At 33.4% G+C, this 56,784-nt stretch carries 72 protein-coding genes and 1 pseudogene (1 of these 73 only partly in view); 4 read left to right on the top strand and 69 right to left on the bottom strand.

The window, feature by feature from the left end:
* Positions 1-851, top strand: a pseudogene (locus GQ45_RS18085) (IS21 family transposase); the annotation flags it as partial.
* Positions 852-867: 16 nt separating this feature from the next.
* The gene (istB, locus tag GQ45_RS00010) at positions 868-1,599 is read left to right on the top strand and encodes an IS21-like element helper ATPase IstB (protein WP_047414086.1); all 732 of its coding nucleotides are present in this window, start codon (positions 868-870) and stop codon (positions 1,597-1,599) included.
* A gap of 83 nt (positions 1,600-1,682) precedes the next feature.
* Here the strand turns inward: istB (GQ45_RS00010) and GQ45_RS00015 are convergent, their stop codons facing one another.
* The 56 genes from GQ45_RS00015 to GQ45_RS00295 form a co-directional block, all read right to left on the bottom strand.
* The gene (locus tag GQ45_RS00015; RefSeq protein ID WP_047414089.1) at positions 1,683-1,907 is read right to left on the bottom strand and encodes a hypothetical protein; all 225 of its coding nucleotides are present in this window, start codon (positions 1,905-1,907) and stop codon (positions 1,683-1,685) included.
* Between the two features lie 226 nt (positions 1,908-2,133).
* Positions 2,134-2,622 (bottom strand): hypothetical protein, encoded by a 489-nt coding sequence (locus GQ45_RS00020; RefSeq protein ID WP_047414091.1) that lies wholly within the window; start codon positions 2,620-2,622, stop codon positions 2,134-2,136.
* 222 nt (positions 2,623-2,844) lie between these two features.
* On the bottom strand, positions 2,845-3,396 hold the full coding sequence (locus GQ45_RS00025; RefSeq protein WP_047414092.1) for a hypothetical protein: 552 nt from the start codon (positions 3,394-3,396) through the stop codon (positions 2,845-2,847).
* Positions 3,397-3,611: 215 nt separating this feature from the next.
* Complete coding sequence (locus GQ45_RS00030) at positions 3,612-4,235, bottom strand: hypothetical protein (RefSeq protein WP_156125294.1); 624 nt, start codon at positions 4,233-4,235, stop codon at positions 3,612-3,614.
* 697 nt (positions 4,236-4,932) lie between these two features.
* A complete protein-coding gene (locus tag GQ45_RS00035; protein WP_047414096.1) occupies positions 4,933-5,577 on the bottom strand; it encodes a hypothetical protein in 645 nt (214 codons plus the stop codon).
* 215 nt (positions 5,578-5,792) lie between these two features.
* Positions 5,793-6,392, bottom strand: a complete 600-nt coding sequence (locus tag GQ45_RS18090; protein ID WP_197056885.1) for a hypothetical protein — start codon at positions 6,390-6,392, stop codon at positions 5,793-5,795.
* A 233-nt stretch (positions 6,393-6,625) separates the two neighbouring features.
* Positions 6,626-7,162 carry a hypothetical protein gene (locus GQ45_RS00045; RefSeq protein WP_047414098.1) on the bottom strand — a complete coding sequence of 179 codons (537 nt, stop codon included), beginning with the start codon at positions 7,160-7,162 and terminating at the stop codon, positions 6,626-6,628.
* Between the two features lie 151 nt (positions 7,163-7,313).
* Positions 7,314-7,883 carry a hypothetical protein gene (locus GQ45_RS00050; RefSeq protein ID WP_047414101.1) on the bottom strand — a complete coding sequence of 190 codons (570 nt, stop codon included), beginning with the start codon at positions 7,881-7,883 and terminating at the stop codon, positions 7,314-7,316.
* Positions 7,884-8,109: 226 nt separating this feature from the next.
* Entirely contained in the window at positions 8,110-8,481 is a 372-nt protein-coding gene (locus tag GQ45_RS00055; RefSeq protein ID WP_047414104.1) for a hypothetical protein, read from the bottom strand.
* 210 nt (positions 8,482-8,691) lie between these two features.
* Positions 8,692-9,255, bottom strand: coding sequence for a GNAT family N-acetyltransferase (locus GQ45_RS00060; RefSeq protein WP_047414106.1), 564 nt, complete (start codon positions 9,253-9,255; stop codon positions 8,692-8,694).
* 621 nt (positions 9,256-9,876) lie between these two features.
* Positions 9,877-10,257, bottom strand: coding sequence for a hypothetical protein (locus GQ45_RS00070; RefSeq protein WP_047414111.1), 381 nt, complete (start codon positions 10,255-10,257; stop codon positions 9,877-9,879).
* 235 nt (positions 10,258-10,492) lie between these two features.
* Positions 10,493-11,053 (bottom strand): hypothetical protein, encoded by a 561-nt coding sequence (locus GQ45_RS00075; protein WP_156125296.1) that lies wholly within the window; start codon positions 11,051-11,053, stop codon positions 10,493-10,495.
* A 263-nt stretch (positions 11,054-11,316) separates the two neighbouring features.
* On the bottom strand, positions 11,317-12,234 hold the full coding sequence (locus GQ45_RS00080; RefSeq protein WP_047414115.1) for a DUF6624 domain-containing protein: 918 nt from the start codon (positions 12,232-12,234) through the stop codon (positions 11,317-11,319).
* Positions 12,235-12,288: 54 nt separating this feature from the next.
* Entirely contained in the window at positions 12,289-13,140 is an 852-nt protein-coding gene (locus GQ45_RS00085) for an IS3 family transposase (RefSeq protein ID WP_052188076.1), read from the bottom strand.
* The gene (locus GQ45_RS00090; protein WP_047414120.1) at positions 13,140-13,511 is read right to left on the bottom strand and encodes a transposase; all 372 of its coding nucleotides are present in this window, start codon (positions 13,509-13,511) and stop codon (positions 13,140-13,142) included. Before GQ45_RS00090 ends, GQ45_RS00085 begins: the two co-directional genes overlap by 1 nt.
* Positions 13,512-13,756: 245 nt before the next feature.
* Positions 13,757-14,359, bottom strand: coding sequence for a hypothetical protein (locus tag GQ45_RS00095; protein WP_156125298.1), 603 nt, complete (start codon positions 14,357-14,359; stop codon positions 13,757-13,759).
* A 218-nt stretch (positions 14,360-14,577) separates the two neighbouring features.
* Positions 14,578-15,063 carry a hypothetical protein gene (locus tag GQ45_RS00100; protein WP_047414125.1) on the bottom strand — a complete coding sequence of 162 codons (486 nt, stop codon included), beginning with the start codon at positions 15,061-15,063 and terminating at the stop codon, positions 14,578-14,580.
* 153 nt (positions 15,064-15,216) lie between these two features.
* Positions 15,217-15,606 (bottom strand): hypothetical protein, encoded by a 390-nt coding sequence (locus GQ45_RS00105; protein WP_047414127.1) that lies wholly within the window; start codon positions 15,604-15,606, stop codon positions 15,217-15,219.
* Positions 15,607-15,823: 217 nt separating this feature from the next.
* Positions 15,824-16,453, bottom strand: coding sequence for a hypothetical protein (locus GQ45_RS00110; protein ID WP_047414129.1), 630 nt, complete (start codon positions 16,451-16,453; stop codon positions 15,824-15,826).
* 905 nt (positions 16,454-17,358) lie between these two features.
* Positions 17,359-17,613 (bottom strand): hypothetical protein, encoded by a 255-nt coding sequence (locus GQ45_RS00115; RefSeq protein WP_047414131.1) that lies wholly within the window; start codon positions 17,611-17,613, stop codon positions 17,359-17,361.
* A 236-nt stretch (positions 17,614-17,849) separates the two neighbouring features.
* Entirely contained in the window at positions 17,850-18,458 is a 609-nt protein-coding gene (locus GQ45_RS00120; RefSeq protein WP_047414132.1) for a hypothetical protein, read from the bottom strand.
* Positions 18,459-18,839: 381 nt separating this feature from the next.
* Positions 18,840-19,664: a 4,5-DOPA dioxygenase extradiol gene (ygiD, locus tag GQ45_RS00125; protein ID WP_047419866.1), complete on the bottom strand. Its 825-nt coding sequence runs from the start codon at positions 19,662-19,664 to the stop codon at positions 18,840-18,842.
* A 69-nt stretch (positions 19,665-19,733) separates the two neighbouring features.
* On the bottom strand, positions 19,734-20,651 hold the full coding sequence (locus GQ45_RS00130; RefSeq protein WP_047419867.1) for a ClpXP adapter SpxH family protein: 918 nt from the start codon (positions 20,649-20,651) through the stop codon (positions 19,734-19,736).
* A gap of 145 nt (positions 20,652-20,796) precedes the next feature.
* Positions 20,797-21,579, bottom strand: a complete 783-nt coding sequence (locus tag GQ45_RS00135) for a glucose 1-dehydrogenase (protein ID WP_047414134.1) — start codon at positions 21,577-21,579, stop codon at positions 20,797-20,799.
* Between the two features lie 11 nt (positions 21,580-21,590).
* Positions 21,591-22,133 (bottom strand): YceI family protein, encoded by a 543-nt coding sequence (locus tag GQ45_RS00140; RefSeq protein ID WP_047414135.1) that lies wholly within the window; start codon positions 22,131-22,133, stop codon positions 21,591-21,593.
* Positions 22,134-22,231: 98 nt separating this feature from the next.
* Complete coding sequence (locus GQ45_RS00145) at positions 22,232-23,035, bottom strand: AraC family transcriptional regulator (RefSeq protein ID WP_231555128.1); 804 nt, start codon at positions 23,033-23,035, stop codon at positions 22,232-22,234.
* A 45-nt stretch (positions 23,036-23,080) separates the two neighbouring features.
* The gene (locus tag GQ45_RS00150; RefSeq protein ID WP_197056886.1) at positions 23,081-23,260 is read right to left on the bottom strand and encodes a hypothetical protein; all 180 of its coding nucleotides are present in this window, start codon (positions 23,258-23,260) and stop codon (positions 23,081-23,083) included.
* Between the two features lie 212 nt (positions 23,261-23,472).
* Positions 23,473-23,802 (bottom strand): hypothetical protein, encoded by a 330-nt coding sequence (locus GQ45_RS00155; RefSeq protein ID WP_047414140.1) that lies wholly within the window; start codon positions 23,800-23,802, stop codon positions 23,473-23,475.
* A gap of 200 nt (positions 23,803-24,002) precedes the next feature.
* Positions 24,003-24,524 carry a DUF4265 domain-containing protein gene (locus GQ45_RS00160; protein WP_231555129.1) on the bottom strand — a complete coding sequence of 174 codons (522 nt, stop codon included), beginning with the start codon at positions 24,522-24,524 and terminating at the stop codon, positions 24,003-24,005.
* Between the two features lie 211 nt (positions 24,525-24,735).
* Positions 24,736-25,092: a type II toxin-antitoxin system HigA family antitoxin gene (locus GQ45_RS00165; protein ID WP_047414143.1), complete on the bottom strand. Its 357-nt coding sequence runs from the start codon at positions 25,090-25,092 to the stop codon at positions 24,736-24,738.
* A gap of 1 nt (position 25,093) precedes the next feature.
* Positions 25,094-25,387, bottom strand: coding sequence for a type II toxin-antitoxin system HigB family toxin (locus tag GQ45_RS00170; RefSeq protein ID WP_047414146.1), 294 nt, complete (start codon positions 25,385-25,387; stop codon positions 25,094-25,096).
* A gap of 280 nt (positions 25,388-25,667) precedes the next feature.
* Positions 25,668-26,192 (bottom strand): hypothetical protein, encoded by a 525-nt coding sequence (locus GQ45_RS00175; protein ID WP_047414148.1) that lies wholly within the window; start codon positions 26,190-26,192, stop codon positions 25,668-25,670.
* A 211-nt stretch (positions 26,193-26,403) separates the two neighbouring features.
* Positions 26,404-27,183 carry a tetratricopeptide repeat protein gene (locus GQ45_RS17710; protein ID WP_081980836.1) on the bottom strand — a complete coding sequence of 260 codons (780 nt, stop codon included), beginning with the start codon at positions 27,181-27,183 and terminating at the stop codon, positions 26,404-26,406.
* A 164-nt stretch (positions 27,184-27,347) separates the two neighbouring features.
* Positions 27,348-28,013 (bottom strand): hypothetical protein, encoded by a 666-nt coding sequence (locus tag GQ45_RS17450; protein ID WP_052188077.1) that lies wholly within the window; start codon positions 28,011-28,013, stop codon positions 27,348-27,350.
* Between the two features lies 1 nt (position 28,014).
* Positions 28,015-28,527, bottom strand: coding sequence for an RNA polymerase sigma factor (locus tag GQ45_RS00190; RefSeq protein WP_231555130.1), 513 nt, complete (start codon positions 28,525-28,527; stop codon positions 28,015-28,017).
* Positions 28,511-28,702, bottom strand: a complete 192-nt coding sequence (locus GQ45_RS00195) for a hypothetical protein (RefSeq protein ID WP_047414153.1) — start codon at positions 28,700-28,702, stop codon at positions 28,511-28,513. The genes GQ45_RS00190 and GQ45_RS00195 overlap by 17 nt, the downstream gene beginning before the upstream one ends.
* A 384-nt stretch (positions 28,703-29,086) precedes the next feature.
* Positions 29,087-29,548: an RDD family protein gene (locus GQ45_RS00200; protein ID WP_047414155.1), complete on the bottom strand. Its 462-nt coding sequence runs from the start codon at positions 29,546-29,548 to the stop codon at positions 29,087-29,089.
* Positions 29,549-29,721: 173 nt separating this feature from the next.
* Positions 29,722-30,225 (bottom strand): hypothetical protein, encoded by a 504-nt coding sequence (locus GQ45_RS00205; protein ID WP_047414156.1) that lies wholly within the window; start codon positions 30,223-30,225, stop codon positions 29,722-29,724.
* A 226-nt stretch (positions 30,226-30,451) separates the two neighbouring features.
* The gene (locus GQ45_RS00210) at positions 30,452-31,288 is read right to left on the bottom strand and encodes a DUF4886 domain-containing protein (RefSeq protein ID WP_047414157.1); all 837 of its coding nucleotides are present in this window, start codon (positions 31,286-31,288) and stop codon (positions 30,452-30,454) included.
* 701 nt (positions 31,289-31,989) lie between these two features.
* Positions 31,990-32,574, bottom strand: a complete 585-nt coding sequence (locus GQ45_RS00215; protein ID WP_156125300.1) for a hypothetical protein — start codon at positions 32,572-32,574, stop codon at positions 31,990-31,992.
* 210 nt (positions 32,575-32,784) lie between these two features.
* Positions 32,785-33,153 carry a hypothetical protein gene (locus tag GQ45_RS00220; protein ID WP_047414159.1) on the bottom strand — a complete coding sequence of 123 codons (369 nt, stop codon included), beginning with the start codon at positions 33,151-33,153 and terminating at the stop codon, positions 32,785-32,787.
* A gap of 238 nt (positions 33,154-33,391) precedes the next feature.
* Positions 33,392-33,703 carry a hypothetical protein gene (locus GQ45_RS00225; RefSeq protein WP_156125302.1) on the bottom strand — a complete coding sequence of 104 codons (312 nt, stop codon included), beginning with the start codon at positions 33,701-33,703 and terminating at the stop codon, positions 33,392-33,394.
* Between the two features lie 275 nt (positions 33,704-33,978).
* A complete protein-coding gene (locus tag GQ45_RS00230) occupies positions 33,979-34,488 on the bottom strand; it encodes a hypothetical protein (RefSeq protein WP_047414163.1) in 510 nt (169 codons plus the stop codon).
* 236 nt (positions 34,489-34,724) lie between these two features.
* Positions 34,725-35,201 carry a cupin domain-containing protein gene (locus GQ45_RS00235; protein WP_047419871.1) on the bottom strand — a complete coding sequence of 159 codons (477 nt, stop codon included), beginning with the start codon at positions 35,199-35,201 and terminating at the stop codon, positions 34,725-34,727.
* Between the two features lie 261 nt (positions 35,202-35,462).
* Positions 35,463-36,023 (bottom strand): hypothetical protein, encoded by a 561-nt coding sequence (locus GQ45_RS00240; protein ID WP_156125304.1) that lies wholly within the window; start codon positions 36,021-36,023, stop codon positions 35,463-35,465.
* A 262-nt stretch (positions 36,024-36,285) separates the two neighbouring features.
* Positions 36,286-36,744, bottom strand: a complete 459-nt coding sequence (locus GQ45_RS00245) for a hypothetical protein (RefSeq protein ID WP_047414164.1) — start codon at positions 36,742-36,744, stop codon at positions 36,286-36,288.
* Between the two features lie 238 nt (positions 36,745-36,982).
* Positions 36,983-37,459 carry a cupin domain-containing protein gene (locus tag GQ45_RS00250; RefSeq protein ID WP_047419871.1) on the bottom strand — a complete coding sequence of 159 codons (477 nt, stop codon included), beginning with the start codon at positions 37,457-37,459 and terminating at the stop codon, positions 36,983-36,985.
* 190 nt (positions 37,460-37,649) lie between these two features.
* Entirely contained in the window at positions 37,650-38,177 is a 528-nt protein-coding gene (locus GQ45_RS00255) for a hypothetical protein (protein ID WP_052188079.1), read from the bottom strand.
* A 203-nt stretch (positions 38,178-38,380) separates the two neighbouring features.
* Positions 38,381-38,728, bottom strand: a complete 348-nt coding sequence (locus GQ45_RS00260; protein WP_156125308.1) for a hypothetical protein — start codon at positions 38,726-38,728, stop codon at positions 38,381-38,383.
* Positions 38,729-39,086: 358 nt separating this feature from the next.
* Entirely contained in the window at positions 39,087-40,082 is a 996-nt protein-coding gene (locus GQ45_RS00265; RefSeq protein WP_047414168.1) for a helix-turn-helix domain-containing protein, read from the bottom strand.
* A gap of 327 nt (positions 40,083-40,409) precedes the next feature.
* Entirely contained in the window at positions 40,410-40,754 is a 345-nt protein-coding gene (locus GQ45_RS00270) for a hypothetical protein (RefSeq protein ID WP_047414170.1), read from the bottom strand.
* 162 nt (positions 40,755-40,916) lie between these two features.
* A complete protein-coding gene (locus tag GQ45_RS00275) occupies positions 40,917-41,324 on the bottom strand; it encodes a hypothetical protein (protein WP_047414171.1) in 408 nt (135 codons plus the stop codon).
* Between the two features lie 329 nt (positions 41,325-41,653).
* Positions 41,654-42,118: a hypothetical protein gene (locus GQ45_RS00280; RefSeq protein WP_047414174.1), complete on the bottom strand. Its 465-nt coding sequence runs from the start codon at positions 42,116-42,118 to the stop codon at positions 41,654-41,656.
* Between the two features lie 247 nt (positions 42,119-42,365).
* Positions 42,366-42,701 carry a hypothetical protein gene (locus GQ45_RS00285; RefSeq protein WP_047414176.1) on the bottom strand — a complete coding sequence of 112 codons (336 nt, stop codon included), beginning with the start codon at positions 42,699-42,701 and terminating at the stop codon, positions 42,366-42,368.
* A 162-nt stretch (positions 42,702-42,863) separates the two neighbouring features.
* The gene (locus GQ45_RS00290) at positions 42,864-43,160 is read right to left on the bottom strand and encodes a CPCC family cysteine-rich protein (RefSeq protein ID WP_047414177.1); all 297 of its coding nucleotides are present in this window, start codon (positions 43,158-43,160) and stop codon (positions 42,864-42,866) included.
* 21 nt (positions 43,161-43,181) lie between these two features.
* The gene (locus GQ45_RS00295) at positions 43,182-43,565 is read right to left on the bottom strand and encodes a hypothetical protein (RefSeq protein WP_047414179.1); all 384 of its coding nucleotides are present in this window, start codon (positions 43,563-43,565) and stop codon (positions 43,182-43,184) included.
* Positions 43,566-43,796: 231 nt separating this feature from the next.
* Between GQ45_RS00295 and istA the strand changes: the two genes are divergently transcribed.
* Positions 43,797-45,341, top strand: coding sequence for an IS21 family transposase (gene istA, locus GQ45_RS00300; RefSeq protein ID WP_047414181.1), 1,545 nt, complete (start codon positions 43,797-43,799; stop codon positions 45,339-45,341).
* Between the two features lie 16 nt (positions 45,342-45,357).
* Positions 45,358-46,089, top strand: coding sequence for an IS21-like element helper ATPase IstB (gene istB, locus GQ45_RS00305; protein WP_047414086.1), 732 nt, complete (start codon positions 45,358-45,360; stop codon positions 46,087-46,089).
* Between the two features lie 583 nt (positions 46,090-46,672).
* Here istB (GQ45_RS00305) and GQ45_RS00315 read toward each other — a convergent pair.
* The 13 genes from GQ45_RS00315 to GQ45_RS00375 form a co-directional block, all read right to left on the bottom strand.
* The gene (locus tag GQ45_RS00315) at positions 46,673-47,317 is read right to left on the bottom strand and encodes a hypothetical protein (RefSeq protein ID WP_047414184.1); all 645 of its coding nucleotides are present in this window, start codon (positions 47,315-47,317) and stop codon (positions 46,673-46,675) included.
* A gap of 223 nt (positions 47,318-47,540) precedes the next feature.
* Complete coding sequence (locus GQ45_RS00320) at positions 47,541-48,092, bottom strand: hypothetical protein (RefSeq protein ID WP_047414186.1); 552 nt, start codon at positions 48,090-48,092, stop codon at positions 47,541-47,543.
* Between the two features lie 209 nt (positions 48,093-48,301).
* Positions 48,302-48,982, bottom strand: coding sequence for a hypothetical protein (locus GQ45_RS00325; protein WP_047414187.1), 681 nt, complete (start codon positions 48,980-48,982; stop codon positions 48,302-48,304).
* A 209-nt stretch (positions 48,983-49,191) separates the two neighbouring features.
* Complete coding sequence (locus GQ45_RS00330; protein ID WP_047414164.1) at positions 49,192-49,650, bottom strand: hypothetical protein; 459 nt, start codon at positions 49,648-49,650, stop codon at positions 49,192-49,194.
* Positions 49,651-49,703: 53 nt separating this feature from the next.
* Positions 49,704-50,885, bottom strand: a complete 1,182-nt coding sequence (locus GQ45_RS00335) for an integrase core domain-containing protein (RefSeq protein WP_047414190.1) — start codon at positions 50,883-50,885, stop codon at positions 49,704-49,706.
* Positions 50,886-51,183: 298 nt separating this feature from the next.
* Positions 51,184-51,486, bottom strand: coding sequence for a type II toxin-antitoxin system RelE/ParE family toxin (locus tag GQ45_RS00340; RefSeq protein ID WP_047414191.1), 303 nt, complete (start codon positions 51,484-51,486; stop codon positions 51,184-51,186).
* Positions 51,483-51,725 carry a type II toxin-antitoxin system ParD family antitoxin gene (locus tag GQ45_RS00345; RefSeq protein ID WP_047414192.1) on the bottom strand — a complete coding sequence of 81 codons (243 nt, stop codon included), beginning with the start codon at positions 51,723-51,725 and terminating at the stop codon, positions 51,483-51,485. The genes GQ45_RS00340 and GQ45_RS00345 overlap by 4 nt, the downstream gene beginning before the upstream one ends.
* Positions 51,726-51,982: 257 nt before the next feature.
* Complete coding sequence (locus GQ45_RS00350) at positions 51,983-52,591, bottom strand: hypothetical protein (RefSeq protein ID WP_047414132.1); 609 nt, start codon at positions 52,589-52,591, stop codon at positions 51,983-51,985.
* Between the two features lie 382 nt (positions 52,592-52,973).
* The gene (locus GQ45_RS00355; protein WP_197056888.1) at positions 52,974-53,402 is read right to left on the bottom strand and encodes a hypothetical protein; all 429 of its coding nucleotides are present in this window, start codon (positions 53,400-53,402) and stop codon (positions 52,974-52,976) included.
* A 1,431-nt stretch (positions 53,403-54,833) separates the two neighbouring features.
* A complete protein-coding gene (locus tag GQ45_RS00360) occupies positions 54,834-55,136 on the bottom strand; it encodes a hypothetical protein (protein WP_047414194.1) in 303 nt (100 codons plus the stop codon).
* 23 nt (positions 55,137-55,159) lie between these two features.
* The gene (locus GQ45_RS00365; protein WP_047414196.1) at positions 55,160-55,534 is read right to left on the bottom strand and encodes a hypothetical protein; all 375 of its coding nucleotides are present in this window, start codon (positions 55,532-55,534) and stop codon (positions 55,160-55,162) included.
* Between the two features lie 173 nt (positions 55,535-55,707).
* Positions 55,708-56,130, bottom strand: coding sequence for a PH domain-containing protein (locus GQ45_RS00370; RefSeq protein ID WP_047414198.1), 423 nt, complete (start codon positions 56,128-56,130; stop codon positions 55,708-55,710).
* 202 nt (positions 56,131-56,332) lie between these two features.
* Positions 56,333-56,784: the 3' portion of a hypothetical protein gene (locus GQ45_RS00375; protein ID WP_047414200.1), read on the bottom strand. It continues 73 nt past the right edge of the window; only the last 452 of its 525 coding nucleotides appear in the window; the start codon falls outside the window, past its right edge; it ends in the stop codon at positions 56,333-56,335.

A 56,784-nucleotide genomic window follows, 5' to 3' on the forward strand; every position in this document is an offset into this window, starting at 1 on the left:
CTTTTATAGATTTTGCTGAGCATTATGAAACGGCAGTACTTCCAACTAGAGCCTACAGACCTAGAGATAAAGCCATCGTCGAAAATGCTGTACGTATCATATATACACGTGTCTTTGCGCCATTGCGTAACCAAACGATCCATACTAAAGCTGCACTGAATAAGGCTATATTAGAACTTCTTAAAACCCATAACAGCACCTCTTTTAGGGGGCGTGAATATTCTCGCTATTCGTTATTTGAAGAGATTGAAAAGCATCAGCTCAGACCATTGCCAGCAAAACGCTATGAGATTAAACGCTACGCTAATGCAACGGTTCATAAAAACAGCCATATTTATTTTAGTAAGGACAAACACTATTATAGTCTGCCCTATCAGCATATAGGCAAGCGTATCAAAATGGTTTACTCAGATAGCGCAGTAGAGATTTACTACCAGCAGGAACTGCTTACGGTACATCCAAGAAACAAGCAAAAATATGGGTATAGCACGATAAAGGAACACATGCCTTCCCATCACCGCTTTATCAGCGAGTGGAGCAGTGAAAAATTCATTACCTGGGCAGAGCAAGTTGGTAATAATTGTAAGGTGTTAATCATTAACATATTAGAAAAGAAACAACACCCTGAGCAATCCTACAAATCGTGTTTAGGCATATTGCACCTTACTAAAAAGGTAGGCAATACACGGCTAGATAATGCCTGTAAGCGAGCATTAGACTATGGAGCGCATAACTACAATATTGTAGAGCGTATCCTTAAAAACGGCTGGGACACTTTAGATGAAGATATCGAAGATCAACCAGATATCCCAAACCATAGCAATATTAGAGGGAGCCATTATTACAAATAAATTTAAACCAAAAACAATGAATAAACAGACATTAGAACACATGAAACAACTAAGGCTATACGGCATGTACAGAGCCTTTGACAGCAGTTTATCACCACAAAGTATAAACTACACAAATGATGAACTCATCGCATATCTGCTCCAAAGCGAATGGGATGACCGCCAAAACAGAAAGATAGAACGGTTAACAAAAGCGGCACGTTTTAGATATAGTGCTGTTATGGAAGCTATCGATTTTGATGCTTCAAGACAGCTAGATAAAAATCAAATACAACGCTTTGCTAGCTGTGAGTTTATAAAGCAAAAACAGAATATCCTTATCACAGGAAGTACAGGTGCTGGAAAAAGCTATATAGCATCAGCTATTGGTCATCAGGCGTGTTCATTGGGATATAAAGTCATGTATTATAACACGAATAAACTTTTTACCATGCTTAAAACATCAAAAGCAGATGGCTCTTATTTAAAACAAATCAATAAACTAGAAAAACAAGACCTACTGATTATAGATGACTTTGGACTCAAAGCTTTAGATGCTATAAATAGGCACTCTTTTATGGAAATTATTGAAGATAGACACGGAGAACACAGTATTATTATAGCTTCACAATTACCAGTAGAAGCATGGCATGAAATTATAGGAGAACAAACCATCGCAGATGCCATTTTAGACCGCCTTGTACATAATGCACACAGAATACATATTAAAGGAGAATCGATGCGTAAAAAAATGAAAAATAAAGACTAAATTTAACCACAAATGAATCGATTTTGAGCACTTACTTTGCTATGCTCACTTTCATCCGCCGCAAGTGGTTCAATTTGACCGCCCTATCCAATTACTTCAAGAACAGCTCCGTTTAGTCCGATTTTCAGTCCGTTATCTAGGTTTTCGGTCAGCTTTATTTTCTTGTAAAGTATTTTTTTTTCAATTTTTTTTAATTCCGCTTTTTGTTTATCCTTAATTCCGAACAATTTTTCCTTTATCCAATCGTATAAAGCCCGAATTGCAACATAAATTCCGCCAATTATCCATTCAAAAATTAGTTCTCCCATTTATAGAATTCGCTTTTTCTCACATTACACACAACGGTTCGGCTATGGCAAGTAGGGCAGTAAGGAAACCTTTTCGTTTCCGTCTGCGCTCGTAGCCAAAGCTTTTTGTTTTGTTTTTATCTTTTTCATTTTAAAAGCCAAATCCAAAAGATTTGGCAGTCATTGCAAACAAGCCTAAGCCAATAAATTTAGCGCTTTTTGCCCTATTTGCTATAGGCATTGTTACCTACAGTTTTTTATGCGTCATCTTATCGGTCAGTATTAATTTTTCCACCGTTTTAATCAGTGATGATATTTTAAATCGCGCGATTAATTCGATTATTAGTGAGTAAATCAGTCCGAAAGTCGGCATAATTAAAAACTCGACTTTGCTAAATCCGTTCATAGCTAATTGATATACAGCAATTGTTAAAGTCAGTCCGACAAAAAATATTCCAAACCAAAATTGCATCTTATAAGTAATTCCGTTAATCCTTTTTAGAGTTAGTTTGCTTTCGGTTCCATTTTCATTTGTATTTACCGCATTTGCAATAAGTTTCACTAACGGCCCTAAATTTGGAGTAAAAGCAAAAAATGATAAATTTCCATAGATTTCTATTCCTCCGTCCTCAGAAAATCCTCCTGCAATATTGTTCCGTCCTATTTCTGAATTAATTATTTCAATAATGCTGTTAGCCGAATTGTTAAGGTTATATACTTTTGTTTGGTCGTTCACAGTGTTATTTGAAATTGTAGGTAACGGTTTGTATATGAAACGTAGCGTGCAAAAAGACACAGAAGTTTCGGATTATACACAAGCCAGATTTTTAAATTTTCTTTTTATCTTAATTTCTCAAAAAGCCAAATTTAAAAATTTGGCGATCTTCGAAAATACACAAAAACCTCTCGGAAAGCCTATAATAGCTATGTTTTATATACGTTGTTGTAAACAGTTTTTTTATATTTCTTCATCATATCCGAACCAATGGTTAAAACATTTAACTTTTTCAGATTCTATTTCAATGAATTTGTTTTTCGTTAAATCTATTTTCCACACTTTTAAGATATGGTTTTTGTCAAAATATTCTTTGTCTTGATTTTTTGCTATTCCGAATATGAATTTTTCGTTAGATTTGTCGGCCATCTTACAATCAGTCGGTTCAGAGAACAGTTTTGATTTGTCTGCAATCAATTGAACTTCGTCTAATATTTTAAAATTCACTTTCGAAGGATTATCTCTAATAATCTGTTCCAAAACCAGTACTTGTATGCTATCTTTCTGGAGGTATGAAAGTGCTTTGTCAGTACCGTCCAAAACCATTCCAACAATTTCAGTAAATCCTTTGTATTTATCCAACTCCGTTATTTTTCGATAAACAGTTTGGTCTTCATTTTCTATTAATAGAATTTCACTTTTTTTGTTAGTTTCAGAAACGGGTTGTTTCTTACTCTCTTTACAACTTAAAGTCAGAATAATTATTGAAATTGCTATTAAGTTTCTCGTTTTCATAAATTGTTTACAACGTTTAGGCTATGGCAAGTAGGGCAGGAAAGGAAACTTTTCGTTTCCGCCTGGGCTCTTAGCCAAAGCTTTTTGTTTTGTTTTTATCTTTTTCATTTTAAAAGCCAAATCCAAATGATTTGGCGGACTTAGTAAAATAGCCCAAGTCATTAAATATAGCACTTTATGCCCTATTTGCTATAGGCATTGTTAGCACAAGTTTTTTATTCTTCCCACATTTTTATTTCATATATTTTTTCATGAAACCCATATAGCAATATTGTATCGTTGTAGATTTTCTTAATTACTTTGGGAGCTGCAAACTCTTGAAAAATTATATCAAATCCATTGTGATTTATTCTTTTATAATATTCATGACTCTCTTCAAAAGGTTGAGAGTCAAATGAAATTTTTCCATTAAGATAACTAACATTGGAAAAATGATGTCCATCTAGGTCTACTTCGAATTTCTTTCCGCTAATAATGATTTTATCGGTTTCTGTTTTTTTCAACGAATCGTTAAGTTTCTTAAAAGTGTATGATGTTGTCTCGTCTACAATCATTAAACTATCAGCGCTAATTAATCCAATTGACAGATTAATACTATCATTAAGTATTAATTGATTTTTTTTCAGTTCAAATAACCCGCTGGATTTTTCGTAAAAAGCTGGTCCACTAAAAGATTCTGATTCGAAATGTCCATTTTTGAAGGTAAACACTTCGTTAAAAATTGCAACCTTACTTTGTGAGTCCGTATAACACAAAACCCATGTCCCGTCAATTTTTGAATTTGAGCAGGCCAAAAATACAAGGCTGAAAATTGATATGATTAAAATTCTTTTTTTCAAAATTTGTGCTAACGTTTGGGCTATGATTAGTGCGGTGCAGAAATCCGACGGATTTCCAACCAAGCACTAAGCAAAAGCAGTTTTTTTTGTTTTAAATTTTTTATCTCAAAGCAAAATCAAACTGATTTTGCGGACTTTATAAATATACACAAAGCACAGAATTAAACACCAAGGCCCGCATTAATTATAGCCGTTGTTAGCAAAAGTATATTTTTTCTGCGTTCAGATTCACTGCTCAGTTTTTCCGTTCAGTTTTTCAATTCCGACTGCGTAAAGTTTGCGTTTTGCTTTTCAATTCCAATTACACAAAGTTTGTAAATTCTGTCTGCGTAATCTTTGCGCTTTGCTTTTCAATTCCAACTACACAAAGTTTGTAAATTCTGTCTGCGTAATCTTTTCGTTTTGCTTTTTTAATTCCGTCTTTTTTCTCCTTAAAAGACTCCGTTTAGCCAGCTCGATTTAAGTTCAGTTTTTGCTGTCTTTGGATATTTTTGCTAACGTTTCAGCTATGAGTAGTGCGGAGGCAAGGAAACCTTTTTGTTTCCGTCTGCGCACGTAGCAAAAGCTTTTTGTTTTGATTTATTTTTTTTCGCCAGAGCAAAATCCAAAAGATTTTGCGGACATAGTAAATATACGCTTACTTTAAATTAAATACCAAAACCCCGCATTACTTATAGGTATTGTTAGGCACAGTCTTTTATTTTTTTCGGTTTAGTTTTCTTAAATCCTTTTTCTCTAATCTGGCGGCTTTTCTGTCTCTTTTGAGCATGTCATTTTGAGTCAGATAATGAATTGCAATCATTATTTGAATGTTTCTATTCTCTAAATTCCAATTTGATGGTGCTTTTTGGATATTTGAGGCGAGAAATATTCCGTCATCGAAAGCGCCGATATTTTGCAATTTCTCGGCATAGTATTCTAAATATTTGTTTGATTTGCCCAATTCTTTTGCAAAATCAATAAACAATTTGTTTTGACTAAAGCAAATGCTTTGATATTCATATTTAGGATCAACTTCCCTCCAAGTTTTACATATTGCCCATATTTTATTAAATGTAGAATCAGATATTTTAGAATATAATTTTTTCTGATTTCGGTAATTAATTTTTTGTCTTACGTAATTATTTTCTAAGTCAACCAATTCAGGTAGAGATTTTGTAATGCACTCCACAAATTTCCCCCTGTCTTTAGTCCCACAAATTTGTTCTTGAAAAAAATCCGTAATTAGATTCAAGTCCTTAATCTCGGTTTTTGAGAAATAGTTTTTCAAATCAAGTTCTGTTTTCTGACCTAAACAAGTTCCAAATACGAAAAGTAAAATATAGAGCAATTTGAATTTCATTTGTTTAGATTGTGCCTAACGTTCAGTATAAGAAACGTAGGGCAGGTGATAAGCGATACGTTTCGGTTTGGTACTAAGCCAAATATAATATTTTGCTTTTATCTTTTTTGTTGAAAATGCCAAATTTTATATTTGGCGGCTTTATAAATAAGCACAGACCTTACGGGAAGCCAAAACCGCCCTATGTTTTTTATACATTGTTGTAGTGCGTTTTTTCATTTTTCAGATAACAGTTTTACAATATTCTGGCGATATTCCTCATCTTTTTCATTCAATTCGACAGTTCCGTTTTTTAAGTCAGGATTTATATAGAATTCAGCGTATAGATTTTGCTCATTGTTGTCGTCAAAAAACAGCTTAAATTTAAATCGACCATTTTCTAAAGTTGCGTTTTCTCGGTTTAAAGGAAATATTGTGAAAGTCAGTTTTTCAGTCGAGAATTTTGTTTGTTTAGGTTGTCCATAAAGTTTAGAAATTACACCTATTAACTTATCGCTATCAGTTCCGATTGATTGTATTTCAATTCCGTTTTCTACAAATCTTGTATTGTCAAGCTCATTATTCACGATTCCGGCTTGAATTCCGTCCGCAATATTGATTTTTAGTCCAACAATCTGATTTTCATATTTTGCTTTACACGTCAAACTCCAAAATCCATTGTCTATTTTTTCCTTTTTAGTGATTGTGAAAATTAAATCTTGCCAACCTTCTTCAGCGTCTTGATTTGAAGTCAGTTCAATTAGATTTTTGTTTTGACTAAATCCGAAAACGCTACTTAAAATTCCCATTATTAATATCAGTTTCTTGATTTTCATTAGGTTGCTCTCAAATGCACTACAACGTTCAAGCTATGAGTAGTGCGGACACAGAAATCCGACGGATTTCCAGCTACGCACGTAGCAAAAGCTGTTTGTTATGTTTTTTATTTTTAGTTCACAAAGCAAAATCAAACTGATTTTGCGGACACTTTAAATATTCACAGAACTTTGGATTTAACACCAAACTCCGCATTACTTATAGGTATTGTTGTGCGTAGGCTTTTTTTATTTTACTTCTTCACGAATAATATTGTTTTCCTGTTTTTCCAATCACTTTGGTCCATTTGATATTCAAACGACAATTTAGAATTTTCTCCGCTTCCAGAAGGATTCACCCATTGCAATAGGGCACCTTCTTTATCGTAAAATTCGAACATTCCATCAATTCCGCCCGTTTTCCAAGTTCCATTTTTCTTAAGTCCAATCCCTGCAATAACGTCAAATTCATATGTACCATTCGAGATCAAAATCAATTCGACTTCATTTGAGTTAATTCCATTTTCATTTAATAATTCCATGGCCTGTTTATTCGGTGCGTAAGTTCCTGAAAAATCTTCCATTTCACTTTTGTTAAATGACGGAACTGCAATGAAATACCAAAAAGCTATTAGTCCAAAACATAGTACAGGTATTATTCCAATTCCAATAGCAATTTTTATTTGCTTCTCAGATTTTTTAATTATTCCAACTATTACACTAATCACAGAAATAGTCAAAAATAATCCACCGACAAAAATTAAAAACATAAATAATAAACTTTCCAGCATATTTTTTTTAGCTTACGCACAACGGTCTCGGCTATGAGTAGTTGCGTGGGTTAGCACTTAACTTAGCAAGTACACACCAAACTGAAAATCCGCGAGGATTTTCAGAAGTAGGCGAGAACAAGCAATTACTTATAGCCATTGTTGTAACACGTTATTTTTTATTATTCAGTGGAAATGTAATTCCGACCGCAAATGCTCCAGCATACTGTTCGACAGATGGTTGAAAATAATAAGCAAATCCTAAATCAACATTATTATTTTTTCCCAATTCAAGTCCAAATGAAAATGGAATATGGTAAATGATTCCGCTTTTGTCTATGTTATCAAATGCCGTAAATGTTTCAAATTTCCCAATTGAAGTTCCAATCCCAATTTCTACATAAGGTGCTACCCAAGGAATTGGTGCTCTAACTCTTGCTTTTCCTCCAAGTAAAAAGGCTTTTGATTCAGCTTTTTCATCAGTTGGATTACCATTTAGGTCTTCTCCATTTGAACTTGTCAAGATAAAACCTGCATATGGTCTAAATTCAATCCAAGACTTTACTTTAAGCACTAATTCTCCTTGTGCAAAAAACCCATCATCTACAACTTCATCGACACTGTTATTTGGTGCGCTCAATCCATATCCGATTTGGGCATTTATTGATTTTTCTTTAATGAATTGCGCTTCAACTAAATTCGAAGTCAGAGCGATTATTAATAATATCAGAGTTTTTTTCATAATGTGTTACAACGTCAAAGCTATGAGTAGTGCGGAGGCAAGGAAACCTTTTCGTTTCCGTCTGCGTACTTAGCAAAAGCTTTATGTTTTGTTTTAATTTTTTTTCGTCAAAGCAAAATCCTAAAGATTTTGCGGACACTTTAAATATACACTTAGTTTTGAATAAACACCAAACTCCGCATTACTTATAGGTATTGTTGTGTACAGTGTTTTTTATTTAATTCACTCACTCCAAATTTTTCCATCCACTTATTCCATTCTTTTTTAGTAATAATAATAAGTATATAATTACAAAACCAAAAAATCCTAATGCTGCAATTAAAATTCCATAACCGTTTACTAAATTGAAAATTAGTATCGACAAACTTGTAATTAAGAGTCCATAGAACGCCCATTTTTTCCAATTCAAAATCATTATTGTAAACGTAATATCAGATAACCCAATAAGTAAAAGAAAAATATTGTCAAAATCAGGTCCAGAAAATACAGATTGGAAATCATCCTTTAATAAATAAATTCCAATACCCAAAGTCAGATATAGATATATTGTTAAAACGATATTCCTCTTTTGGAAGTTTTTTTGATTTATTAATATCATAAATTAATGTAAATTTTAAGCGATTCTTGGGACATTGTACACAACGCTTCAGCTATGAGTAGTGCGGAGGCAAGGAAACCTTTTTTTCTGTCTTCGCACGTAGCAAAAGCTTTTTGTTTTGATTTATATTTTTTCGCCAGAGCAAAATCCAAAAGATTTTGCGGACATAGTAAATATACGCTTACTTTAAATTAAACACCAAACTCCGCATTACTTATAGGTATTGTTGTACACAGGTTTTATTTTATTCCATTCGTATTCATAAATACGAAAGATGTTTACTTTGTTATTTCTATAATCCGTCACTTTACTAACATGCATTCCGTTTTTTAAAGCAACACTTTCCGATGGCTTATTGGTCAAACTAATTATAGAAATTAAAGAATCCGAAAATTTATTTTCAAAAGCGAAGTCCCTGCATTTTTTCGCCGACTCTGTGGCATAACCTTTATTCCAAAATTTTGGTAAAAGTGAATATCCAATTTCTAGTTCAATTTTACCGTCTACGTTTTGAACCAAAAGCCCACAATGACCAATTAATTTTCCTGTTTCTTTTTCAATTAGTGTATTCATTCCTCCCAAGTCATTTTGATAGCGATGAAATTGTTTTTCATACCAATTTTCACACTCAATTTCCGGACTTTCTAATTCAGAAATCCAGTATTGAGAAGTTATTGGGTTTTTATGAAATTCAAACCAATCATTAAAATCAGATTTTTCAATTTTTCTGAATATTATTCGTTCAGTTTCTTGGTTTTCAAGTAGGTATTTCATTCGGTTCTCAACTTGTGTACAACGGTTTAGCTAAGCGTAGTGCGGAGGTAAGGAAACTTTTCATTTCCGTCTTAGCACGAAGCTAAAGCTTATTGTTTTGATTTATTTTTTCTATTCTAAAGCTAAATCCATAAGATTTAGCGACTTTATAAATATACGCAGACCTTTCGTTTAAGCCCTAAAGTCCGCATTACGTTTAGGTTTTGTTGTACACCGTTTTTATTCCGTTAATCCATTCGCAGAACTTTTAAAAATCCAAACACCTAGAACAATTGTCAAGGAATAAATTAACACCCATATAGTTTGTTCCGACCACCTTATTATAAATCCCTTATCTACTATAAAGAATGTAATCCAAACCGATAAAAAGGAATAAAAGGATAAAATTGTTTTCTCTTTCAAGTCCGAAACTTTGTTATTCAAACGTCGTTTAATTAATCCGAAAATTACCATCGCTGGTATCGACGAAATCAAACCTACTAATATCATTACAAATAATATTTCGTAAGAATTTAATATACTATTGAAACTGGAATCACTAATAATGGCACCTAAAATTAATGCTAATAAAAGCGGCGAAATTATTACAGTAAACAGCCAAACTTTTATAGTATATACCATCTATTTTCTATTGTCAATTTGTTGGATATACTCCTTATGATTTTTAAATCCGTTTTTTTCAAGATTTTCCAAGTCAATCATTTCGTCAAGTCCAGAATCATAAATCTGCCAATTGTGCTTTTTAGCCAACTCAATTAATTCATAAAGTCCGTTTTCTCCGCACAATGAGAGCATAAAGTTGCTCGAATACTCGTCCTCGGCAAAAAAGTCAATAGTGAAATCAGTTCCGATTATTTCTCTGTGGTTATCATCTTTTTTTATTTGGTCAAATGAGTTTTCCAAAATCCCGCTAAAGTCGGTTGGTTCGAGTAGGTTTTCGTCCAATTCTGCAACTGATTCTAATTTCTGTTTTGAATTAAAAAGTACAATGTCCCAACTCATATTTGCTAATTTCTCAAATGGTGTACAACGTTTGGGCTATGATTAGTGCGGGGCAGAAATCCGACGGATTTCCAACTAAGCACTAAGCAAAAGCAGTTTTTTTTGTTTTAATTTTTAGCTTTCAAAGCAAAATCAAACTGATTTTGCGCACTTTATAAATATACTCAAAGCACTGAACTAAACACCAAAGCCCGCATTAATTATAGCCGTTGTTGGGCACAGGTTTTTTATTTGTTTAGTGCAAATTCAATTGATTGTTCGCAGAGCGCTTAAATAGCATGCTCGATAAATAAAACAGAAAAGCAAAAAATCCGCTTAATAAAAAAACTCCAGGCACACTTGGTGACCATGAAATTTCTGATGGTGGCCAAATAATTATTGCTATCATTGGTACCATCATTTGAACAACAGATGCAACTAATAAAGTTTTTGACATTCCTTTGGCCTTAAATCGAGAAATCAGAGCACCTACCAGACCTACCAAAAAAACTGCACCAAACAAAAGATTGGCATCTTGGTTTTCACTGCCTATAATTCCCACAGCACCGTTCACCCAGAATAGCAAAAAGGCACCCAAAAGTCCTATTACAAAAGCCATTTTATAGGTGGTTTTTTTTGATTTTATCGAGACAATTTCATAGGCGATTCCTATTCCGATCAATACAATTCCCATTATTAAGAAATCGGTCAAGTCCCAGTTTATTTCATCAGTAAATCTCATTGCAATAAACGGAATTAGTAAAGTGCAAATCACAAAGACAATCCAACCAATAAGTCTTTTAGTATTTAAAATCATATTCTAATTTAATGATTTTAACTCATTTTTCATAAACTTTCCATTTTCAGTTTACTTGTGCCCAACGTTTTAGCTATGAACAGTACGGGAGCAAACTAGCGTTTGCTTTCCGCCATGCACATAGCGAAATATTTGTGTTTTGTTTTTTCTTTTCCTGTCCAAAGCAAAATCTCAAAGATTTTGCGGTCTTCATAAAAATACGCAAACCTATCGATTAAGCCCTAAGCCCGTATTGTTTATAGGTTTTGTTGTACCACGTTTTTTTAAAATAAGTCAGGGTAACGTACTTTTAAAATACTGTCTTTTTTTTCTTTCAGTTCCAATGGAGGTAATCCAATCGAAATTCGGTTGCTATCCACCTTTTTAAGGTCATCTATCATACGGGCATATCCACCTCCTTGTGCATGATACGTTCCATAAATTTGAGGCTCGTCATTATACAAATAATATTGGTCAATTATAGTACCTAATGTATTTGGCGAACAACTTCCGCTTTTGATAAATTCAGTTAGTTTTGGGACGAAGTATTTCATTCTGATGGAGTCAGGTGTATGTAATAACATCGTCGAAATATGCACAGATGTTTGGTCTATAGAATAACTTCCGATTACCGTTTCGTTTGGATATCCAAATTCATTGAATATCTCTATAATTCTATTGGTATTATAAGCATCAATTTTTTCTTGTTTCTTTATGTTTTTTTGAAAGTTACCATTTCGATATTTTTGGTCTTCGATTTTCATTTGCTTAATTTCTTCTCGAAGATCTAAATTTATTTTCGACAAAGCCACATTTCGTAAGTAATCATATTCAGAAATCAATTTTTTTCCTTCTTCAGATGCGAATATTTTATCAAAATTTTCATTCTGCTGAAGCCATTTTATTTCATAACCTCGTTCGATTTGTTTTTTGATAAATTCAATTGCTAATACACTCTTTCCTAAAATCGCACAAGTCTCTGCAAAATTTGCGAGTTCATTATACCCTTCTGTGTTTATCGGTTCACAAGAATTAAAAGCTTCTTGATACATTTCAAATGCTTTCTTGTAATTTTCAGTTTCAAATGCGATATCTGCTTGATAAAGATTCTGATAGTAGTTTGTAATGTAATCACATTCAGTTTTTGATTCTTTTTTGCAAGAAACGAGTGTAATAAATAGAATGATTATAAAATATTTCATTAGTTTTTTCTCAAATGTCTTGTCCTGAAATATGGCTACAGGTTAAAATTGATTTTACGCTGTTTTTAAATATACCATATTTGGTGTTTTATAGTCTAAAGATAAATGTAATCTAATTTCATTGTATAAATTAATAGCATTTTTTGTTGCTCTTTTGGCGTGAGCCACGTCTGTAAAGGTTTGGTCTAGATAAAATTCATCTTTTAAGATTCCATTTACACGTTCTGCCATTGCATTTTCATAGCAATGGTTTTGTTCTGTCATACTGATTTGTATTTTGTTTCTTTTGAGTATTTGTGTGTATACATTACTGCAATACTGTATGCCTCTGTCTGAATGATGAGTAAGATCTTTAATACTCTTAGCTTGATAAATAGCCTTATGAAGCGCCCTGACACATCCATTGAGCTCTAGACTATCACTAAGGTCATATCCAACTATTTTACGAGAGTACATGTCTGTAATAAGAGCTAGATAACAAAAGCCTTTTATAGTTCTGATATAGGTAATGTCGGATACCCAAACTTGATTAGATCTAGTAACTTCAACATCTTTTATAATGTTGTTATACTTATAAAAGCGATGGTATGAGTTAGTGGTTCTGCTACTGTATTTCTTTCTAAGTGTTAGCATTTGATGTTTTCTAAGGACATTAAACAGTGTATCTCTGCCGACTTTAAGATTGGCTATAGTAAACTCGTCATCTAAGGATTTAACAAGTTTACGCACGCCTTCTCTAGGAAGGGATCTGCGTCTTTTGTGTACTATTTCAATAATCTGTTGTTCTAGTTTTAAACGTTTGTCAGCTCTATCTTTATACTTATAATAGGCATTACGCTTTAGACCAAAACAATGGGTTATAGCAGCTAAAGAAGCAAATCCCTTAGATTTTCTTTTGGCTTTAATTAAGGCTTTATACTTAGCTTTTTTTTTAGTTCAGCCACAGATTTATAGCCTAGATCTTCAGCAGCTACTTCTAGGTATGAATCTAATACCAAGGCATCCAGATCCTTTTTTAAGAGTAACTTTTTAAGCTGTTCTATCTCTTTTTGCAGTTCTTTAACTCGAGTTATCTCGTCTTTTGTTTCCACTTTTACTCTGGTGTTCATTAGGTCTTTACGGTTATACTTTCTAATCCATTCATTGATGGTGGTAGGCGCAATACCATAGAGTTTACCTAATTGGTTTTTGTTTAGTTTCCCGGTTGTAATTTCGTCTAAAATTTTCAGTTTAAAAGGTTCTGAATACCGTCTGATTACTTTGTCATTTTTGTACATAATGTTTAAAATTATGTAGCCTTTATTCAGGACGGGTCAAAATGTGGTACAACGTTTGGGCTATGATTAGTGCGGTGCAGAAATCCGACGGATTTCCAACTACGCACTAAGCAAAAGCAGTTTGTTATGTTTTATTTTTTTATCTCAAAGCAAAATCAAACTGATTTTGCGGTCTTTATAAATATACACAAACCACTGAATTAAAAACCAAAGTCCGCATTAATTATAGCCGTTGTTGTGTGTAGTTATTTATTAAACCCAACAGGACCTTTACCTTTTCCATTATTTATTAATTCTTTTTTTAAATTTTCGAATTCATCGGTCGTAATGATTTCTCTGTCTTTTAACCATGATAAATTCATTAATTGAGGTTCATATGGCATGTCAAAATCAAGAGTTCCATATTTTGATTTAAGGTATTTACTTATTCTACTTGTTAACTCACTTAAAAACTCATCAAACTGTTTTTGATTTGGTTTGGCTTTTAAAATTTCAATATACCCATTGTTCAGAGTCGGAATTAATACCAAGTTTTTGGATTTCACATAGGTAATCATTGCACTAAACAACGTAACCATAAAAAGGAAAAGTCCAACACCAAACCATCCATCTCCCTTATAGTTCTCTGGATTAAATAGATTTATGATGAAAAATCCGCCAAAAATTAGCGTGATAATCAACATTATATTATCAGTCTTTTTTTGAAAAATAAGCTTATTGGTGTCGATTTCTTCATAAGGAATATTCAATTCTTCTGAGCTGGTTAAGTCAGATGATTTAATATTTAAATCTTTTTTATTCATTGTAAACTCTCTACGCAGGAAGAGTTTTCTTTGTAATAGAGTCATATTCTTTTTTAATTACACACAACGTTTAGTATATGGCAAGTAGGGCAGTAGAAAGCGATAAACTTTCAATTTTGCAATGAGCCAAAACGTTGTGTTTTGTTTTTAAAGTATTCATTCTTAAATGCCAAATTAACGATTTGGCGGTGTTGGTAAATACCACTGAACTTTCTTAAACCACCGAACGCCCTATTTGCTATATACAGTGTTAGCAACTGGTTTTATTTAAATTCGAGCAACATAGTTTGGTTTCCAATAAAGGCAATCATATTATCTGCGTATTTATAAGTTCCTTTATTGTGGACAGTCCCTCCATTATAATCATACTCGTTAAAGGATATGTAATTTATTGATAAATCCAACTTATTTATAGAAAAACCAAACCCTTCATTCGTCAATATAGCGAAGGGTATTTCATTATCTTCTATACCAGGTATCTTGAAATCCTTTATTTGATTGTATGTACTTATTATTGATTCAAAGTCAAGAAAATGATAATTGAAATCAGATTTTCCGTTATGTAATTTCCCGAACAGTCCTTCTTTAGAATCTTTTTTTTGTCCATTATTGGCTTTGAGTAAACACTTTAAATCATTAGGAATAAAATTCCATTCCTCTTTTTCTTGAATAGCATCTAAAATACCATCATTTAACAGTCCATTACTGGATCGGCTAAATTCAATCCATATTTCAGATAATTTTTCCATTTTATTTTACTTGTTGCTAACGGTTCGTATAACCGCAGTTACGGGTTAAATTAGCGATTATTTTCGGTTTGGCACAGACGTTAGCAATTCCGAGTGGATTCGGACGTAGTCGAATCCGCCGTAATTGCGGTTATACATTGTTGTAGCACGTTTTTATATTTCATCAAGTAATTCCGATTCAATTTTTGGATTGTTCTTTACAAAACTTTTCAATTCAGAAATAGATTTTCCTGCGATAGTGTCACAATCCGTATTTTCAATTCGCTTCAACATTGTAATTGTCATATGGGATGGTTTGTCGATCAAGGAGGCATACAGTTTCTGTTCGTATTCCAGTGTTTCAAGTCCGTGCAATATTGTCCAAAAAACTCCAGCGCCATCATCAGTCGGATTTTTTTCAAAGACTCCGAAAAGAGCATCAATTCCGATTTCTGGCTTTCCGCTTTCCCACAATTCAGTCACTAATTCTTCTAATAGTAACCAATTTCCGTCATCACTTTTATATGATTCTATATCCGATATTATTTCTTTTACTTGACGCATTTCTCAAATGTGCTACAACGCTTCAGCTATGAGTAGTGCGGAGGCAAGGAAACCTTTTTTTTGCGTCTGCGCACGTAGCCAAAGCATTTTGTTTGCGTTTTATTTTTTATGTTTTAAATGCCAAATCAAACTGATTTGGCGACCTCTTAAATATACACAAACCATTGAATTAATCACCAAACTCCGCATTACTTATAGCTATTGTTGTAAAACGTTTTTATTTTATTCCGAATGGTTTAGCTTTTAATTCCGTTAACCATTCCGTTCCATATTTCTTATTTAAATAATCGAAAATCATTTGATTGTTTTCTGTTACTTTTTTAAATGATAAAGGGTCAATCACGCAATTCTCTTTTATAAGTCCAATTCCATATTTTTCCTTAAATGCCAAATATCCTTCTGGAATTGAACCGTCGATGCCATGTATTATAAAATTTAGTGTTCCGTCCGAAATCCGTATTTTTATTTGTTCTTCGGTCAAATTTGTGTCCAAATTCATAGGGAAAGAGTAAATTCCACTACTATAACTTAATTCAGTTTTTTCCATTAGCCGAATAGTAATTGTATTTTTTCTATTACTTATACGTGAAGGATAGAAAGTGTAAGCAGTAAAGTCATCTGAAACGAAGCTGAATAGATATTTACCTTTTTCCGGTAAAGTGATTTTAAAACTCTCAGCGTTATTGACTTCGATTTTGTGATTTGAATTAATGATTGTAAATTCTCCTGAAGTAAATTCCTTATTCGTTAAGTTCTCAAAAGTTACTTCGGCTATTATTTCTATTTCGGTTGCTTTCGAAATAGTACAAATCAAAGCTAAAATCAGAGTTATAAATATTTTTTTCATAGTTATTAATTTAAATCAAATATTAAATTACTATTTCTATAAAACAATTCATAATTAGTGAATAACCTTTTTCGTTTAGTAAAACTGCTTTTTGATTGAGCTAAATGTTTTACAACGTTTGGGCTATGATTAGTGCGGTGCAGAAATCCGACGGATTTGCAACCAAGCACTAAGCAAAAGCAGTTTTTTTTGTTTTAAATTTTTTATCCCAAAGCAAAATCAAACTGATTTTGCGGACTTTATAAATATACACAAAGCACTGAATTAAACACCAAGGCCCGCATTAATTATAGCCGTTGTTAGCAAAAGTATATTTTTTCTGCGTTCAGATTCCCTGCTCAGTTTTTCCGTTCAGTTTTTCAATTCCGACTGCGTAAAGTTTGCGTTTTGATTTTCAATTTTAATTACACCAAGTGTGTAAATTCTGTCTGCGTAATCTTTGCGTTTTGCTTTTTTAATTCCGTCTTTTTTCTCCTTAAAAAAAACTCCGTTTAGCCAGCTCGATTTAAGTTCAGTTTTTACTGTCTTCGGATATTTTTGCTAACGTTCAAGCTATGAGTAGTGCGGAGGCAAGGAAACCTTTTTGTTTCCGTGTACGCACGTAGCAAAAGCTTTTTGTTTTGTTTTAAATTTTTTTCGTCAGAGCAAAATCCTAAAGATTTTGCGGACACTTTAAATATACACTTAGTTTGGAATAAACACCAAACTCCGCATTACTTATAGCTATTGTTGGCATTTCGTTTTTTTTATTCAGTCTTATTCCGCTTTTAGATTTTCCTGCGCTTGAGTGAATTCCGTCAGCGTTTTATTCTATAATATTTTTAAATTCCGTTTGAGTAAGTAAATCAGTAACTTATTTAAGTTTAGAAGCAGTTCCGTTTCCGTTATGCTTCTAAAATTCTGACTTATTTTTTATTTCTTTCTTCAGGTTTTCTTGTCATCACAAAATATAAAACATACAACCAGCTAAAAATTCCGTGTAAAAATGCTAATAAAACAGATTTGTTCCTTTCCCAGGAAACAACAACGGCTAAAACAGTTCCTAATCCAATTCCACTGCTTATTGCCGTATTTCTTATTCCGTTGTTTCCAGAGTCTTGGCTAAAACATTCTAAAGAGAAAATTAGTAAAAAAAATAATGTCAGTTTTAGTTTATTCATATTTTAATATTTTAAGGGCATTTCGCAAATGAATGCCAACGCTTCAGCTATGAGTAGTGCGGAGTAAAGGAAACCTTTTTGTTTCCGTCTACGCACGTAGCAAAAGCTTTTTGTTTTGATTTATATTTTTTCTCCAGAGCAAAATCGAAAAGATTTTGCGGACATAGTAAATATACGCTTACTTTAAATTAAACACCAAACTCCGCATTACTTATAGGTTTTGTTGTGGCGCGTTTTTATTCCATCCGCAAAGTGTCGAACCCCATTGGCGTAGGGGGATGATACGGAACTTGCTCCCAAAACGCAAGATTTAAAACAACATCAGTTTTTAGAGAATCATATTTTATTGCCAATGTATTTATGAAACTTTCAATTCCAACCGTTTTTTCGTCACGCATAGATTCAATAATCACGAAATAGTTATCTGGTTTGTCGGTTGAATTGGATGAATGATAATATGAGAATTCCGAGTGTAACATCATGGATAACGAGTCCAAATTAATTTCAGGTAAGCTTTGTTCATGATAGACTTTACCTCTGTTAAAAGTTACATAATGTTTTCCTGCGGGGTCAAATATGAACGGTTCGCAGTCTTGAGTGGGATAAATATTCCGAACAATATTTTTAGATTCTATTACAATCCTAGGAATACTGTCATTACAAGACACTTCGATAATTCGGTCAATGAATTCACCATATGTTTTAAATCCGTCAAGTCGTAGCGAAACTTTTAAACTGTCATTTTCTTTTTTGCCATAACCATATTCTTTTAATTCCCTTTTTTGATTTACACATGCCGAAGTCATTAATATTAGAATCAAAATTTTGGTAATGTTCAATTTCATTTGGGAGGTTCTGTTAAATGCGCCACAACGGTTAGTATATGAAAAGTAGGCGATTTTGAAACACCCAATTTTCAGCTAAGCACAAAGTTTTAAACGTGCTATAACCCTTCAATTTACTGCTGTCCCGCCTATTTTTTATATACATTGTTACCTGCTGGCTCCTTCTTTCGTGTCACTGTATGTCTTGTCTTTATTGAGATTAATTGTCATTGTCTAATGTGTTTGTCGGGCTGTGTGTCGGTGTGGTTTTATTTTTTTGAAGCGTTGGTAAATTTATAAAAAACAATTTTTGTCTGCATTGGCAAAGCAAGCTCTTTTGCATTTTTTGGTCTGTGTATTGGCTTGTGCGAATTGCAAATGTGCTTGCTTTTAGAGTTGGATTTAGCCTATTTTAACAGATGTCATAGTTAATGAACCTGCCACTGCTTTGTCGTTAAACAAACTCACGTCATCTTTATCGTCTTTTAATGCTAACGAATAAAGCAAAGGCAAATAGTGTTCAGGTGTAGGGATGGCTAAGTCAAACGCCTTTCCTTGCGAACGGAAATTGATAAGCTGCTTATGGTCGCCACTTAAAATAAATTTTTTCATTTTCTCATTTGCTTCAATTGCCCAATCATATCCAAAGGTTTCGTTCAATCGTTTCCACTCAACCATTCCGAGATTATGAACCATATTCCCACTACCTATAATCAGCACGCCTTTTTCACGAAGCGATTTAATTTGCTGCGCCAATTCGTAATGATATTGAGGTGATTGGCTGTAATCAATACTCATTTGAATAACAGGAATGTCTGCATTCGGATACAAATGTTTTATCACACTCCACGCACCGTGGTCGAGACCCCACTTATCATCTAATACTATTTCTGTTTTTGTGATGAGTGTTTTGGTTTCTTTTGCCAAGTCGGGACTTCCCGGTGCAGGATATTGTACAGCAAATAATTCTTTCGGAAAGCCGCCAAAATCGTGAATAGTAGGTGGATTTTGCATTGCCGTAACAAAAGTTCCTTTGGTTTCCCAATGAGCCGACACACACAAAATCGCATTGGGCTTTGGGATTCCTTTGGCGATATTTCTAAAGCCCGTTACAAATTCATTTTCTTCTATGGCATTCATCGGACTGCCGTGCCCCAAAAACAAAACAGGCATTTTAGCCGTTTTGCTCATTGGTTCTGTTAACTTATTTAATACGTCTAATTTCATAGCTGCTGCTGTTAATGGCAATACTGCCAGTGATTTTAAAAATGTTTTTCTGTCCATCATAAACAACATTTACTTTAGTTTCCATATAGAACCGTTCTTAGTCGTGAGTTTTTTCAATTTTCCTTTTGCATCTAATTCATCCAAAAATTGCTCGCTTCCCTTTCTTGGTGTTCCTGACAATTCAGCGAATTCTTTTGCAGTAAGTGAAGAATATTTGGCAAATAAGGTTTCCCAGGTTTTACTGTATTCTGCTTTTGAAGACGATGGGGCTAATTTCAATATGGCCATTTCATAAAACGCATACGGTTTTGTTCCGTAAACAAACTCCTTATTGCCTGTTTCATCCACAAAAAACATAGTAGGAAAGCCCCTTACGCCAAGTTCTTTTCCCAATTTTAAATCTTCTTGAAATAATTCTTTTGCTCTGCCTTCGTTATCGGTTTTAAATTGTGCAACATCCAGGCCTACACTTTTAGCTGCTGTTTCCAAGTGCTCCCATTTGGCAATATTTTTCTTTTGTAAGAAAACCATTTCTCTTATTTCTCGGAGAAATTCAACGGCTTTTTCTTCGCTTTGCATTTGTGCTGCTTTAAAAGCAATTGATGGCGGATAAGAAGAATTTAAAGGGTCTTCCAGCCAAACATCACCATCGATTGGCATATCGTAATGAGCACTTACTTCGTCCCAATGATGGGCTACATCCGATGGTTTGCTAATTCCGCCACTGTTATAACTCCAGTCGGGTAATAAGCCGCCCATTCTATATTCAATTTCAATACTATTTCCATATTCCAATTTCAGTTTACGTAATTGTGGCTCTATACCCCAACACGATGAACAAATAGGGTCGGTGTAATAAATAACCTTTACAGGTTTTTGTGATGATTTAGAAAATGAAGCTTCCTGCTCCGTTTTTGATGAATCAGGCATTTCACACATTCCTGTTTCGATATCGCATAAAAGCGGATTATTGTTATTTGATTCCATTTTATTTCGTACTTGTGATTGGCAGCTTGAACTACCAAAAGTTAAAAGACTTATGATTAAAATTAATGCTGACTTCATATTGAAATTGTTTCAGGCAAAAGTGTAGTGTCGTCAATGATGATGACACTACACTCCATATATTCAATTATGAGTTGCCATAAATATTTGATTCGCCACCATCAATCGCAATTGTTTGTCCGCTTACATAGCCGTTGTCTTCACTTAAAAGAAAAGAAACTAATTTGGCTACTTCGTGTGGTTGCCCAAGTCGTTTGGTCGGGTTACGTTGAGCATATTCGGTTTCTGCTGCTTTAGGGTCAGATGGATTAACTTGTTTGAATGCTTCTGCGACCATTGGTGTTAAGATAGCTCCAGGTGCAATGGCATTGGTTAAGATTCCGTCTCTGCCATATTCCAAAGCTGCATTTTTTGTCATACCCGACACAGCGTGTTTACTTGCCACATAAGGCATTTGGTTAAGCACTCCACGAATACCACCAACTGATGCCACGTTCACAATACGACCAAATTTTTGCTTTTGCATTACAGGAATTACATAACGCATTCCATAATACACACCCATCAGGTTGATGTCAATCACCTTTTTGAAGATGTTTACATCATACTCGGTAATGCTTGCCTGCTTTCCTTCAATTCCCGCATTGTTGTAAAGCCCGTCAATTCTTCCGAATGCTTTTACCGCTTCATTTACATAGTTTTGAACGGCTTCTTCTTTTGATACATCAGCCACCACATTGATAATTTTCACATTCGGAAACTCTTTTGAGATTTCCGCTTTTGCATCTGCCAAACCTTTTTCGTTGTAGTCAACCAATACAAGGTTTGCACCTTTTGAAGCCAATTCTTTTGCTGTTGCTAACCCAAGTCCCATACCGGCACCTGTGATTATTATTACTTTGTTTTTCATTGTTTACTGTTTTAAGATTGCTTTACAAATTGAAGTTCACCGAAGATTTTCACTTCTTCACTTACCAGCACACCACCAGTTTCCAAAGCTGCGTTCCAGTTAAGTCCCCAATCTTTGCGGTTTATTTTTCCTTCTAAAGAAAAACCCGCTTTTTCATTTCCCCAAGGGTCTTTGTTGATGCCGCCAAAATCTACTTCGAGGGCTACTTCTTTACTATTTCCTTTGATGGTAAGAATTCCTTTCAATTCATATTCATCATCATCTTTCTGTTTGAATGAAGTACTTTTGAACAAAAGTTCTTTGTGATTTTCCACATCAAAGAAGTCGGCTGATTTTAGATGATTATCTCTGTCATTATTGTTCGTGTTGATAGACGAAGCGTCTATGCTTACATTTAATGAAGATTTTAAAATATCGTCTCCATCTACTGCAACAGAAAAGTTTTTAAACTCACCTTTTACGTTAGTAATCATCATATGTCTTACTTTGAAAGTAAGTTCACTGTGAGTTGGGTCTAAAACCCATTTTGTTGTTGTTTTTGCTACTGTTTCCATTTTTTTATGTTTTTAAATGATTAATTAATTTTGACACTACAAAGGTGCAATCATTTAAAGGGCAACGGGTAACAGTATTTGGAAGAAGAGTTGTAAAATCAGGAAAGGAGCTTTTTCATCTCTTCACGAAACTCAGAAGGAGTTAGCCCTGTTCTTTTTTTAAACACATTGGTGAAATAGGCTTTTTCATTGAATCCAAGGTCAAATCCAATTTCTGAAATGTTTTTTGCTGAATGTGTTAGCTGATTTTTGGCTTCTATCAATTTTCTTGTTTCAATGATTTCAGTTACTGTTTGCTGAAGGATATTTTTACAAATAAGATTTAAATTTCTTGCCGACATAAACAACTTTTCAGCATAAAATTCTACGCCTACAGGCCGCTGATAATTTTCTTCAAGTATTTGCAAAAAGTTTTGAAGTGTGGTATTCTGAGTAGTGCTTATTGCGGTTTCATTGGGTGTAATTTTATTTCTTTCCGATTCTATCATAATGAACAAAGCGCTTAGCAAATGTCTTACTACACTCAAATCTGGATTTTCCTGCTGGATTTCTCCGTTTATAATTTCGCATATTGTAGTTAAACGGTTAAAGCAATAGTCGTTTGGCAGCTTTAGCATTGCGTGGTTGTGGTAATTTGCATAAAGCTGAAAAGTGATTTCAGGGATAAACTCGCTTTTAAATCGCATTACCCACATATCGCACTTGCCGTTCTTTAATTTTGGTATAACACGATGAACTTTTCCTTTTGTGACAAAACTTACAAGAGGTGCGTCAAGTAATGTGTTTTCAAAATCAATAAAGTGTTCTAATTGACCTTCCATACCGATAATCAACTCTTCAAAGTCGTGTTGGTGCGGTTCGTCTGGTGAAGCACTGATTTTAGTTGCTTCATCTTCGTCCACTCTAAATATTTTGAAAAGTTGATTCATAATTTTAAAGTTATGTTTTTAAATGAGTGATGTGAGAAGTGGCTCTTTGGGTTTTGCTGAAGCGTTGGCTTTGCGTATCTGGGCAAAACCAAATGTGCCATTAATGCGGCTGGCAAAAATTGTTTTTAAAAAATGTGCGGTGGGAAAAAATAAAAATACAGAAGCGTTGGCTTTTGGGTCGGCTGTCTTATGGTTCATTTGTCCCATCATTTTATGTTTATTTCTGTAGTTCATTCTTGCTCTGTCGTCTTTTAGGCTTGCAGGTAACGTTTATGTATAAGATTAGTGGCGTTTTTAATCACCTAATCTAGCAAATAATTACTAGATAGAAAATCCGCAAGGATTTTCGTAAGTATGCGAGGACTAGCCATTAATTTTATACGGTGTTGTGTGTAGTGTTTTATGCGTTTTTATTTTATCAGTTTAAATTGGTCAATTCCGATTTCAAACACAATTTTGTCATCTATCTCAATCTGTTTTCCATTAAGGTCGTAAAATTCAACGAAAACATTGTTTTCATCAATTACTTCAAGAACAGCTCCGTTTAGTCCGATTTTCAGTCCGTTATCTAGGTTTTCGGTCAGCTTTATTTTCTTGTAAAGTATTTTTTTTTCAATTTTTTTTAATTCCGCTTTTTGTTTATCCTTAATTCCGAACAATTTTTCCTTTATCCAATCGTATAAAGCCCGAATTGCAACATAAATTCCGCCAATTATCCATTCAAAAATTAGTTCTCCCATTTATAGAATTCGCTTTTTCTCACATTACACACAACGTTTGGGCTATGATTAGTGCGATGCAGAAATCCGACGGATTTCCAACTAAGCACTAAGCAAAAGCAGTTTGTTATGTTTTATTTTTTATCTAAAAGCAAAATCAAACTGATTTTGCGGTCTTTATAAATATACACAAACCACTTAATTAAAAACCAAAGTCCGCATTAATTATAGCCGTTGTTGTGCCTAGTTATTTTTTTTAAATCCGCTTGATGTTTTTCCGATAAGCACGGTTCTGAATATTCTAAAATTCCGTCATTTTCATATTCCGTCAGCATTTTTTTAATCTCGAAATAATTAATGTCTTTTAAAATTTCCATTGAAAAATATGAGTCATTAAGTCCTTCCGATGTGCATTTCAATTCCTTAAATCGATTTCTTATAATTTCTTTGTCAAACCCATTTTGCAATATCATAACTAAAACTATAGAGTTCCCTGAAAACTTAGTTGTCTTTTGATAAGTCAGCATTTGCTCTGATTCCTCAAATTTCGCATAAAACTCGTCGTCGGTTGCGATTAATGGTCCGTAAAACGGAATATTATCTAATTTGTAAATGCCATTTTCTTCGTCAATTATTTCACACCACATTGTTTCTACAGTCAATTCTTCTAGAACATTGCTGTGATATTTGAATAAAATCTTCTCGTATTTCTTTTCAGTTTCTGTCATTCTGGAATTAGGCACAACGTTGCGGCTATGGCAAGTAGGGCAGGTAATAAGTACTTATCTTTCCGCCAAGCCCGTAGCCAAAGCTTTTGCATTTTGTTTTTATTTTATCTATTCTAAAAGCCAAATCAAAAGATTTGGTGGACTTCGCAAACAGTTCCAAGCCAATGAATTCGATGCTTACCGCCCTATTTGCTATAGGTATTGTTAGGCACAGGCTTTTTTTTCTTTAATAGTCTTGTATCAAAACTTCCGTTGGAATATGCAATGTCGTATTAATTTTTCTTATCATGTCCAAAGTCAGTTTGCGCTTTTTGCTCAAAATTTCGCTTACCCTGCTTTTAAATCCCACGACCTCTGCTAAGTCCTTTTGTTTCATTCCCATTTGTTCCATTCGGAATTTGATGGCCTCAATAGGATCTGGCATTCCTATGGGGAAGTTTTCATTTTCGTATCGGTCGATTAAAATCGATAGAATTTCGAGTTCGTCTCCATTTTCGCTGCCTTTTGTGGCATCGAAAATTAGTTCGAGTCGCTTTATTGCGCTCTGATAGTCTTTTTCGTTTCTAATAGGTGCTATTTTCATCTTAAATTTCGTTTGCGTTTATTTTGTCATATTCGGCATGCGTTCCAACAAAGCGAATCCAACAGATTTGATACTCGAAATTAAATTTTACGATTAAACGGTATCGGTTGCCTTTTATGTTGAAAACAATTCGATTGTCCTTTAATATGCTTGCGCTCGGATACTCGATTTTCAGCTCATTCAAGTTTTTAAATTCAGATTTTTCAGTTTCCCTGTACCAGGCGGTCAATTGTTGTTCACTATCCGCATGCTTTGTCCAGAAATCCCTTAAAGTCCGTTTCGCTATTACTCTCAAATCATGTAATTTATAACAAAAGTACAAAAAAAAGTTACCATAACGGTAACTTAATTGATTTTTTTTTGCTTGTGCCTAACGCTTAAGCTATGTGTAGTGCGGAGGCAAGGAAACCTTTTTGTTTCCGTCTACGCACGTAGCCAAAGCATTTTGTTTGCGTTTTAATTTTTAATGTTTTAAATGCCAAATCAAACTGATTTGGCGACCTCATAAATATACACAAACCATTGAATTAAACACCAAAACCCGCATTACTTATAGGTTTTGTTGTACACAGTTTTTATTCTTTCAATAGTTTTTTCATTTCCTTTATTGAATCAGTAAAGTCTGATATTTTAAGCTCTTTACCTAGTTGAATAGGAGTCATATTCATGCGATTTGTCAAGTCCTTAATCGGCATATTTTCTAAACTTCCAAATTCGTATTTCCACCAGTCTAAGTCTTGCAGTCTATGATTTTGGAATCCATTTGTTTTTCTGTCATTATCAGTGCGCAGAAAATCAAGTTCTCCAATAATTGCATTTATATTTTCAAAATCCGTTATTATTCCGTCATATATTAATTGTCCATAAAATGCGTTTTTGAAAATTTCCTCAATATTATTCAAATCCGCCGTTTTTATGTCTGTCAAGATTACAAGATATTGAGTTTTTGCATTGGACATCAACCAACATTTTTTTCGGTCTACATAAAACACGGTTGCATTCCATTTCCCCAATAATCCACATTTGCCGTTAAAGTCGGTTTTAATTAGTTTTTTAACCAACTTTTCAAGTTTTTTTGATGTGTGAATTGGTGTTCGCATAAATTGTGTACAACGCTTCAGCTATGAGTAGTGCGGGGGCATGGAAACCTTTTTGTTTCCGTTTTCGCACTTAGCAAAAGCTTTTTGTTTTGATTTATATTTTTTGTCCAGAGCAAAATCGAAAAGATTTTGCGGACATAGTAAATATACGCTTACTTTAAATTAAATACCAAACCCCGCATTACTTATAGGTATTGTTGTAAAACGTTTTTTATAATTCGGCTTTGTATAGGTTTTCCATATTTTTCAATGGTCTGCGCAATAATTTTTCGGCTTCTTTCTGTCCATTCGCTTTTTGGTCAGAAGTCAATTTAGTTTCTAATTCTTGTATTTCTTTTACAATCTGTTGTTGTTGAATGTAAGAGAAGTCTTTCTTAAACTCATTGAATATTAAAAACCATTGATAGCTTTTAAATAAGTCTTTTTCCAATTCTCCACCATCTCTGTACATTTGAGCAAGTTGTAATCTAGTAGAAGTTATGTAACCACTTTTAGTCAAATTTTCAGGATTTTCTAACTTTCCAAGTTTAGTTGCCCATTCCAGCATTTTATCCATATTTTTCTCTACTCCCATCCCAGAATAGTAACAATTAACTATATTCCACATGCAAGTTCCGTCTCCATTTTCAGCACATTCTAGCCCAAAATCAAAAGCTTTTTTATAGTCTTGCTCAACTCCATCTCCATTTCCATATGCCATCATCATTTGATAAAGTCCATCGTTAAATCCTTGGTCAGCCGATTTAGCAAACCATTCAATTCCTTTTTCTGTATTCGGTTCAACGCCAACTCCAGCACGATAACTGTAACCTAGATTATATTGAGCTTCTGCATTTCCTAATTCAGCAGCTTGTTTTAAAATAGGAATAGCTTCTTCAAATTTCTGTTGTTCAATTAATTTTTTTGACTGTTCATTTAATTCTTCCGCATTTTGTCCAATTACATTAATGCTTACGAAAGTCAGAATTAGAAACGTTATTTGTTTAATCATTGGTTTTTTCAAAATGTTTTACAACGGTTTGTATATGAAAAGTAGCGGATTTTTAAGTACTAACTTTTCGAAAAGCAAGATACTTAATTAAAGACAAAAACGGTTCAGGTTAGCACCTAAACCGCTATTTTTTATATACGTTGTTATGTGCTGGCTTTTTTTATTCAACCATTTTCCTTTTCAAATTCTTCTATTTCTCTGTAGAATTCAATGGCTTTTTCAACGGATTTTCCGCCCGAACCTGCTATTAAATTTCTAAACCATTTTTTATTTAAGTTTTCGAGTTTGTGATTTTTATACAACCAAAAGGAAAAGTAAATAAAACTACCTGTTAGGATTATTTGAAAGATAATATAAGGTAATCCTACGTTTTGTGGAAACCAATTGTCACTCAAATAAAATGTTGTAAAAAAGGGAAATTGTAAACACATAATTTTGGCGTGGTCAATTATGGAAAGTTGAAGTCTTGATAATTGTTTCTGAATTTCCATTATGCTACCATCGTAATTTATATTTTTTGTCCAAGCAAGATGTTTAATATAGTCTGCAAACCCTTTTATATTTATCAAAGCGATTGCTGAAACTGAAACAATAAAATAATTACTTGCCGAAGAATAATTTGAAATAGCATAAAACAAGGCGTAGCCTAAGATGAGAAGATAAAATACAAAAGCTACTATTCCTGCCGTTTTTAATTTAACCAAGCCGTTTAAAGTAGATTCTGCCTTTCTGCCAATAGTCTCTTTTAAAAGTAATTTATTAATTGTCAATGTTTTTTCTATTTTGACATTTTGCTCTTTCCAAATATTTATAAGTTCTATATTTTCCATTTTATTGAATTTTAAGTTGATTGAATTCCGTTTTTAGTATGCTTTTAATTCTGCCAATTTTTGTTGCAACATTGGTTTCTGTAATTCCGATGATTTCTGAAATTTCCTTATAACTTTTTTCTTCGAGATATAGCAACATTAGGGCTTTGTTCAAATCATTTAATTCTGAAATTATATGATTCAATATTCCCAAGTTGGTTTCTTTTTCATCAGATATTTCTTTGTCGGAAAAATCGAAAATATCTGTTGTAAGCGGGTTTGAAATCCGTTTTCTACTTCTCTCTTTCCTGTAGAACGATATAGCTACATTCAAGGAAATTCGGTATATCCAAGTTGAATATTTAAATTTTTCGTTGTAGCTGTCAAATGATTTCCACAATTGCAAAATAATTTCTTGAACGAGGTCTTTTCTGTCTTCAATATTCAGACAATATGAGTTTGCGACTTTAAATAGAATACCTTTATTGTTCTCAACAATAACAAGAAAATTGGCTGTTCTATTTTTGTCCATCATTCGGTTTGTACGTTTGAGAACCTAATTTTAATACATAGGTTGTACTGTCTGTCTTTATTGGGGCTTTTGGTTTTGCACTATAATAATTTCTCGTTATTGAAATGCTACAACCTGTTGCGAGTATTGTAAAAGCTGTAACGATAACAATAATTAATCTGATGTTTTTGTGTTCCATTTTAGTTAGATTTTATTAAGAAGTATTCGTCTTTTCTTAATTATTCGCACAATGGTTCTCAAAATCACACTTTTTGAAGAAAATTTTTTCAGTCAAGAATTCAGCTTAAACTTTTAGTGAAGTTCAGAGAAGAAGATTGATGTTATTCCTGAAGTTTTTTCTTCCGCTTGCACATAACGTTGCGGCTATGATTAGTGCGGTGCAGAAATCCGACGGATTTCCAACTAGGCACTAAGCAAAAGCAGTTTTTTTTGTTTTAATTTTTTATCTCAAAGCAAAATCAAACTGATTTTGCGGTCTTTATAAATATACACAAACCATTGAATTAAAAACCAAAGTCCGCATTAATTATAGGTATTGTTACCATACGTTTTTATTCGTTTTTTATTTTTCGTCTTCTATTTTTATGACGGTGGTTTTTGCCCATAGGTCTCCCAATCGCTGATTTTTTTCAGAATTTTTAATCGTAATTATTGCAACAAGACCAAAAAAGAACATATCTATAAGGTCAAGAAGGTGTCTTTTAAAGGATTGCCCAAAAGTTGATTTTTGAATTGCATTTTTGTAAATCCGTCCATCAATATGTTCAAGAATTGAAATTGGTTTTAATCCAACTAGTCCATTTCCAAAAGTTGCTCCGAAAAGTTGTTCAAGTCCAACCGTCATAAACAGCCAGAAAATCATTGGAATTAAGGCTGGCGCGCCATTTAATGAATAACCACCTTCGTCATTCGGTTCGCCGAGCGTGTAAGCGAGGAAAAATGTGACAGCATAAATTATAAAATAATCTATAAATCCAGCTAATACCCGTTTTCCAATATTTGGTTGAGTTTGTATTTGTTCCATTTAGTTTGTTTGATTTTTTTGGGGAAATGTATGGTAACGGTTCGTATAACCGCAGTTACGGATTAATATGCGTTAATTTCCGGTTTAGCACTGACTTTAGCAATTCCGAGTGGATTCGGACGTAGTTGAATCCGCCGTAATTGCGGTTATACATTGTTGTGTATAGTGCTTTTTTATTCAATCCAATATTCTTTATAGACTTTCAAGATTTCCCCATTCTCAAAAAAGAACAAATATGCTGTTCCGTTCGAACCTTCTTTTCCAACTCTGTTTGTTGTTATATCAATCAGTAAGTTGTCTTTATCGAGTTTTGAAAATTCAACGTTGGGTTTTCTTTTTTTATTCACGCAATCTAATTTCAAGTCTTTTATTTCACGTTTGGTGTTTTCCAGTTTTTTGGAAATCGGATATGTTTTTGTTTTGTCAAATTCAAAGACTTTCTCTTTTTCAATGTCAAGTTGATAAGCAACATATTCTGTCGAAAAATACATTCCGTAATTCCATCCGTTTCCAATTTTAGAGTCGAATCTAAAATTCCGAGTTTTTAATTCTTTGTCAGCTTTAATATATTCCATTGCCAATTGAATTTGCCCACATAATTCTTCATCCGAATTTACTTCAAATATTTGTCCATAAATGGAAGTCGTAAATAATAAAAGAAGCAATATTTTTTTCATTCGAAACGGTTTTTCCGCATTATACACAACGCTCGGGCTATGATTAGTGCGGTACAGAAATCCGACGGATTTCCAACTACGCCCTAAGCAAAATCAGTTTGTTATGTTTTAATTTTTTTTCTCAAAAGCAAAATCAAACTGATTTTGCGGTCATTATAAATATAAACAAACCTTTGTTCAAAACACCAAAGTCCGCATTAATTATAGCCGTTGTTACCTGTAGTTTTTATTCCGAAATATTTTTCAATAATTCTGCTATGGTTGGTTCAATTTCTCCGACGAATTTTAGTTTAGATGCTTTTTTGTTTGTTAGCATTTGATAAAAAACACAAGCATTTAGAAATGCTCCATATTTGTTAGGATGAATATTGTCCTCATAAACATTGATATTTGGATATTCAGTCAATATTTCATAAACCTTATTCCCATTCTCAGATGTTATGAGTCCATATTTTTCAGCCACTGAATCATATGATTCATTGATTAATTCAATTTCTTGTTCTAAGCTCTTTATTTCTGGTGAACAATACTTATCATTTTCTAATGAATGATTAATCGACGATTTGGAATAACAGTATTGTTTTGGGTATTCCTCTTTTGAAGGCCAAGTTTTAAATAAAATAAACTTGCAATCTTTATTTGAAATTCGATTCTTTATTCCTGCAATTGCAGTTTCTACTTTATATTCTTTAGCCTCTGGAATTAAAAGTCTAACAGTCCCTTCTTGAAGAATTAAAATATCCCAATCCTTTTCGGACAACTTAATTTCCGTTTCGGTTTTTTCTCCTTCTTTTTTTTGCCGAGTATTAATTCCATTCTCAGTTCGTGATTCAATTATGTCGTTCAAATGCCCATATAACGGCATACCAGGGAATGTACTATGCTCAATGTTAAAATTCGAGTTAGTCTCATTCACCATTTTTTGTAAAGTTTCAGGCATATCATGGTAATAGGTTAAACTATTGCCAATGAATAGAACATTAATTTTTTCTGTTGCTTTTATGTCTTGAGATTTACAATTAACAGAAACAAGTATTAAAAGTATTAGCAGAATCTTTTTCATAAATTACAGGTAACGTTTGGGCTATGATTAGTGCGGTGCAGAAATCCGACGGATTTCCAACCAAGCACTAAGCAAAAGCAGTTTTTTTTGTTTTAAATTTTTTATCTCAAAGCAAAATCAAACTGATTTTGCGGACTTTATAAATATACACAAAGCACAGAATTAAACACCAAGGCCCGCATTAATTATAGCCGTTGTTAGCAAAAGTATATTTTTTCTGCGTTCAGATTCACTGCTCAGTTTTTCCGTTCAGTTTTTCAATTCCGACTGCGTAAAGTTTGCGTTTTGCTTTTCAATTCCAATTACACAAAGTTTGTAAATTCTGTCTGCGTAATCTTTGCGCTTTGCTTTTCAATTCCAACTACACAAAGTTTGTAAATTCTGTCTGCGTAATCTTTTCGTTTTGCTTTTTTAATTCCGTCTTTTTTCTCCTTAAAAGACTCCGTTTAGCCAGCTCGATTTAAGTTCAGTTTTTGCTGTCTTTGGATATTTTTGCTAACGCTTCAGCTATGAGTAGTGCGGAGGCAAGGAAACCTTTTTGTTTCCGTCTTCGCACGTAGCAAAAGCTTTTTGTTTTGATTTATATTTTTTCGCCAGAGCAAAATCCAAAAGATTTTGCGGACATAGTAAATATACGCTTACTTTAGATTATTCACCAAACCCCGCATTACTTATAGCTATTGTTGCCCACAGTTTTTATTTTAGCTTATCCATTCAAATTCCGTTTTCGTAATTGTCCATTTGCCATTTTCCAATTGATAAGTCCGAGTTTCTCCTCCACCACATTTTCCTCCACACATTGAGCCAATTATTATAAGTGCTTTGTCAAATTTTTCATTAAAAATTGGTTTGCTTATTGAGATATAACCATTTACACAATTTGATTCCACCCAAGGCCAGAATAGATAATTTCCATTTTCTGCTTTTTCCGCAAATTCTTTAAACTCAGTTACTGTAATAATTTGTTTTCCAAAAGCCATGTCTTTTGTTATTCGATAATTATGAAATAATTCCAGTTGCGTTTTTAAGTGCGAGTCTTTTTTTATTTCTAATTCCGTTTTGATAAAATTATTAAGGTCAGTTGTAAATATGGTATGAAGAAATCTATTGTTTTCGCTTATACAACTAGAATCCATATACAGGTCAGTTGAGTCATTGATTATTAGTGTCAGAAGTTCGGTAGTTTTCTCCTTATCCAAATTCCTATAATCAATTTTAGGGTTTTCTTTACATCCAAAATGTAACAGAAAAACCAAAAGTAATATGTAAGCTAACTTCTTTTTCAAATTGTGGGCAACGTTTGGGCTATGATTAGTGCGGTGCAGAAATCCGACGGATTTCCAACTACGCACTAAGCAAAAGCAGTTTTTTTGTTTTAATTTTTTATCTCAAAGCAAAATCAAACTGATTTTGCGGTCATTATAAATATACACAAACCACTTAATTATACCCCAAAGACCGCATTAATTATAGCCGTTGTTGTGTTTTCGTTATTTTTAGTCCTCAATTTTATTTCCATTTTTGTCATATCCAGGCGGCCAAACGTCATATTTATTTTTGAATTCTGACGGAGTTGTAGGCTCACCCATATTCCCAAAAAATTTGGGTTTATTTTTTACTTCAATCAAACTTTTCCAAGTTTCATCATCCATTGATTTAATTCCGAAAGAAGCTAATTTTTCAGACTTAGAGTAATTTAAGCTATCTACTTTTTTGTTAATCCTCACTTTTTGTTCTGTCGTTAATTTTATCGCAATTTGTTTCCACAAATCAGAAATCGGATTTCTAATATTCAATACAGCTAGTTTTTCCACCTCCAGTGCGGTCAAGTTTTTAGGAAATTCATCCGGATTAAATTCATTCATTAAATTGAAATTTTAGGAGTGAGTTATCAAATGAAACACAACGCTTCAGCTATGAGTAGTGCGGAGGGAAGGAAACCTTTTTGTTTCCATCTTCGCACGTAGCAAAAGCTTTTTGTTTTGATTTATATTTTTTCGCCAGAGCAAAATCGAAAAGATTTTGCGGACATAGTAAATATACGCTTACTTTAAATTAAACAACAAACCCCGCATTACTTATAGGTATTGTTGTAAACAGTATTTATTTGTCCACTTTTACAAATCCCAAAATATTATCAATTAAAGGACTCGTTGCGTGAACTTTATATCCGCCAGAATCAGTACTAATTATTTTTACGTTTATTTTTTGTCCAATCATATGACTAGCGTCTTCAGGGTAATTTAATATTTTAGTATAAGTCATTACGTATTCGCAATCCGACTTCCATTTAATTGACGAATAGACCTCTACTTTAGTTATTGGATTAATTTCTATTTGAGTTGAGTCAGTTCGAATAACCAATTCCGGCCTATTTTCTAGTACATAATTAAATTCTCCGGTCCTATAGTCCAAACATTTTTTTTCCTGTGCTTTACAGCTAAAGCAACATATTATAAACACTAAATAAATCCAGTTTTTCATATTGTTTACAACGTTTAAGCTATGAACAGTACGGGAGCAAACTAGCGTTTGCTTTCCGCCACACACATAGCGAAATCTTTGTGTTTTGTTTTTACTTTTTTTGTCAAAAGCGAAATCCCAAAGATTTCGCGACCTTATAAAAATACGTAAACCTTAGCTTTTAAGACCTTAGCCCGTATTGTTTATAGGTGTTGTTGTAAAACGTTTTATTCATCCCGTAATTGATTCAGAATGTTCATTAAATTTTCTTTGAATTCCTTCATTTTTTTTACTTGCATAAAATGGATAAAAGCCAAAAAGGCTATAGAAAAAGGAATAAATAAAATTAACAGGGGATATGCTTCAGTAATAATAATTGTAATGAAAATTATTAAAAAGAACAGATGAGCAAAGATTTTTCCAAAACCATTAAATTCATCATTTCCGTTGATTTCGATTTTTATGTTCGTTCTGTCTTTATCTCCAAAAATTTTTCCATTTGCATTGGCAGGAGACATATTCGGATTCATAAACTTTCTTTTTTTTCTTAATATAAATTCAGTTGAATCTATCTTTCCTAAATATGTTTTTTCCGTACTAAAAAATTCGTCTGAGAAATATCCTCTATCATTCTCAATATATTTTTGAAATCGATTAGTAAAAGTGTCATTTCCGAAATCAAAATCTACCAGAATTATCTCTTTTGGATAAAAATATTCTATAAGATTAAATCCCATATTGGAAATGTTTTACAACGGTCTAAGCTATGAACAGTACGGGAGAAAACTATCGTTTGCATTCCGCGACGCACATAGCGAAATCTTTTTGTTTTGTTTTTTCTTTTTTGGTGTCAAAAGCGAAATCCCAAAGATTTCGCGACCTCATAAATATACACAGACCTTTCGTTTAAGCCCGAAACCCGTATTGTTTATAGGTGTTGTTGTACGCTGGCATTTCCGTCCGAGTGTATTATTTACTTACTTTTTAATTTTTCCGCTATCTCGTCATAATATTCCTGCGTTACTACTTCAGTCCAAGAAGTTGGTTGTCCACCACCATATAAAGCCAAATACGTTACATCACTAAACTTGGTAGATGAATGCCAATGTTCGATGTCTTTTTCACATTTAATTACATCTCCTTCTTTCAAAATAACAGGCTCATTTCCTCTCTCCTGATAATAGGCTTCTCCATCTACAATTATTAAGACTTGCGCCGTTCCATGTTTATGCCAGTCCAAGGTTGAGTTTGCTTTAAAAGTTGCTTTTGTAATGTTATAACCCAATTCCTCATCATCGTGAATAATTGCATTCAACCAAGCTTCTCCGATATAATGAGTATTTGGCGCTTTTGTTCCATCTGTTAGATATGAGGATATCTTGTAATCTGAATTTTGGGAAAATACGGATACAGAGGTTAAAACTAATAGGAGGAAAATTGATTTTTTCATTTTCTTGATATTTAAATATTTCTTGTTTGTTCCGATTTTCATGCTTGCGTACAACGTTTGGGCTATGATTAGTGCGGGGCAGAAATCCGACGGATTTCCAACTAAGCACTAAGCAAAAGCAGTTTTTTTTGTTTTAATTTTTAGCTTTCAAAGCAAAATCAAACTGATTTTGCGCACTTTATAAATATACTCAAAGCACTGAACTAAACACCAAAGCCCGCATTAATTATAGCCGTTGTTGGGCACAGGTTTTTTATTTGTTTAGTGCAAATTCAATTGATTGTTCGCAGAGCGCTTAAATAGCATGCTCGATAAATAAAACAGAAAAGCAAAAAATCCGCTTAATAAAAAAACTCCAGGCACACTTGGTGACCATGAAATTTCTGATGGTGGCCAAATAATTATTGCTATCATTGGTACCATCATTTGAACAACAGATGCAACTAATAAAGTTTTTGACATTCCTTTGGCCTTAAATCGAGAAATCAGAGCACCTACCAGACCTACCAAAAAAACTGCACCAAACAAAAGATTGGCATCTTGGTTTTCACTGCCTATAATTCCCACAGCACCGTTCACCCAGAATAGCAAAAAGGCACCCAAAAGTCCTATTACAAAAGCCATTTTATAGGTGGTTTTTTTTGATTTTATCGAGACAATTTCATAGGCGATTCCTATTCCGATCAATACAATTCCCATTATTAAGAAATCGGTCAAGTCCCAGTTTATTTCATCAGTAAATCTCATTGCAATAAACGGAATTAGTAAAGTGCAAATCACAAAGACAATCCAACCAATAAGTCTTTTAGTATCTAAAATCATATTCTAATTTAATGATTTTAACTCATTTTTCATAAACTTTCCATTTTCAGTTTACTTGTGCCCAACGACTAGGCTAAGCGTAGTGCGGTAGTAAGGAAACTTTTCGTTTCCGTCTGCGCACGAAGCTAAAGCTTTTGGTTTTGATTTATTTTTTTCTTGTCTAAAGCTAAATCCCAAAGATTTAGCGATATTATAAATATACACAGACCTTCCGATTTTGCCCTGAATTCCGCATTACGTTTAGGCATTGTTGTCATTAGTTTTATTGCGCTAAAACTCCTATCGATATGTTAGTCCCAAAGACCTTTCCATAATCGTTTTGAGTTTCAACGAATCCACTAAAGAAGTTTTTTTCTTCGGTCAATTTGCGTTCAAGGATGAAAGCTCCATTTTCCATTTGAAGAGTGTCCTTGTATTTAGCCCCTTTTTCTTGGGATTCATTAAACATAACTCTGCTTTTTCCTTCATCATTATACGCTATAAATACAATTTCGTTTCTGGATATTGAATTAAGCTTATCCGTATTCTTATAGCTGGGAATTGTTCTTACCGCAACATTATCGAACACATACTTTTCCTTTATTCCATTCACAATGTTCACGAGTGAATCATTCCGTCTTTTTAATCCCTCGATTTCCGTCTCTAACTTTGCTGTCCGTTCGTTATTTTGACAGTTAATAAAAAGTAACGGCAAAACGATTATGGCGATTAGTTTTTTCATTTTTTGTAAATTAATGACAACGGTCTGAGCTATGAACAGTACGGGAGCAAACTATCGTTTGCATTCCGCGACGCACATAGCGAAATCTTTTTGTTTTGTTTTTTCTTTTTTGGTGTCAAAAGCGAAATCCCAAAGATTTCGCGACCTCATAAATATACACAGACCTTTCGTTTAAGCCCGAAACCCGTATTGTTTATAGGTGTTGTTGTACGCTGGCATTTCCGTCCGAGTGTATTATTTACTTACTTTTTAATTTTTCCGCTATCTCGTCATAATATTCCTGCGTTACTACTTCAGTCCAAGAAGTTGGTTGTCCACCACCATATAAAGCCAAATACGTTACATCACTAAACTTGGTAGATGAATGCCAATGTTCGATGTCTTTTTCACATTTAATTACATCTCCTTCTTTCAAAATAACAGGCTCATTTCCTCTCTCCTGATAATAGGCTTCTCCATCTACAATTATTAAGACTTGCGCCGTTCCATGTTTATGCCAGTCCAAGGTTGAGTTTGCTTTAAAAGTTGCTTTTGTAATGTTATAACCCAATTCCTCATCATCGTGAATAATTGCATTCAACCAAGCTTCTCCGATATAATGAGTATTTGGCGCTTTTGTTCCATCTGTTAAATATGAGGATATCTTGTAATCTGAATTTTGGGAAAATACGGATACAGAGGTTAAAACTAATAGGAGGAAAATTGATTTTTTCATTTTCTTGATATTTAAATATTTCTTGTTTGTTCCGATTTTCATGCTTGCGTACAACGTTTATGTATAAGATTAGTGGCGTGTTTAAGCACCTAATTTAGCAAATAAACACCAGATAGAAAATCCGCAAGGATTTTCGTAAGTAGGCGAGAACTAGCCATTAATTTTATACGGTGTTGGCAACTGGCTTTTCTTATTCACGATTAAATACTTGATTATAATATTCGTTCAATAATCCTTTTCCGCTATGTTTTGTTTTTAAAATCAGTTTTGATTCAGCACAAGCCTTTTTATATAAACTCTGTTCTTTGTCATTCAGACTCTTTGAACCTAAATAAACCATTTTGTAAATCGGGTTAGATTGTTCTAATTCAAACGCTTTTTTCAGCATTTCTTTCCCTTTAATTTCCAATTCCTCGTAATCTCCAAACTCGTAAGGGAAAATAGAAATTGTATATCCAGCAATAAAATTAAATTCAGCTAATTCCGAGTATTTTTTCAGTCCGTTTTTTAATTCGGATTCCAATTCGGTTCGTAAGTCAATATCTTTTTTAAAAAGTCCGTTCACATCTTCAAGCATAGACCACAAAAAGAAGAAATAATATTTCCACGTTTCAAAATCCGCATTATTTTCCGAAATCAGTTTTTGATATTCAGAATACGCCTCGTTATATTTTTCGGCAGTTTCTAATTCAAATATTTGTTCCAGATTTTGATTCATTCGGGATTTTTTTCAGCTTGTTGCCAACGGTTGGGCTATGGTTTGTTGCGTGGCTCGGCACTAAGATAGCAAAAAAACACAGATAGAATATTCCGAAGGAATGTTCGTAAGTCGGCAGTGACCTAGCAATAAATTATAGGCGGTGTTGTAGTGCGTTTTTTATTTTTGTATCTATTTGGCACGTCAGAGTGAAGTCCGACGTTTTATTTAAGTCCAATTTCATTAATATTTTCGTCAACTCTTTTCCAGTCAGTTCCGATAAAATTCCGTGCGTCATAATTTTCGGATAGTACTAAATAAAAATACTTTGTCAAATAAAATACTTCAGCGTTTCGTTTCTCATATCCTAAAGCTCCAATATCTTTCATTTGGAATTCTACTTTATGATTACCTCTATTTTCATTAATCAGTTCAACCGTTTGAGTTTTCCAAGTTTGAGTATGAAATAATATTTTTGATGGATTCAAATAAATCAGTCCGATAATTGTCAAAATTGGGATTAACTTTCTTAAAATCGGTTCAGACAAATTTCGATTGTGTTTAAATTCCATTATGAGTAAAGGAATTGTTATAATCAAAATCCCGTAATAAATAATTGCTTTTAAAAATCCGATTTTGGTTTGAAACAAGTCGAAAACGTCCAATAAAAAAAGGAACAAAATTATGTAAAATGTGACTCGTATTGTCTTTAGCATATCGGTTTTGCGCAAATGCACTACAACGGCTCGGCTATGGCAAGTAGGGCAGGCAAGGAAACTTTTCGTTTCCGTCTGTGCTTGTAGCCAAAGCTTTTTGTTTTGTTTTTATATTTTTCATTTTAAAAGCCAAATCCAAAAGATTTGGCGGACTTAATAAACAAGCCCAAGTCATTAAATTTAACACTTTTTGCCCTATTTGCTATAGCCATTGTTATGCAATGTTTGGAATTTCAAACGTCAAGTCCAATTCCAGCAAACCAGTTGTGAAGTCATCACTTCTTATAGTTATTTTACCTTGGACTGGATTCATTCTTTTTACTCCCAGTAATAAGTTTTGGTTGAAAACATCTTTCAATGAACCTTTCTGAGCCAGCCTATATTGTGAAGCTCGCATATCAGAGAGTATTATTGAAGCACCAGTATCCTTAGAACTAAAAAATGGATCAGAAAAACTAATAATTGGACCTGATGTTCCAAAAATAGAATGACTATTTTGATGATTTTCTCGTTGTATTTGACGGACCTCTTTTTCTGTTATTAACACATGGTCGTTTGACCTAAAAACCTCCAAATCAATCTCGAATTCTATTGATTTATTTGAAGTATTTAGAATTTCAATATCTAAGTAGCGAAATCCAAGTTCATAAAGCTCACTGTCATCAGGAATTCCAACAATTGGAGTTATTTTCAAATCATTCTTTCTGTCTTTAGACTTAAACCTATTATCATAAATAATTTCAAGGTCCTTACGGGTAATTTTATTTGTTGAACTTCCAACCCTTATAAATCCGTCTCCCCGTCTGTATTCTATTTCATTAGTTCCAGGTTTTTTTACGTCTTTTTTAAAAAGATATGGCCGCGCACTGTTATCAAATATTTTGAGGTAACCAATTAGCTTTCCATTATATTCAAAATTCCTATATTCAAATTGCAGTTCAGGTTCGATGTTTTCCTTTATGAATTCTTGGTAATTTGCATCGTCCAATGGATCATTAATATTAAAGAATTCGCTTGCCATTCCATTACTCTCTTTAACCCCTACAAATATATATTTATCTTCATTTGATGGATGATTGGCCAACGCCATCAAGTCTTTAAGAATATCATTTTTCTTTAAATGTTTACCAAGTCTATAGTCCTCTTTCTTAAAGTCTAAAGTTGGACTTTCGGAATTGTACAATAAAATATTTATTACTTCTTGGTTCATCTAAATTCAATATTGCATAACGTTTTAGCTAAGCGTAGTGCGGAGGTAAGGAAACTTTTCGTTTCCGTCTGGGCACGAAGCTAAAGCTTATTGTTTAGTTTTATTTTTTCTTGTCCAAAGCTAAATCCATAAGATTTAGCGACTTAGTAAATATACACAGACCTTTCGTTTTAGCCCTAAAGTCCGCATTACGTTTAGGTTGTGTTAGCAAATGTTTTTTCCGCCCGAGTAAGGTTTCTCCATTTAGTTTTTCAACTCCGCGCGAGTAAAAAGTCCATCAACATTACAGTTGCGTTTGAGTAAGAAGTGCATTTTGCGTAAAGCTTATCAATTCCGCTTCTTAGCTTTTTTTATTTCTTGATACTCTTTACAGCATTCTATTATTATTTTTTCTGTTTCTGTTGGGTCCATATAGCTTGCAGAGTATGAACCTTTTTTTGCATATTCGCTCTCTTTGTAAAAGCCATATTTTAGTCCGTTTTCTATATTTTGAATATCTACAGGGTCAAATTCTGGGTTTTCAGAGATAGCAAAACTCCATTCATCGTATTTAGCCCTGAAGTAAAATTGATTGGTATCGATTGTACCTTCTGCTTGAACCGGTGCAAGTCCATAAATTTTTCCATTTAATTTTAACCCTAAATGGTTTATGGTCTTGTCTGAATTTTTCATTTTTTCAAATATTTGCTAACGTGATTGTATAAGATTAGTGGCGTGTTTAAGCACCTAATTTAGCAAATAAACACCAGATAGAAAATCCGAGAGGATTTTCGTAAGTAGGCGAGAACTAGCCATTAATTTTATACGGTGTTGGCAAATCGTTTTTTATTTTTTTCAGCTTATTTGAATTCCGATATTTTTAAATAGCTCTTTAGCTTCTTTAATATCCGATTCGTTTTTCATTTCCATTAAGTCTCTCAATTTTCCATTTTTCAATTTCAGACTGAACCTTTTTCGTCCAAAAATTTGCTTTTCTATCAGCGAACTGATTTCGGATAAATTCAGTTTTTCAGATGTCGATTTTTTCATTATTTGATAAATCAACATAATTATAGATGCCAAACCAAGAATTATCCAAATAAATCCCATCCATTCTAATTGCTTTTTTTCTAAAACAAAAAGAGGAAAAAGAATAGAATTAATAAGAGTAAAAATCAGCATCATTTTTATCAATAAATACTGTGTTTTTAATCCGTCATTTATTTCAATCGACTTTTCTTTTTCGTTATATTTTATTTTCATAGTTCTGTTTTTCAAATGTTTGCCAACGGTTCGGCTAAGCGTAGTGCGGAGGCAAGGAAACCTTTCGTTTCCGTCTGAGCACGAAGCTAAAGCTTATTGTTTTGATTTATTTTTTCTTGTCTAAAGCTAAATCCATAAGATTTAGCGACACCATAAATATACACAGACCTTTTGATTTAGCCCTAAAGTCCGCATTACGTTTAGGCATTGTTGTAATCAGTAGCGACACGCATGAGTAAGAACGAACGATTGTGTTTCCTTATTTTTTCCGCCCGAGTGAAGTCCATCTGCGCAACAGTTGCGTCTGATTGAAGTCCGTTCGCAATTATTTATTTTTTAATCATTTGTGGAATAAATTCGTCTTCTTGCCCAAATCTATATTCAATATTTTTTTCTCGAAAGAAAGTTAATATTTCTATTAGTTCAGTTTTATTAACTTGACTTTCTAAAGTAACATAAATCCAGTCCATTTCGTCAGCTTTGTTTTCCTGATTTGGGAGACTTGCAATGATTTCGGTTTTACAAGATTCAGAGGAATGGAATTTTAAGTCTTTCATCATTAGTCCGTCTTCTGAAAATAGAATGAAGTTGTTTATCATTCTTTCAGGTTTATAAACTGTTTTAAGAGTATCATTCTTAATTGACTGAATCCAAACATTAAACTTTTTTTGAAAAACTTGAAGTTCCGTGTTAGACGCTGCATCAGCTTGAACTTCGAAATTATTGTCATTTTGTCCAGACATTAGAAGAGGAATTTGAAAAAGAATAATAATAAATAAGAGTTTTCTTTTCATTTGGAGCTATTGATTACAACGGCTCGGCTATGCTTAGTGTGGGGCGGAAATCCAACGGATTTCCAGTCTCGCGCTAAGCTAAACCTTTGGGTTTCGCTTTTTCTTTTTTGTCCAAAGCTAAATCCCAAAGATTTAGCGATATTATAAATAGACACTGACTTTGGCTTAAAAATCTAAGCCCGCATTAAGTATAGTCATTGTTAGCTTTAGTTTTTTCGCACTTAATTTTTCTCAATTTTAGTTAACTTTAATTCAGACTTTCAATTGATTTTTTAAGTTTTCCCGTAAGAATACCAATATCTTCTGTTTTTCCAGTTAATTCTAATCTTAAATTATCGTCACGGTCAGATCCTTTTAAAAGAATAACCGCAATAGAAATATTTTGTTCAGGATCATTTTCCTTAAACATCTCTTCAATAGTTTTCCAGTCAAAGTTCTTTAACTCCTCCTTACTGTCTCCCTTAATTTCCAAACTCGTTAAAGCAGTTTTATTATTTTTCTTAGTTGCACTAATTTGTGTAAACGCAATAAATGCAAACACAATTAAAGTTAAAGTTCCGATTAGAATTTTTTTATTTTTCATATTAAATTGTTTTTTTATTATTAAAGCTAACGGTCTCGGCTATGAGTAGTTGCGTGGGTTAGCGGTTAACTTTGCAAGTACACACCAAGTTGGAAATTCCGCAGGAATTTCCAAAGTAGGCGAGAACAAGCAATTACTTATAGCCATTGTTGTATGCAGTTTTTATTTTAGATTCCTTTTTAATAATTCAAAGTTTTTTCGTTTTTCTTCAGAGATTACATTCTTAACCATCTTTGAATCGCACGCACCATATTTCACAAAGTTTTCTCTGCCTTCTCTCAAAGTTATATGATTAGGTCCGGAATGAATGTCAAGTTCATTAACGTCAATTCCGTCATCTTCCCAAAAACATATTGGACAAATTAAATAACTTCCTCTTTCTGGTAGACTAACATAATCACAGCAAGGACATTGATATTTAAGTTTTGAACTCTTTGGTTTATACCATTTCCATTTCATTTTTCTATTCTCCTTAATATTTTATTCAAACTGTTTTATCCACTCTCGCTGTTTTATTTCAGTCAATGAGTCTATTTCTTTTAAATATTCTACTTTCCAATCAGTTCCGTTTTTATTGGTCAAATACTTGTCAATTTCGGCGTTGTAAATTTCGATTCCATTTAATTCAGTTCCGCTCACTACACACCCAAATCCGACGTTGGTAAACCCGTATTTCTGACTTATTTTATCCATTTCAATTGGTGAAATCGTTAATTCTCCAACTAATATTTTTTGAGGTGAATTATTTGCAATATCCGATTTTGCTGTTAAGTAATTAAATCGGCTAAAAAAACCGTAATTCCACAATCCAATTCCGATTAGAATTAATATTATTCCACTAAATATTATCGTTTTTCGGTTCATTTCTCAAATTGCATACAACGTCAAAGCTATGAGTAGTGCGGAGGCAAGGAAACCTTTTCGTTTCCGTCTGCGTACTTAGCTGCAAAAAACGGGCATAGTATACCACCTACAGCGGATTAAAGTGATCATAGTGGAGCGGGTGAAAGTGAACCACTTGCGGCGGACGAAAGTGAACCACTAAAAATCGATTCTATTTGTAAAGCTTTAAATATCTTTTTATAAAAAGATATTATGGCCAACAAACAAATAGAAATGCGAAAAATAAAACAGATTTTCAAACTTTACAGTGAAGGAGTCAGTAAGCGTCAAATAAGCCTAATCACAGGGCTATCACGTAATACCATCACTAAATATATTGACTTTTTTAAGCGCTATGGGCTTACTAATTACGAAGTGTCTTCCATGACACTCGAGGAGCTGAACAGACTTTTTAAAACCGACCAAAAAGGTAAGAGCCAACAACTATTGACTCTAGAAACATACTTTCCTTATTTCGACAAAGAACTGCGCAAAACGGGTGTAACCAAAGAGCTACTCTGGCAAGAGTATGCTTCCAAACATCCAGATGGTTACAAACTTTCCCAGTTTAGATATTGGTACCGGGAGTGGGCTAAAGAAGTGTCTCCAGTGATGCATTTTACACACAAAGCTGGCGATAAACTTTTTATTGATTTTACAGGTAAGAAGCTTTCCATCGTAGACCGTTACACAGGTGAGATACAAGATTTAGAAGTCTTTGTTTGTGTATTGGGAAGTAGCCAATATACGTATGTTGAGGCTTGTGAGAGCCAAAAGAAAGAAGACTTTATAGCTTGTGTAGAAAATGCACTTTGGTTTTATGGCGGTGTACCACAAGCTTTAGTGCCCGATAACTTGAGGGCAGCAGTTACTAAAAGTAGTCGTTACGAACCGAAAGTAAATGAGACTTTTATAGATTTTGCTGAGCATTATGAAACGGCAGTACTTCCAACTAGAGCCTACAGACCTAGAGATAAAGCCATCGTCGAAAATGCTGTACGTATCATATATACACGTGTCTTTGCGCCATTGCGTAACCAAACGATCCATACTAAAGCTGCACTGAATAAGGCTATATTAGAACTTCTTAAAACCCATAACAGCACCTCTTTTAGGGGGCGTGAATATTCTCGCTATTCGTTATTTGAAGAGATTGAAAAGCATCAGCTCAGACCATTGCCAGCAAAACGCTATGAGATTAAACGCTACGCTAATGCAACGGTTCATAAAAACAGCCATATTTATTTTAGTAAGGACAAACACTATTATAGTCTGCCCTATCAGCATATAGGCAAGCGTATCAAAATGGTTTACTCAGATAGCGCAGTAGAGATTTACTACCAGCAGGAACTGCTTACGGTACATCCAAGAAACAAGCAAAAATATGGGTATAGCACGATAAAGGAACACATGCCTTCCCATCACCGCTTTATCAGCGAGTGGAGCAGTGAAAAATTCATTACCTGGGCAGAGCAAGTTGGTAATAATTGTAAGGTGTTAATCATTAACATATTAGAAAAGAAACAACACCCTGAGCAATCCTACAAATCGTGTTTAGGCATATTGCACCTTACTAAAAAGGTAGGCAATACACGGCTAGATAATGCCTGTAAGCGAGCATTAGACTATGGAGCGCATAACTACAATATTGTAGAGCGTATCCTTAAAAACGGCTGGGACACTTTAGATGAAGATATCGAAGATCAACCAGATATCCCAAACCATAGCAATATTAGAGGGAGCCATTATTACAAATAAATTTAAACCAAAAACAATGAATAAACAGACATTAGAACACATGAAACAACTAAGGCTATACGGCATGTACAGAGCCTTTGACAGCAGTTTATCACCACAAAGTATAAACTACACAAATGATGAACTCATCGCATATCTGCTCCAAAGCGAATGGGATGACCGCCAAAACAGAAAGATAGAACGGTTAACAAAAGCGGCACGTTTTAGATATAGTGCTGTTATGGAAGCTATCGATTTTGATGCTTCAAGACAGCTAGATAAAAATCAAATACAACGCTTTGCTAGCTGTGAGTTTATAAAGCAAAAACAGAATATCCTTATCACAGGAAGTACAGGTGCTGGAAAAAGCTATATAGCATCAGCTATTGGTCATCAGGCGTGTTCATTGGGATATAAAGTCATGTATTATAACACGAATAAACTTTTTACCATGCTTAAAACATCAAAAGCAGATGGCTCTTATTTAAAACAAATCAATAAACTAGAAAAACAAGACCTACTGATTATAGATGACTTTGGACTCAAAGCTTTAGATGCTATAAATAGGCACTCTTTTATGGAAATTATTGAAGATAGACACGGAGAACACAGTATTATTATAGCTTCACAATTACCAGTAGAAGCATGGCATGAAATTATAGGAGAACAAACCATCGCAGATGCCATTTTAGACCGCCTTGTACATAATGCACACAGAATACATATTAAAGGAGAATCGATGCGTAAAAAAATGAAAAATAAAGACTAAATTTAACCACAAATGAATCGATTTTGAGCACTTACTTTGCTATGCTCACTTTCATCCGCCGCAAGTGGTTCAATTTGACCGCCCTATCCAAGTATATAATTACAAAACCAAAAAATCCTAATGCTGCAATTAAAATTCCATAACCGTTTACTAAATTGAAAATTAGTATCGACAAACTTGTAATTAAGAGTCCATAGAACGCCCATTTTTTCCAATTCAAAATCATTATTGTAAACGTAATATCAGATAACCCAATAAGTAAAAGAAAAATATTGTCAAAATCAGGTCCAGAAAATACAGATTGGAAATCATCCTTTAATAAATAAATTCCAATACCCAAAGTCAGATATAGATATATTGTTAAAACGATATTCCTCTTTTGGAAGTTTTTTTGATTTATTAATATCATAAATTAATGTAAATTTTAAGCGATTCTTGGGACATTGTACACAACGTTGTTGTATAAGATTAGTGGCTTGTTTTAAGCACATAATTTAGCAAATAAACACTAGATAGAAAATCCGCGAGGATTTTCTTAAGTAGGCGAGAACTAGCCATTAATTTTATACGGTGTTGTACAACGTTATTTTATTTTTTTTATAATTCCGAAATCAGTTTTTTCTTCAAAGTTTGCTTTCGATTTATACACATAACTTCCATCGTCAAGGACACCAATAATTTCCACGTCAATTTCCTTTCCAATTAAATGTTTTAAGCGTGGTTCGGTCATTTTTTTATATGTCAAAACATAATGACAATCCGAAATCCATTTTATGTAATAAATCTGTTTTCCGTCTTTGAATATTTCTCTTTGAACTTTTCTTTTCCTTTTAATTTTGGTGTCCTTATAAAGAACGTGCTTATATTCGTAAATTCCAGTTTTGAATTCTTCGCAAGCTTTACATTCCTCTTCGTTAAGACTTTTACTTTCATATTTATCATTTATGAATTCAAATGTCGAATCGTAACAATTATTTTTTAGTTTACTATCAGAATAATATTGCACTCCGAGAAGATATTGTCGAAGTTGTTCAATATTATAATCATTTTCATATGTAGTTTTGTCCGAAACAATTGTTACTTCACTAATTTTCGCTTCATCATTCACACAGAAATTTACAGTAACATATTCTACACTTTTTACGTCTTCGACAAAGAATTTTTTCTGCACCTGTCCGAATGTGTTTGAGAAAACTAAAAGTGCTGTAAATAATGTTATTTTGTTCAAATTTTATGGTTTTTGGTAATGTTGTACAACGGTTCGGCTATGGCAAGTAGGGCTGGCAAGGAAACTTTTAGTTTCCGTCTGCGCTGGTAGCCAAAGCTTTTTGTTTTGTTTTTATCTTTTTCATTTTAAAAGCCAAATCCAAAAGATTTGGCGGTTTTGGCAAATACGCCTAAGCCATTAAATTTAGCACTTTGTGCCCTATTTGCTATAGGTATTGTTGGCATTAGTATTTTATTTCCGTTGTTGTTTTCATTTTTGGTATTACCTTTTCGGTAAGTAGTTTTCTATGAGAAATTGAATCCACAACAAATTGAAATTTATATTCTTTCTCTCGATATGAGAATTCTACATAATTATCACCACCATAACTCCTAGTTGGGTCTCCATCGGAAATTAGGTTAATTAAACGGCCTTTATGATCATAGCCACTAAATCTCAAATTTTTGATTTCAATCAAGTTAAATTTTCTTGCGTAATTTATAGTTATTTCATTTTCATCAAAGGTTATAAATCCCTTAATAATTCTATTATTTCCGTTTTTATCAACAAAACCATAAAATGTTCCAATCAAGAGGCAGATTAAAAAACCATACATCATATATTTCACCAATTGATAATCCAATAGAATAATATTTGTATAGTTTTTCAAAATCCAGTTAAAGAATAAAAAAAGAAAAAGTCCAGCACCACCGATGTAATAGAATTTTTCTGAAATACCAATGTCGTACTTGGCTATTTTTTTATCTAAAACTAAATCGAATGAAAGCTTTTCCATATTAATGCCAACGTCACGGCTATGGCAAGTAGGGCAGGCAAGGAAACTTTTCGTATCCGTCTGCGCTGGTAGCCAAAGCTTTTTGTTTTGTTTTTATCTTTTTCATTTTAAAAGCCAAATCCAAAAGATTTGGCGGATTTAGTAAACAAGCACAGGCCTTTAAATAAAGCACTTAATGCCCTATTTGCTATAGGTATTGTTAGCCATAGTTATTTATTGAATTCCACAAATTTGGTCATTATTCTATTATTCATTTTTTTGGCCTTTTCGATAGACTCATTTCCATTCAAGTCCAAGTAATAACCTGCATAAACAAGATGATTTTTTATAACAATCAAATTAAAAACGAAAACAACTATATAATCGTGATAATCTGAATATGGCTTTACAAATTTGACTGCTGAAAGAATATCGGGATGTGGTCTATATTCTTCTATTATAATTGATTTTTCGGAATGTAAGAACGTTGTGTCTGAATAAACCTTGCTCAATGCAATATCCCTTTCAAAATTTTCGAGAGACTTTTTCTTTTTTTGAATCCTGAATATTCTCTCCAAATCTTTTCCCGTCAGTTTCCATTTCTGCTCATTCACATTAACCATAAAAACAGCATAGTCCTCAAAGTCAATTATGTCAAGGCTGTCTTTTTTTGAATAAGTATTATTATTCAAATAGACTCCAACAGTTTTTATTTTTTCGAACATAGAAAAACTGTCAAAGTAATCTTTAACTTCTGTTTCTGAATAACATTCTGTCCATTCTCCAAATTTCGGAAAGTCAAATTCTATAAATTCAATGTCATTTTTTTCGTCCGAATAATAATCTTCCTTTTTATCAGATTTACATCCAATTATTAGAAGCAAAAATATTGGTATTAGGATTCTGTTCATAATTATGGCTAACGACTAGGCTAAGCGTAGTGCGGTAGTAAGGAAACTTTTCGTTTCCGTCTGCGCACGAAGCTAAAGCTTTTGGTTTTGATTTATTTTTTTCTTGTCTAAAGCTAAATCCCAAAGATTTAGCGATATTATAAATATACACAGACCTTCCGATTTTGCCCTGAATTCCGCATTACGTTTAGGCATTGTTGTCATTAGTTTTATTGCGCTAAAACTCCTATCGATATGTTAGTCCCAAAGACCTTTCCATAATCGTTTTGAGTTTCAACGAATCCACTAAAGAAGTTTTTTTCTTCGGTCAATTTGCGTTCAAGGATGAAAGCTCCATTTTCCATTTGAAGAGTGTCCTTGTATTTAGCCCCTTTTTCTTGGGATTCATTAAACATAACTCTGCTTTTTCCTTCATCATTATACGCTATAAATACAATTTCGTTTCTGGATATTGAATTAAGCTTATCCGTATTCTTATAGCTGGGAATTGTTCTTACCGCAACATTATCGAACACATACTTTTCCTTTATTCCATTCACAATGTTCACGAGTGAATCATTCCGTCTTTTTAATCCCTCGATTTCCGTCTCTAACTTTGCTGTCCGTTCGTTATTTTGACAGTTAATAAAAAGTAACGGCAAAACGATTATGGCGATTAGTTTTTTCATTTTTTGTAAATGTTCGTTAAGGCACATAGTTTACACAAGTTAAAGATTAGGGTTTACACTAAATTAGTTTCTAGCCTTGTTGCTTGTTGTTTATTTCTTAAATACTTTTCATCAAAGAAACCTAAAAATACGTTTCTATAAAATACCCTCCAAATACCATTACCCATTTCTTGAATACCTATGTATTTCCCTGTTAAAGCTGCGGTTACATATACCCAATAATAAGATTTCCATCTGATAGATCCATTTTGAGTTACTTTAAGCACTTTGTATTGCGCATCGTAATCAAAGTTAGGTATTTTTTCAAGGAATGGTCTGGTAGAAAAATCATGTATCGTAGCAGGTGTTTTCATGTTTAGTGCTTCATGAGGTCTTAGGTGATTATATTCCTTTACAAAGTGATTTAAACGCCTTTGCTGGGCTTTTAAATCATAAGCCGAGGGTTTGGCACAAGCTGCTTTTAAATCTCGATGCATGCGTTCATGTCTTCCGTTTTGTTCCGGATGAGCAGGGTCTGAAAAAACAGGTGTAATACCCAGCTCAATAAACCAATACGAGAGCTGCGTAAAGCGTTGAATGGTACGTACAGAACCAAAGGGACTACCGTTGTCTGTGTGTATTTGTTTAGGGATGCCAAAGGTTCTAAAGACCCTTGTAAATTCAGCCTTAGCAGACTTTAGGTTTTCATGATAATGGCCTTTGGCGGTAAATAGAAATCGACTTTTAGAGTCAGCAATAGTAAGTGGATGACAATAGATTTTATTGCCCATTAAAAACTTTCCTTTATAGTCCGCACTCCATACTTCATTACACTCTTTTGGGTCGAAAATAGGGTATACCGGTTTAACTCTTCGCATCCTTTTTTGCGGGCATACTAAACCGTTTTTCTTTAGGATGTTGTGAATTGTAACCACAGAAGGCACTTCTTGTTTTGTAAACTCGTTAAACAACAATTCCTTAATTTTTTTTGCTCCCCAATGCTTGTGTTTTTTCTTTAGTTTTAGAATACCATCAACGATATTTTGATTGGTTGCATTAGGGTGTTTTCCTGGAGCTCTGGACTGTTCTCTTAAGGCTTCAAAACCTTGTTTTTCGAACCTGCTGATCAACTTATAAGCCGTTGGTCTAGAGATTTCAAAACTTTTGCATAATTCTGTAATGGTGTACTTTCCAGTACGCCATTCACAAATAAATTCAATTTTTTGTTCCATAGTTGTTGTTTCTTTCCAAGGCATAATTTCTGAGTTTTATTCAGAAAATTAGTCTTTAAAAGTGTAAACTATGTGCCTTTAACTTTGTAAAGGATGTCCCTTTAACGTACCAAATTAATGACAACGCTCGGGCTATGATTAGTGCGGTGCAGAAATCCGACGGATTTCCAACTACGCACTAAGCAAAAGCAGTTTGTTATGTTTTATTTTTTTATCTCAAAGCAAAATCAAACTGATTTTGAGGTCTTTATAAATAGACACAAACCACTGAATTAAAAACCAAAGTCCGCATTAATTATAGCCGTTGTTGTGTGTAGTTTTTTTATCTCAATCGTTTTTTAATATCCATTCTCTGATTTAAAATTCTAACGATTTCCACAATTTCATTTTCCGCTTTTCTGTAAAAAATCAGATGCGATTTTATTTTAGTAACTCGATAGTCTTTTCGAGTTAGTTCAACCGATTTTCCAATCAGATAATTATCCGCAATAAATTCAATCTCTCCGATTATCAAGTCGTAATACCTGTCGGCTTGTTCTTTTGACCATTTGTGAAAAGTATAAACCCAAATATCATTTAAATCGTCAATCGCTTGTTTACTTATTCGATATTGTTTTTTACTCATAAGTGTTTGCGATGTAATTCAGTCAGGTTTTGTTTTGGGTCAAAATTTTCAATAAAACCACTATTTTCACCAACTTCGAGAGCTTTAATTAGTTCTCTTTCTTTTTTTTCTTCGCGTTCCAACAAGCGTAATGCAGAACGAATAACTTCGCTCACCGAGCCATATCTACCAGAATTTACTTCTTCTCTGATAAAATCCTCAAAATGATTTCCGAGTGATATTGATGTGTTTTTTCCCATTTTGACTATAATTTTACTCAAATGTACCAAATATTGGTAATGTAGCCAAATTGCACACAACGTTCAAGCTATGAGTAGTGCGGAGGCAAGGAAACCTTTTTGTTTCCGTCTGCGCACGTAGCAAAAGCTTTTTGTTTTGTTTTATTTTTTTTCGTCAGAGCAAAATCCAAAAGATTTTGCGGACACATAAATATACACAAACCATTGAATTAAACACCAAAACCCGCATTACTTATAGGTATTGTTGTGGCGCGTTTTTATTCCATCCGCAAAGTGTCGAACCCCATTGGCGTAGGGGGATGATACGGAACTTGCTCCCAAAACGCAAGATTTAAAACAACATCAGTTTTTAGAGAATCATATTTTATTGCCAATGTATTTATGAAACTTTCAATTCCAACCGTTTTTTCGTCACGCATAGATTCAATAATCACGAAATAGTTATCTGGTTTGTCGGTTGAATTGGATGAATGATAATATGAGAATTCCGAGTGTAACATCATGGATAGCGAGTCCAAATTAATTTCAGGTAAGCTTTGTTCATGATAGACTTTACCTCTGTTAAAAGTTACATAATGTTTTCCTGCGGGGTCAAATATGAACGGTTCGCAGTCTTGAGTGGGATAAATATTCCGAACAATATTTTTAGATTCTATTACAATCCTAGGAATACTGTCATTACAAGACACTTCGATAATTCGGTCAATGAATTCACCATATGTTTTAAATCCGTCAAGTCGTAGCGAAACTTTTAAACTGTCATTTTCTTTTTTGCCATAACCATATTCTTTTAATTCCCTTTTTTGATTTACACATGCCGAAGTCATTAATATTAGAATCAAAATTTTGGTAATGTTCAATTTCATTTGGGAGGTTCTGTTAAATGCGCCACAACGTTTGGGCTATGATTAGTGCGTTGCAGAAATCCGACGGATTTCCAACTACGCACTAAGCAAAAGCAGTTTGTTATGTTTTATTTTTTTATCTCAAAGCAAAATCAAACTGATTTTGCGGACATAATAAATATACAGAAAACATAGAATTAAACACCAAAGCCCGCATTAATTATAGCCGTTGTTGTAAAACGTTTTTTTCTCAATGTTTGCGTTTTACTTTTTACAATTATGTATTCCACAAACTTTGTGAATTCCATCTGCGTAATATTTGCGTTTTGCTTATAAATTCCGTTTACTCAAAGTTTGTTAATTCCATTTGATAAACGATATATTACTCGATATCTAAATTTTCTTATTCAATTTGCCATTCTTGCAAATCATTTACTGGACTTGGCAATCTTTCAATCAGGTATTTCAATAAAATTTCAGGCTTAAATTCTGTATTTTTTGTTTCAATTACCCAAGAAAGATAATCTTCTGGACTACCGTTTAAATATGGTGCTGGTGAAACTGGGTAGAAAACGGTTGGTAACCTTTCGTTAACTGAAATATAATTAACTATACAACCTAACTCTTGGATTACATTCCAAACTAAAGGGTGTTTAATGTCAAGTTTAAATTTAACCCACCAAAATCCATTATCTTCCAAATTGAAAGAAATCGGTTTTTTTAGGGACGGGACTTTTTCAAGATATTCAATTAAAGTTTTAAATCCTTCTTCCTCCAATTTTTTATCGTTTTTTGAATTTCCACGCTTCTTTAAGAAATCAAATATTCCCATTTTTTAGCAAATGTTTTACAACGTTTCTGCTATGCGTAGTGCGGAAGCAAACTTGCGCTTAACTTTCCGTTTAGTACAAAGCCAAAACAGTTTTTTTGGATTTTAATTCTTTTGTTTTAAAGCTAAATCAAACTGATTTGGCGACTTAGTAAATATACACAAAACTTAGAATTTAACACCAAACCACCGCATGACGTATAGGTATTGTTACCACACGTTTTTTTTGGTTTTTGTTGCCAATTGTTATTTCCGGTATTACTTTTCCATAAAGTTTTTAAAATCCAACTGCAATACTAGCTTTAGAGTACGTTTAAAGCCAACAATACAGGATTGAGTTTTTTGTCCGACTGCGTAAGAGTTGTATTTCGATTAGATGCGATTAAGGACGTCTTTTTGTATGCGGCTAATTTTTTTTACAAGCCTTTCAAATTGGCGCCTAAAAATTCCCAAAAGCGCCGTTCAAATTAAGAGGTAAGAAGTAACTTGTTCAATACGTGATCAAACGCTTCTCGCTTGCACGCCTCTTACAAGTTACTCCTTTCCAAAGTATTATGAAAATATATTTGTTGTAGGACATTGATTTTCAGCTAACTGACCGCTTGTTAATCATGTTTTGAGCATATTCATTTTTTTCTTGATAAAAAAACGAACCAAAAAAATCAAGGCTTGTCCCTTCGGATATATTTCACATCCTCAACGCTAAATCAAATGAACTCGCTATCGCTCAAACAGCATTTGATTTTTAACGCTTTCTGCGGTGGAAATATTAATCCTGCCAGGGAACTAGGCCGTAAAAAGCCAGAATTAAAGATAAGAACACTTAAGATGATTTAGTGCAGAGTGAACCGCTTAGACGCAATGTGTGGTAACGCTCGGGCTATGATTAGTGCGGTGCAGAAATCCGACGGATTTCCAACTACGCACTAAGCAAAAGCAGTTTTTTTTGTTTTAATTTTTTACCCCAAAGCAAAATCAAACTGATTTTGCGGACTTTATAAATATACACAAAGCACAGAATTAAACACCAAGGCCCGCATTAATTATAGCCGTTGTTAGCAAAAGTATATTTTTTCTGCGTTCAGATTCACTGCTCATTTTTTCCGTTCAGTTTTTCAATTCCGACTGCGTAAAGTTTGCGTTTTGCTTTTCAATTCCAATTACACAAAGTTTGTAAATTCTGTCTGCGTAATCTTTTCGTTTTGCTTTTTTAATTCCGTCTTTTTTCTCCTTAAAAGACTCCGTTTAGCCAGCTCGATTTAAGTTCAGTTTTTGCTGTCTTTGGATATTTTTGCTAACGTTTGGTGTATGGTTGGTTGCGTGTGCAGCAACTAATTTAGTAAACAAATACTTGCCATAGAAAATTCCGAAGGAATTTTTCGGATAAGCACTTGCCAAAGCAATTAATTATACACGTTGTTGGCAAATCGTTTTTTATTCCTCTTCTTCAACCAAAGGATAACTGAAGATAGTTATTACTTCATTATCAATTTCAGCTTGGTCAAAATATTTCGAATGCGAATCGTCGGTATCGTTTTCATAAAACTCCCGAGTGATAAATTCCAAATTATCTAATGAAGTTATTATCCAACCAGATTCATCAATCATTTTTTCCGCTATAATTTTTGCGCTTTCAATGTCCGAATAATTTATCCAGCAATTTATATAAGCTCCAGCATCGTCAGTTGGTCTTAAAGGCTCATTTTTTGGTTTCGCAGTATATTGAATATAAATCATTGTTTTAAAAATCAGTTTATGATTTACTTCATTTTTATTTCAACTGTGATTTCTTTAATTCCATCTTCAGGTGGTCCAAATCTTAATTTGGCTTTTGCTCCATTCAAAAAATCAGTTTTTTCCAAAGTTGATTTAATTCCATTAAATAATGTTTCGGCATTCGGTCCGTACATATAAAGAAATCCATCACTATAATCCGTTGCGATTTCGTGGCCGTCATAATCTCCCAAATTATTTTTCTCAATAATATTTTTGAGCTTGTCTCTTAATTCGTAAATCTTTTCCATTCCTTCAATTCCATAATTGAAATGTATAATAACAGCGTGTTCGATTTCCTGTTCAGTCGATTTAGGAATTGAAACTTTTTTACTTCTAAAAATTTTGTCTAAAAATCCCATTATTGTTATTTCTAATGTTTGCCAACGTGATTGTATAAGATTAGTGGCGTGTTTAAGCACCTAATTTAGCAAATAAACACCAGATAGAAAATCCGCTAGGATTTACGTAGGTAGGCGAGGTCTAGCCATTAATTTTATACGGTGTTGCCAGTAGTTTTTATACATTCAGGCTTTTATTCTGTTATTTTTATTTCAGAGTTTAATTTTATTAAGTCCGAAATCAGTTCGTCATTATTTTCAGGCGCGATATAAATTTCATCATACTTATTGAACTTTATAATAAGTCCATTTCTCGCCAATGCTGGTTTAATTCCGCTCCACATTGTTTTTCCTTTCAGAATTTCTTTTATGTTCGGAATTTCAATTTTCCCTCTTAAAAATCCAGAACGATAAATCAGTTCGTTCTTTTCAATTTTGTAAAAAGTGTCAAAATAAATCCAAAATAGTAATATCAATGGACTCAATAATGGTAATAAAATAAAAGGTTTTTCCGTAAAAGTATTTTTGTCAAGAAAGAAAACAACTATCGGTAAAATCATAGAACCAATTAATAAATAATTGAAAAGTCCTTTTCTATTTGCTTTATAAATTTTCATTCTATTCTGTTTTTCTCAAATTACTGGCAACGTTGCAGCTATGAGTAGTGCGGAGGGAAGGAATCATTTTTGTTTCCGTCTACGCGCGCAGCCAAAGCATTTTGTTTGCGTTTTATTTTTTAATGTTTTAAATGCCAAATCAAACTGATTTGGCGACCTTATAAATATAAACAAACCATTGAATTAAACACCGAACTCCGCATTACTTATAGGTATTGTTGGCAGTAGTTTTAATTTTATTCATAAATCTCGTTTTTCTAATTTTCTTTTTTCCTCGCAATATGACTGAAAGATCTTGCAAATTGGCAGTCCCATTAACAATAATAATTGACTCTTTGGATTTCAGCATTAATTCCAAATAGGTAAAGTCAGTAAATGGAGGGCCATATCCATATGACTGGAAAACTTTTACATGGCCTATATCTGATTTCAATATTTCCTTTTTAATAGTTCCATTTTCAATTATTAGCTTAGGTGTTTCTTTTTCCAATTTTACAATCTTATTGGCTTCCATTTTGGAATATTCATTACGGTAATTAACCACCCTTATGATAGTCCAAAACACAAACCCCATTGGAAGTATTATCAAAATCAATTTCCAACTTTCTTCAATATTATTAGAAAGCCCCTTTATTATGATATAGATTAGGCATA

Source organism: Cellulophaga sp. Hel_I_12, from assembly GCF_000799565.1.
GTDB lineage: Bacteria > Bacteroidota > Bacteroidia > Flavobacteriales > Flavobacteriaceae > Cellulophaga.

Bases quoted from the DNA above. Each gene is read 5' to 3' on its own strand.
- istB (WP_047414086.1), top strand. From the start codon at position 868: ATGAATAAACAGACATTAGAACACATGAAACAACTAAGGCTATACGGC.
- GQ45_RS00015 (WP_047414089.1), bottom strand. From the start codon at position 1,907: ATGGGAGAACTAATTTTTGAATGGATAATTGGCGGAATTTATGTTGCA.
- GQ45_RS00025 (WP_047414092.1), bottom strand. From the start codon at position 3,396: ATGAAAACGAGAAACTTAATAGCAATTTCAATAATTATTCTGACTTTA.
- GQ45_RS00035 (WP_047414096.1), bottom strand. From the start codon at position 5,577: ATGAAATTCAAATTGCTCTATATTTTACTTTTCGTATTTGGAACTTGT.
- GQ45_RS18090 (WP_197056885.1), bottom strand. From the start codon at position 6,392: ATGAAAATCAAGAAACTGATATTAATAATGGGAATTTTAAGTAGCGTT.
- GQ45_RS00045 (WP_047414098.1), bottom strand. From the start codon at position 7,162: ATGCTGGAAAGTTTATTATTTATGTTTTTAATTTTTGTCGGTGGATTA.
- GQ45_RS00050 (WP_047414101.1), bottom strand. From the start codon at position 7,883: ATGAAAAAAACTCTGATATTATTAATAATCGCTCTGACTTCGAATTTA.
- GQ45_RS00055 (WP_047414104.1), bottom strand. From the start codon at position 8,481: ATGATATTAATAAATCAAAAAAACTTCCAAAAGAGGAATATCGTTTTA.
- GQ45_RS00060 (WP_047414106.1), bottom strand. From the start codon at position 9,255: ATGAAATACCTACTTGAAAACCAAGAAACTGAACGAATAATATTCAGA.
- GQ45_RS00070 (WP_047414111.1), bottom strand. From the start codon at position 10,257: ATGAGTTGGGACATTGTACTTTTTAATTCAAAACAGAAATTAGAATCA.
- GQ45_RS00075 (WP_156125296.1), bottom strand. From the start codon at position 11,053: ATGATTTTAAATACTAAAAGACTTATTGGTTGGATTGTCTTTGTGATT.
- GQ45_RS00080 (WP_047414115.1), bottom strand. From the start codon at position 12,234: ATGAAATATTTTATAATCATTCTATTTATTACACTCGTTTCTTGCAAA.
- GQ45_RS00090 (WP_047414120.1), bottom strand. From the start codon at position 13,511: ATGTACAAAAATGACAAAGTAATCAGACGGTATTCAGAACCTTTTAAA.
- GQ45_RS00095 (WP_156125298.1), bottom strand. From the start codon at position 14,359: ATGACTCTATTACAAAGAAAACTCTTCCTGCGTAGAGAGTTTACAATG.
- GQ45_RS00100 (WP_047414125.1), bottom strand. From the start codon at position 15,063: ATGGAAAAATTATCTGAAATATGGATTGAATTTAGCCGATCCAGTAAT.
- GQ45_RS00105 (WP_047414127.1), bottom strand. From the start codon at position 15,606: ATGCGTCAAGTAAAAGAAATAATATCGGATATAGAATCATATAAAAGT.
- GQ45_RS00110 (WP_047414129.1), bottom strand. From the start codon at position 16,453: ATGAAAAAAATATTTATAACTCTGATTTTAGCTTTGATTTGTACTATT.
- GQ45_RS00115 (WP_047414131.1), bottom strand. From the start codon at position 17,613: ATGAATAAACTAAAACTGACATTATTTTTTTTACTAATTTTCTCTTTA.
- GQ45_RS00120 (WP_047414132.1), bottom strand. From the start codon at position 18,458: ATGAAATTGAACATTACCAAAATTTTGATTCTAATATTAATGACTTCG.
- ygiD (WP_047419866.1), bottom strand. From the start codon at position 19,664: ATGAAATTAGACGTATTAAATAAGTTAACAGAACCAATGAGCAAAACG.
- GQ45_RS00130 (WP_047419867.1), bottom strand. From the start codon at position 20,651: ATGGAATCAAATAACAATAATCCGCTTTTATGCGATATCGAAACAGGA.
- GQ45_RS00135 (WP_047414134.1), bottom strand. From the start codon at position 21,579: ATGAAAAACAAAGTAATAATAATCACAGGTGCCGGTATGGGACTTGGG.
- GQ45_RS00140 (WP_047414135.1), bottom strand. From the start codon at position 22,133: ATGGAAACAGTAGCAAAAACAACAACAAAATGGGTTTTAGACCCAACT.
- GQ45_RS00150 (WP_197056886.1), bottom strand. From the start codon at position 23,260: ATGAACCATAAGACAGCCGACCCAAAAGCCAACGCTTCTGTATTTTTA.
- GQ45_RS00155 (WP_047414140.1), bottom strand. From the start codon at position 23,802: ATGGGAGAACTAATTTTTGAATGGATAATTGGCGGAATTTATGTTGCA.
- GQ45_RS00165 (WP_047414143.1), bottom strand. From the start codon at position 25,092: ATGAAAATAGCACCTATTAGAAACGAAAAAGACTATCAGAGCGCAATA.
- GQ45_RS00175 (WP_047414148.1), bottom strand. From the start codon at position 26,192: ATGCGAACACCAATTCACACATCAAAAAAACTTGAAAAGTTGGTTAAA.
- GQ45_RS17710 (WP_081980836.1), bottom strand. From the start codon at position 27,183: ATGATTAAACAAATAACGTTTCTAATTCTGACTTTCGTAAGCATTAAT.
- GQ45_RS17450 (WP_052188077.1), bottom strand. From the start codon at position 28,013: ATGGAAAATATAGAACTTATAAATATTTGGAAAGAGCAAAATGTCAAA.
- GQ45_RS00190 (WP_231555130.1), bottom strand. From the start codon at position 28,527: ATGATGGACAAAAATAGAACAGCCAATTTTCTTGTTATTGTTGAGAAC.
- GQ45_RS00195 (WP_047414153.1), bottom strand. From the start codon at position 28,702: ATGGAACACAAAAACATCAGATTAATTATTGTTATCGTTACAGCTTTT.
- GQ45_RS00200 (WP_047414155.1), bottom strand. From the start codon at position 29,548: ATGGAACAAATACAAACTCAACCAAATATTGGAAAACGGGTATTAGCT.
- GQ45_RS00205 (WP_047414156.1), bottom strand. From the start codon at position 30,225: ATGAAAAAAATATTGCTTCTTTTATTATTTACGACTTCCATTTATGGA.
- GQ45_RS00210 (WP_047414157.1), bottom strand. From the start codon at position 31,288: ATGAAAAAGATTCTGCTAATACTTTTAATACTTGTTTCTGTTAATTGT.
- GQ45_RS00220 (WP_047414159.1), bottom strand. From the start codon at position 33,153: ATGAATGAATTTAATCCGGATGAATTTCCTAAAAACTTGACCGCACTG.
- GQ45_RS00230 (WP_047414163.1), bottom strand. From the start codon at position 34,488: ATGGGATTTAATCTTATAGAATATTTTTATCCAAAAGAGATAATTCTG.
- GQ45_RS00235 (WP_047419871.1), bottom strand. From the start codon at position 35,201: ATGAAAAAATCAATTTTCCTCCTATTAGTTTTAACCTCTGTATCCGTA.
- GQ45_RS00240 (WP_156125304.1), bottom strand. From the start codon at position 36,023: ATGATTTTAGATACTAAAAGACTTATTGGTTGGATTGTCTTTGTGATT.
- GQ45_RS00245 (WP_047414164.1), bottom strand. From the start codon at position 36,744: ATGAAAAAACTAATCGCCATAATCGTTTTGCCGTTACTTTTTATTAAC.
- GQ45_RS00250 (WP_047419871.1), bottom strand. From the start codon at position 37,459: ATGAAAAAATCAATTTTCCTCCTATTAGTTTTAACCTCTGTATCCGTA.
- GQ45_RS00255 (WP_052188079.1), bottom strand. From the start codon at position 38,177: ATGAATCAAAATCTGGAACAAATATTTGAATTAGAAACTGCCGAAAAA.
- GQ45_RS00260 (WP_156125308.1), bottom strand. From the start codon at position 38,728: ATGGAATTTAAACACAATCGAAATTTGTCTGAACCGATTTTAAGAAAG.
- GQ45_RS00265 (WP_047414168.1), bottom strand. From the start codon at position 40,082: ATGAACCAAGAAGTAATAAATATTTTATTGTACAATTCCGAAAGTCCA.
- GQ45_RS00270 (WP_047414170.1), bottom strand. From the start codon at position 40,754: ATGAAAAATTCAGACAAGACCATAAACCATTTAGGGTTAAAATTAAAT.
- GQ45_RS00275 (WP_047414171.1), bottom strand. From the start codon at position 41,324: ATGAAAATAAAATATAACGAAAAAGAAAAGTCGATTGAAATAAATGAC.
- GQ45_RS00280 (WP_047414174.1), bottom strand. From the start codon at position 42,118: ATGAAAAGAAAACTCTTATTTATTATTATTCTTTTTCAAATTCCTCTT.
- GQ45_RS00285 (WP_047414176.1), bottom strand. From the start codon at position 42,701: ATGAAAAATAAAAAAATTCTAATCGGAACTTTAACTTTAATTGTGTTT.
- GQ45_RS00290 (WP_047414177.1), bottom strand. From the start codon at position 43,160: ATGAAATGGAAATGGTATAAACCAAAGAGTTCAAAACTTAAATATCAA.
- GQ45_RS00295 (WP_047414179.1), bottom strand. From the start codon at position 43,565: ATGAACCGAAAAACGATAATATTTAGTGGAATAATATTAATTCTAATC.
- istA (WP_047414181.1), top strand. From the start codon at position 43,797: ATGGCCAACAAACAAATAGAAATGCGAAAAATAAAACAGATTTTCAAA.
- istB (WP_047414086.1), top strand. From the start codon at position 45,358: ATGAATAAACAGACATTAGAACACATGAAACAACTAAGGCTATACGGC.
- GQ45_RS00320 (WP_047414186.1), bottom strand. From the start codon at position 48,092: ATGGAAAAGCTTTCATTCGATTTAGTTTTAGATAAAAAAATAGCCAAG.
- GQ45_RS00325 (WP_047414187.1), bottom strand. From the start codon at position 48,982: ATGAACAGAATCCTAATACCAATATTTTTGCTTCTAATAATTGGATGT.
- GQ45_RS00330 (WP_047414164.1), bottom strand. From the start codon at position 49,650: ATGAAAAAACTAATCGCCATAATCGTTTTGCCGTTACTTTTTATTAAC.
- GQ45_RS00335 (WP_047414190.1), bottom strand. From the start codon at position 50,885: ATGCCTTGGAAAGAAACAACAACTATGGAACAAAAAATTGAATTTATT.
- GQ45_RS00340 (WP_047414191.1), bottom strand. From the start codon at position 51,486: ATGAGTAAAAAACAATATCGAATAAGTAAACAAGCGATTGACGATTTA.
- GQ45_RS00345 (WP_047414192.1), bottom strand. From the start codon at position 51,725: ATGGGAAAAAACACATCAATATCACTCGGAAATCATTTTGAGGATTTT.
- GQ45_RS00350 (WP_047414132.1), bottom strand. From the start codon at position 52,591: ATGAAATTGAACATTACCAAAATTTTGATTCTAATATTAATGACTTCG.
- GQ45_RS00355 (WP_197056888.1), bottom strand. From the start codon at position 53,402: ATGGGAATATTTGATTTCTTAAAGAAGCGTGGAAATTCAAAAAACGAT.
- GQ45_RS00360 (WP_047414194.1), bottom strand. From the start codon at position 55,136: ATGATTTATATTCAATATACTGCGAAACCAAAAAATGAGCCTTTAAGA.
- GQ45_RS00365 (WP_047414196.1), bottom strand. From the start codon at position 55,534: ATGGGATTTTTAGACAAAATTTTTAGAAGTAAAAAAGTTTCAATTCCT.
- GQ45_RS00370 (WP_047414198.1), bottom strand. From the start codon at position 56,130: ATGAAAATTTATAAAGCAAATAGAAAAGGACTTTTCAATTATTTATTA.